Below are 56,983 nucleotides of genomic sequence, written 5' to 3'. Positions count from 1 at the left end.
CGTGGGAGCGGACGGCCGAGACCACGCGGGCGAGGCCGGCCTGCTGCCGCGCGTTCCACAGGCCCAGGTCCCACGGGCTGATCCGCCCGTCCGGGCGCACGGCGGTGGCCTCGACCATGACCATGCCCAGACCGCCCGCGGCCCGGTCGGCCAGGTGCGCCAGGTGGAAGTCGGTCGGCACCCCGGCGTCGGGGCCCTGCGATTCCGCCGAGTACATGCACATCGGCGACATCCACGCGCGGTTGGGGATCTCCAGCGACCTCAGTACGAGGGGGGTGAACAACGTGCTCACGGTCGGTCCTTCCCGTGGTGCGGGGTGGGACCCCGGCGGCGCCGGGGTCGGGGGTCGGTCACGAGTCGACCGCTCACTCATACGATAATCATCGTATTACGATGATTGTCAAACTACGGTGCTTGTCGTACTTTGTGGACGGTGGCGCAGCGAGGGAGGCGGTCCTGTGGCCGACACGGTGGGGACGAGAAGGCCGGGACGCCGGTTGGAGCACCCGCACGCCCGGGAGATCCGGGTGGACGCGGTCCTGCACGCACTGGCCGACCCGGTACGGCTGCGCATCGTGCGCGACCTGGCCGACGGCCATGAGGACATGGCCTGCATCGCCTTCGCGCTGCCGGTGAGCAAGTCCACGTCCACGCACCACTTCCGCGTGCTGCGCGAGGCCGGGATCATCCGCCAGTACTACGAGGGCACGTCGCGGATGAGCCGCCTGCGCACCGAGGACCTGGAGTCGCGTATGCCGGGCCTGCTCGACGCGGTGCTCAACGCCGCCCTCCTCGCCGAGCGCGAGGACGCGGCCGCCGTGCCGGCGCCCTCCGACGGGGGGCGCTGAGGGCCGCCCGGAGCGGCCCGGCGGCCGGAAGGCGTCGCCGCCCGCCCCCTCCGCCGTGATCTCGTACCCGGAGCGAGGTCCGGCGCCGAGAACGCCTACGAGCACACGATCATCCTGGTCGGAGGCCCCCGCGTCCCCTCGGAGACGGTCCCGCCCGGTCGGCCGGATCGCGCCCGGTCCCGCCCGTGCGGCCGCCGGGACGAGACCGCAGTGCGGCGCCGGGGCCCGCCGGGCACGGCGCCCCCACGTCCCGGCCCGGTGCGGTGACGGGCGGCGGCACGGGACCCTCCCGTCCACAGGCCCCCGCGTCCCACCGGCGGCGGTCGCGGCCGGCCCGCCGGGGAGCGGCACGGCCCCGGGAACGCGGAAGGGCGCGCGGGGGGGGGGCGCCCCCCCCCCCCGCCCCCCCCCCCCCGCGCGCCCCCCCCCCGCCGGGGGCGCCCGCCCCCCCCCCCGGCGCCGCGGGGGGGGGGGGGGGGGCGCCCCCCCCCCCCCCCGCGCCCCCCGATACCCGGCGCGCCCCCGCGCTGCCGGGTACGCCTGCCCCGATCCGCCCTCCGGTACCGGCGCCCGGCCGTCTCACCTCACCGGAGGACTCCAGCCCCCGCGGCGACCAGGCGGTCGGCCAGCTCGGTCAGCCGCACGCCCGAGACCCCGGGGAGCAGCACGCCCTCCAGCCGGTCGACGCGCTCGCGCCAGGCCTCCGGGACGGCCCGCTCGCCGCCGACCGCCCCGCACAGGGCGCCGACCATCGCCGGCATGCTGTCGGCCTGCCTGGGCAGGAGCGCCGCGGCCTGGAGCCCCGCGGCGAGGTCCCCGCCCACGAGGCGGGTGATCGCGAACGCCGTCGGCAGCGTCTCGGGGGCCACGCCCCCGTGGCTGTAGCGCGCCCGCCCGAAGGCGTCCACCAGCTCCGGCACCGCCGTGAAGGCGTCCGCGGCGTCGGCGACCAGCACGTCGGCGCGGTCCAGCCCCCGCCCGAGCCAGCTGTCCGCGGGCACGGTCCGGCGGGCTCCCGCCAGCGCGATCTCCAGCGGGGCGCCCCCGGCCAGCGACGCCACGGCGTGGGCCATGGCGCGGGCCGCCCACAGCCCGTCCCGCGAGTGGGTGATGCTCGCGTAGTCCCCGGCCAGGAGGGCGGCGGCGTCCGCGTCCCCGGCGCGCAGCAGTCCGACCGCCACGGCCGCCGGGACCGCGGCGTCGTCCCAGTGCACGGGGTTGTCCGTGCCCGTCGTGGGAGGCACCCCGCCCCGCAGGGCGTGGACGGCCGCGCCGCGCTCGGCGACACCGCACCACACGTCCTCGGTGTCCACGTAGTGCGCGCGCCACCGCGCGAACAGCGAGGCGGTGTCGTGGGACTCCGCCTCCAGCAGCACCAGGGCGGCCGTCGCCGCGGTCTCGGCGTCGTCGGTACCGGAGAGCGGGCTGCCCTCGTCGCCGCTCAGGGCGAAGGGCAGCAGCGGGCGCGAGACGCGCTGGGCGTCGAGCTCGGCGTTCTTCTGCCACAGGACGTCGCGCCCCCACCCGGAGCGGACACGCCGGTGGAACTGGGCGGGCAGGCCGAGGGCGTCGCCCATCGCGAGCCCGAGCAGGGCTCCGCGCGCGGTCTCAGAGCGCAAGGTCCACCTCCTGGTGGTGGCGCCCGGCGGCGTGCAGGGCGTCGGCGAGTTCGATGAGGTCCGTTCCTGCGGTGACGGTGACGCAGCGCCCGGAGACGCTCGTCACCTGCTCCCGCCAGTGCGCGGGGATGGCCGAGGCGCCGTGCAGCGCGCCCGCCATCGCCCCGGCCATCGCGGCGATGGTGTCGGAGTCGCGCCCGATGTTGACCCCGGCGAGCACGGTGGGGACGAACTCGCCGCGGGCGGCCGCGAAGAGGCCGAAGGCCAGGGCCACCGCCTCGGGGGCGGTGTCGGGCCAGGGGTAGTGGAAGAGCGGGATCTGCGCGTACAGCTCCCGTTCGGCCGTGTCGGTGTCGGGGGCGGCCGCGGCGATCTCCAGGGCCCGCCTCGTGAGGCGCCCGGTCCAGGAGTCCGCGGGCATGGCCGCGAGCCCGGCCGCCACGACCTCGTCGGGCCCCTCGGCCACCAGGGCGACCGCCACGGCCGCGGCGACGGCCCGCGCGCCGTGGACGCCGTCGGCGTCATGGCTGACCATGGCGTCCTCGTGCGCCAGCCGGGCCGCCTCGGCCGGGTCGCCGGCACAGAGGATCCCGACGGGCGCGACGCGCATGGCCGCGCCGTCGCTCCACGACTCGTAGCTGTCGGCGCCGCTGACCGGGGGGCGCAGTCCGGCCCGCAGGTTGGCGATGGCCACCATCTCGCTGAACCCGGCGCCGTGGAACCCCTCGGTCTGGGCGAGGAGTGCTGTCCGCCACACCTCGGCGACGTGGTCGCCCGTGAGGCCGTGCCCGTGCGCGAGCAGCCCGCGGGCGCACAGGACGGCGTACTCGGTGTCGTCGGTGCCCGCGGCGTCCTCCTCGAGGAAGTCCACCACACGCCCGTGCGCTGCACGGATGGCATCGGGGGTCATGCCTTCTGTGGGTGCCCCCAGGGCGTCGCCGACCGCCAGGCCCACCAGGGCCCCGCGGCACCGATCACGAGTCACCATCGGCATCCTCTCACTTCGTTTTGCGCACAGCAGTTCGACGCGCTCCGCCGTGTTCCAACTGGTGAGTGGGGGAGGGGGATACTCGTCTTGACACTGCACACCGTTTTTGGCCACTATGAACCCTACCCTTTTGCAATACGTTTTGCATACGATGCGAATCGAGAGAGATGAGCAAGGAGAACAGGGCCGGCATCGCCGACGTCGCGGCGCGTGCGGGTGTGAGCATCACGACCGTCTCCCACGTCCTGAGCGGGCGGCGCCCGGTCAGCGACAAGACCAAGGCCAAGGTGCTCCGGATCGTCCAGGAGCTGGACTACCGGCCCGACCCCTCGGCCCGTGGACTGCGGACCGGGCGCAGCGAGGCCGTCGCGCTGGTGGTCTCCGACGTCACCAACCCCTTCTACCCCCAGATGGCGGCCGGGCTCCAGGACGTGCTCCAGCCCCAGGGCTTCCTCATCTCGATCTGCAGCGTCCGGGAGAACTCCGAGGACCTCGACGCCGCCCTGCGCCACCTGCTCGACCGCAAGGTCGACGGGGTCGTCCTGGCGTCGCTGACCGCCCAGGAGCGCCACTACGCGGCGATCACCGACGCCGGCGCCTCCCTGGTCCGGCTGAGCGGTGAGCTCGACCCGCGCTTCGGCGACATCGTGCGGGCCGACGACACCGGCGGCATGGCGGACGCCGTCACCCACGTGCTCGAACGCGGGAACCGCAGGATCGGCTTCGTCAACGGGGACCCGGACACCGCGCCGGGCCGGCTCCGCCTGGCGGGCTACGAACGGGCCCTGCGCGACTTCGGGGTCGAGTTCGACGAGTCCCTCGTCGTCTCCGGCCCCTTCACACGGGCCGGAGGGGTGGAGGGGGCCCACGCCCTCCTCGCCCTCGACCCGGCGCCCGAGGCCCTGGTCTGCGCCAACGACCTCATAGCGGTGGGCGCCCTGGACGCCGTCCGCGAGCGCGGCCTGACCGTCCCCCGTGACGTCGCGGTCACCGGATTCGACGACATCGAGGCGGCGTCGCTGCTGTCGCCACCGCTCACCACCGTCCACAACCCCGCACGGGAGATCGGGCGCACCTGCGCCCGGCTGATCCTCGAACGCCTCTCCGGAGACCCCGCCCAGGGGGCGCGCGAGGTCGTCCTCCCCCAGAAACTCATCGTCCGCGAATCCACCTGAACACCGTGCACGATCCAAAGGATCCCCTGTGACCCACCACCTTCCTCGCCGTGACGCCTTCAAACTCGCCGGAGGGGCCCTCGCGGGCGCCTGGCTCCTGACCGGGTGCGGCGGCTCCGGCGGGGGTTCCTCCGCCATCGACTACTGGGGCGCCTTCCCCACCCCGGAGACCGAGGAGTACTTCCGCACCCACTTCATCGACACGTTCAACGAGTCGTCCGAGCGCCAGGTCAAGATGACCACCAAGCAGCTCACCAACCTGGCCTCGCAGACCGACACCGCCGTCTCCTCCGGCAACGCCCCCGACATCATCTACTCGCCCGGCCCGACGACCACGGTGTCCTACGCCCAGGGCAACCGCACGATCCCCCTGGACGACTACGCCGACCAGTACGGCTGGAACGACCGCCTGCTCCCCTGGGCCCAGCAGCTCAGCCGGGTGGACGACGCCATGCAGTCCGTGCCCACCTCCTACGGCTCGCTGGTGATGTACTACAACCGCGCCGTCTTCGAGGAGAACGGCTGGACCCCGCCCACGACCAAGTCGGAGTTCGAGGCCCTCTGCGAGGACGCCGACTCCAAGGGGATCATCCCCGTCGGCGCCGGCAACAGCGGCTACCCGGCGCAGAGCGAGTGGTACCTCAGCTGCGTGCTCAACGCCGCCGTGGGCCCCCAGAACCTCTACGAGATCCTCACCGGGGACCGCGACTGGAACGACGCGGCCGTCGTCGACGCCCTGGAGACGATGAAGTCCCAGATCGACAAGGGCTGGTGGGGCGGCGGCGCCGAGCGCTGGTTCACCAACACCGACCCCGACATGTGCACCGGCCTCGCCAACGGCGACGTCGCCATGTACATGAGCGGCACCTGGAGCTTCAGCTCCATGGGCACGTTCTTCACCGACTCCGGCAACGACCCGCAGGACTGGGACTGGGCGCCCCTGCCCTCGCTCGCCGAGGGCGTCGAGCCGGGCGTGTTCCCGATGGCGATCGGCACCGCGCTGTCCATCAGCTCCGACAGCAGCGACCCCGACACCGCCGCCGCCTTCCTGGACCACCTGGTCGGCGACACCTCCCGCTCCCTGGGCTACCTGGCCGAGCAGGGCGAGAACCCGCCGCCCGTGGCCTACGGCGCCGACGACTTCCCCGAGGGCATCGACCCGCGCGCCCAGCGCCTGTACGAGCAGATCCCCGAGTCGGACAACATCGGCTACGCCAGCTGGACCTTCCTGCCCCCGCAGACCAACACCGCGCTCTACACCGAGTTCGACGGCGTCATCACCGGCGACATGTCGCCGTCGGCGTACGCGGGCTTCCTCAAGACCAGCTTCGAGCAGGAGCTGGGCGCCGGCGGCCTGCCGACGCCGTTCACTCCGCAGTAGAGAGAAACCGGAAACCCCACCCGATGTCCGTCGCTGTCACCGGGACGGGCGGGGCGGTCCGACCGCCCCGCCCCCCGGCCCGCAGACGGGGCCCCAACCGCAGGCTCACGGGCCTGCTGTTCCTCGCCCCGCTCCTCATCGTCAACGTCCTCGTCATCGCCGGCCCGGCGATGATGTCGGTCGCGTACTCGTTCACCGACTGGGACGGGATCAACACCCCCGACTTCGTCGGCACGGCGAACTACGAGGCCCTGGCCGGTGACCCTGCCTTCCACCGGGCCCTCGGCCACAACCTGGTGTGGACGCTGTTCTTCCTGACGGTGCCCATGGGGATGGGCCTGCTCGGCGCCTACCTGCTCAGCCGCGTGCGGCGCGGGCGGACCCTGTTCCGCATCGCGTTCTTCATCCCGTACGTGGTCGCCACCGTCGTCTCGGCCGCCGTGTGGCGCCAGATCCTCAGCCCCGACGCGGGCATCGGCCCGGCCCTGGCCTCCTTCGGGGTGCCCTGGGTGGGCGACGTCAACGCGCTGGGCGACCCCGACCTGGCCCTGGGCGCGATCGCGATGATCAACAACTGGCAGTGGTGGGGCTTCCTGGTGATGCTCTTCCTCACCGCCATGCAGTCGGTCAACCCGTCGCTGTACGAGGCGGCCCGCCTGGACGGGGCCGGGAGGTTCCGGGAGTTCTGGCACGTGACCCTGCCCGGGATCCGGCCGACCCTGGTCTTCCTGTTCCTGATGACCATCATCTGGTCGTTCCTGGTGTTCGACTTCGTCTACATCCTCACCCAGGGCGGCCCGGCGGGTTCCACGGACATGCTCAGCACCCTGCTGTACCGCACGGCGTTCAGCGAGTCCCGGGCGGGCGTGGCCTCCGCCGTCGGCGTCGTCATGGCCGTCATCAGCGCCGTCACCATCGCGGGCTACCTCGTCCTGCGCCGCCGACTCCGATGGGAGGTGTGACCCCCATGCCCGCACGACCGACACGGGCCGGACGCGCCGCGCGTCTCCTGGACCGGGGCCGCCCCCTCACCTACCTGCTGCTGGTGATCCTCGCCGCGTACGCGCTGGGGCCCATCGTCGTCATGGTCTTCAGCGCGCTGAAGACCCCGGCGGAGCTCAGCACCAACCCGATGGGGCTGCCCGCCGACGCCGCCTGGGACAACTTCACCACCGCGTGGCAGAGCGCGAACATGGCCACCGGCCTGGCCAACAGCGCGGTCATCGTGGCCTGCACCGCCGTCGGCGTGTGCCTGATCTCGGGCGCCGCCGCCTACGCCATGGTGCGCCTGGACGTCCCCGCTCCCGGGGCGATCACGATGTACCTGCTGGTGGTGACCTCGCTGCCGATCCAGCTGTTCCTCGTCCCGCTGCTGTCGTGGTGGACGCGGCTGGGACTGTACGACACCCAGTTCGGCCTCATCCTCATCTACTGGGCGATCTACAGCCCCTTCGCGACCCTGCTCCTGAGGTCCTACCTCATCGCGATCCCGCCGGACTACGAGGCGGCGGCCCGGATGGACGGCGCGGGGGAGCTCACCGTGTTCTTCCGGATCGTGCTGCCGCTCATCTGGCCCGGACTGCTCACGGCGGGCCTGGTCGCGGGGCTCCAGGCGTACAACGAGTTCCTGCTGGCGGTGACGTTCCTCCAGGACTCCGAGGCGCTGCCGGTCTCGATCGCCCTGTACTCGTTCCAGCAGGGCTTCACCGTGAACCACGCCCTGGTGGCGGCGGCCGGCCTGATCATGCTGCTGCCCATGCTCGCGGTCTTCCTCGTCATGCAGCGCCGCTTCGTGTCGGGCTACGCGTCCACCGGCATGGCCAACTGACCACGGGCCCCGCGAGGGGCCCGAAGCCGCCGGATCCGCGCCCTCCGTCCTAGGGCACGGATCCGGCCCCGGACGGCCGGGCGCCTCGGAGCCCGCCCGTCCGGGAGCCCCCGCAGGGCCGGACGGCCCGCGCGGAGGGCGGGGGCACGCCCACCCGGGCCGGACGCCGCGCGACGCGGCGCAGGCCCGGGGCGGGCGCGCTCAGGAGAAGAAGACCATGTTGACGACGGCGGCGCTCCCGACGGCGACGATGAGCGCCCGCATCAGGTTCGGGGACAGGCGGCGCCCGTACCGGGCGCCCACCAGCCCGCCGAGGGTCGCCCCGACCGCGAGGAGGGCGACCACCGCCCAGTCGACCGAGTCCCGCGCCACGAGCACGAAGGTTCCGGCGGCCACGGCGTTGACCCCGGCGACCAGGAGGTTCTTCAGGCCGTTGAGGGACTGCATCGTCTCCGTCGTCAGCAGTCCCATGAGGCCGACGAGCAGGATGCCCTGCGCCGCGCCGAAGTAGCCGCCGTACGCCCCCAGCACGAAGACGCCCGCGACCGCCGCGGCCAGCCGCGCCCCCTCCAGGCGGCCGGGGGCGGCCCCCGGCGCGCTCCGCGCGAGCGTCCGGCGCTGCACCGCCGGGCCCGCCACGACCATCACCAGCCCGAGGACGACGAGGAAGGGGACGACGACCGAGAACGCGCCCGCGGGCAGGACGAGGAGCAGACCCGCGCCCGCCACCCCGCCCAGCAGGGAGACGGGCAGCAGGACGCGGGCGAGGCGGCTCTGGGCCCGGAGCTCCCTGCGGTACCCGAAGGTCCCGGACAGGTTGCCGCCGACCAGCCCGATCGTGTTGGAGACGTTCGCGACCAGCGGCGGGTAGCCGAACAGGAGCAGGACGGGGAACGTCACCAGGGTCCCCGAGCCCACGACGACGTTGATCAGCCCCGCGACGAACCCCGCCCCGGCGACGGCCGCCCACTCGACCACACGCACCCCCCTCGGCGCCCGGCTCCCCGCGGCACCCGGCCGCGGGGAGCCATCATGGCACCGGCCGCCCCGCCCGCCGGGGGCGGGGCGTGGACGGGGCCCCGGGCGCGGCGCCGTCGCACGTCCGAGAGAGGGTCGGGGAGGCAGACCTCCCCAGCCCCTACGGAGACCTCGATGATGGGTACCTCGCACGCCGCGACCGGCGTGCTCGCGGGCGGCGCCGTCGCCCTGCTCTGCGGCGCGGACGTGCCCGTCACGCTGACGTGCGCCGCGGTCGGCGCCGGCGCCGCGCTCCTCCCCGACCTGGACGAGCCCGGCTCCTCGGCGGGGCGCTCGCTCGGGCGGGTCACGGAGCTGGTCTCGACCGGCCTGCGCGGCCTGTCGAGACGGGTCTACCGCCGCACGGCCACCCCGTGGGAGCTGGAGGCGCCCAAGGACGGCGGGCACCGCCACCTGACCCACACCGTCCCGGCGTGCCTGGTGTTCGGCCTGGTCGCGCTGGGGGCGGCGCTGGCGCCGTTCGGGGCCGCCGCGGTGGTGTTCGCGATGTCCGCCCTGGGTCTGGGGACCGTGGTCCGCCCCTGGAGGGCGTGGGGCACGGTCCGGCGGCGCAGGCGGGCGGCGCTGGTGGCCGCCCTCGTCCTCGGCGCGTGCACGCTGCTCGTGGAGGGCTACGGCCCCGCGCCGTGGCTCGTGGGCCTGGTGGTGTTCGCGGGCGCGCTGACGCACGTGCTGGGGGACTGGCTGACCCGGTCGGGCGTGCCGCTGGCCTGGCCGTTCAGGGTGCGCGGCAAGCGGTGGTGGATGCTGCGCTCACCGGTGGCCTTCCACACCGGCAGGAGCCGGGTGGAGGACGCCATCAGGGTGGGGGCGCTGATCGGGTTCCCCGTGCTGCTGGCGCTGGGGGCGCCCCTCCCGCCGGTGGCGTGAGGGCGGGACGGCCCTGCGGCCGTGGTCCCCACCGCGTCCCCCGCGGGAGCGCCCCCGACCGCCGCCGACCGCCGCCGCGCGGGCGAGTGCGGAGGGGCCGGAGGCCGGGGGCACTGCGGACGCGCGGGCGGGCGATCAGCGACCCGTTGACCAGCTTCAGCAGCTTGGGGTCACCCGGACGCGCGGGCGGGCGCATGAGGAGGGGCTGCCGGTCCTGCCCTCCCGGCGAATGGGGAGCGCGCTCCGTGGCGGCCGGGGTCCCGGGGGTACGCGGGGCGCGTCGGGGGCGGTCCGGCGCCCCGGGGCGCGCGGGCCGTGCTCCGGGCGGGATCGCTCCGGGCGGGATCAGGCCGAGGGGTACCCCAGGAGCCCGGAGATCTCCTCGGCCGCCTCGCGCAGCACCGGCACCAGGGCGCGCATGCGCTCCATGGGCATGTAGGGGCGGGTGGCGGCGATGCTGACCGCCGCCACGCCGGACGAGCTGCCGTCCCGCACGGGGGCGGCCACGCAGCGGATGCCCGGCTCGTTCTCCTCCAGGTCCATCGTGGCGCCCAGCCTGCGGTAGCGGCGCATCGTCTCCAGGAAGCGCTCCAGGGACCGGTCCCAGTCCCCGCCGCCCTCCTGCTCGGCGGCGAAGAGCCGTTTCCAGGCGTCCTCCCCCTCGTCCAGGATCAGGGACTTGCCGATGCCCGTGGTGGTCAGGGGCATGCGGTAGCCGATCCGCGAACGCGTCTCCGCGCCGCGCAGACTCGCGATCTTGTCCAGGTACAGCACCTCGTCGTCGTCGCGGATGGCCAGGTGCACCGTGTCCCGGTACTTCCCGGAGAGCCGCTCCAGGACCGGGCGCGCCACCAGGGGCACCGGGTTCTGCTGGAGGGCGAGGAAGCCGTACTCGATCAGCGCGGGGCCCAGCAGGTAGGTGTTCTCCGGGCCGCGGCGCAGGTAGCCCTCCTGCACGAGCAGCTGCAGCAGCCGGTGCGCGGTGCTGCGGCTGATCCCCGTCCTCTCGCACACCGCCCGGAGGTCGCACGCCCCCCGCGCCACGGCGGCGACGACGTCGAGCCCCCGCCGCAGCGTCTGCGTGCCGGGGGGTGTGGTGCTCTGCCTGTGCATGCGTGCCAGGTTAGACGGCCGTGCGTACCGGCCGCGGCCGGGCCGGGCGCCCGGGGGGCGGCCGGACCGCCCCGGCCCGGCCGGCCACCGCCCTGCCGGGCACGCTCCGCCGGGCACCGGCCCGCCCGCGCCCCTCCGGAGGAGGGGGAGGCGTCCCCTCCGGTCGGGGTCCCCCGGCGGTCGGCGCCTGCCGGGGCCCGTGCCGCCCGGTCCCGCCGGCCCGGCCCCTGTTCCGGCCGGTACGCGGCCGCGCTACCGGGCGAACCGCAGCGTCACGATCTGGAACGGCCGCAGCCCGAACGCCACGGAACCGTGCCCGCCGTCCCCGGACGCGGTCCGCACGCCGAGTTCGGGCGCGCCCCCGTACTCCTCCTCCAGGAGGTTCACCGCGCGGACCCCGGCGAACGGGAAGCCGGGCGCCACCGTCGCGCGGGCCCGCCCGCCCCGGGCCTCGTACAGCCGCACGACGACGTCGCCCGACCGGTCGTCGGCGAGCTTGACCGACTCCACCACCACCCCCGGGTCGTCGACGCGCACCAGCGGTTCGACCGCGCCCCCGCCGGGGACCTCGCGCGGGGGCAGGTTGATCCGGTACCCCTCGCGCACCGCGTCCTCCACCGTCGCGCCCGGGGCCAGCGCGTAGCGGAAGCGGTGCTCGCCCTGGTCCGTCTCCGGGTCCGGGAACCGCGGGGCGCGCAGCAGTGACAGCCGCACCGTGGTCGTGGTGCCCCCGTCCCCGCGGACCGCGCGGGTCACGTCGTGCCCGTAGGTGGAGTCGTTGAGGACCGCCACGCCGTAGCCGGGCTCACCGACGTGCACCCACCGGTGCGCGCAGATCTCGAACTTCGCCGCGTCCCACGAGGTGTTGGAGTGGGTGGGGCGCCTCACGTGCCCGAACTGGATCTCCGAGGAGGACTCGTCCGCGCGGACGTCGAGCGGGAAGGCCGCCTTGAGGAACCTCTCGCGCTCGTGCCAGTGCACCACCGTCTCCACGTCCAGGCGCCGCGCGCCGGGGCTGAGGGACAGGACCTGGACGACCGAGGACGCGCCGAACGTGCGCGCCACGCGCAGCGCGGCGGCGCCTCCGGGCAGCGGTTCCAGGGCCTCGACCGCGTCGGCGCCGGTGAGGTCGGTGACGGTGTTGCGGTAGAACGCGTCGACGTCCCAGGCGTCCCACTGGTTGGGCAGGTCGGGGTGCACCTGGAGCAGGTTGCCCGGAGATCCCGGGGCGAGCACCTCGCGTTCGGCGACCCTGTCCAGGACGGAGGTGACGAGCCCCCGGCCGTCCACGCGCACGGTCAGCAGCCCGTTGTCCAGGGTGAAGCCGCCGTCCGAGGCGTCGCCCGAGGCCGCCGCCGCGCCGGGCGCGCCCGTCCAGGCGGCGGGGACCGCGCCGAGCGCGGGCACGCCGTCGCGCTCGTGCGGGGCGGCGTTGAACACCAGGGTGCCGCCGTCCCCGCCGGGGTCCTCCGCCAGCGCCCCCTGGGCCGCCGCGACGATCCCGTGCAGCTCGGCGGCGGCCTCCGCGTAGGACTCGGCCGCCTCCCGGTGGACCCACGCGATCGAGCTCCCGGGCAGGATGTCGTGGAACTGGTTCAGCAGGACCGTCCGCCACACCCGGTCCAGGGCCTCGTACGGGTAGGGGGCGCCGGTGCGCACGGCGGCGGTCGCGGCCCACAGCTCGGCCTCGCGCAGCAGGTGCTCGGACCGCCGGTTGCCCTGCTTGGTGGCGGCCTGGCTCGTGTAGGTCCCGCGGTGGAACTCCAGGTACAGCTCGCCCAGCCACACGGGTGCGTCGGGGTACTCCGCGTGGGCCTTGGCGAAGAACGCCGAGGGGTGCTCGATCTCCACCCGGGGGGACCCCTCCAGGTCGCCGACCCGCCGGGCGCGGGCGAGCATCTCCCGGGTGGGGCCCCCGCCGCCGTCGCCGTGCCCGAAGGGCACCAGGGACCGCGACGCGCCGCCCTTGTCCCGGAAGTTGCCGGAGGCGTGCGCCAGCTCCGAGCCGGTGAGCTCGGAGTTGTAGGTGTCCACGGGCGGGAAGTGGGTGAAGACCCGTGTGCCGTCGATGCCCTCCCACCAGAACGTGTGGTGGGGGAACGCGTTGGTCTGGCTCCAGGAGATCTTCTGGGTGAGGAACCACCGCGAGCCCGACAGCCGCACGAGCTGGGGGAGCGCCGCCGAGTAGCCGAACGAGTCCGGGAGCCACACCTCCTGGGTGTCGACGCCCAGCTCGTCGCGGAAGAACCGCTTGCCGAAGCTGAACTGCCGGGCCAGCGCCTCGGAACCGGGCATGTTGGTGTCGGACTCCACCCACATGCCCCCGACCGGCACGAACTGCCCGGCCTCGCAGGCGCGCACCACCCGGGCGAAGACGTCGGGCCGGTGCTCCTTGAGCCACGCCCACTGCTGGGCCTGGGACATCGCGAAGACGAACCCCGGGTGGTTCTCCGCGAGGGCGACGGCGTTGGCGCTGGTACGGGCCACCTTGCGCACGGTCTCCCGCACGGGCCACAGCCAGGCGGAGTCGATGTGGGCGTGGCCCACCGCCGAAACCCGGTGGGCGCTCGCCGCGGCGGGGGAGCGCAGGGCCGGGACCAGTGCCTCCCGCGCGCGGTCGGCCGTGCCCGGGACGTCGTGGAGGTCCAGGGCGTCCAGGGACCTCTCCAGGGCGCGCAGGAGCTCCCAGCGGCGCGGGTCGCCGGTGTCGAGGGAGCGCATGACGCCGCCCGCGACGTCGAGGTCCATGGCCAGCTCCCACACCGCCGTCTCGAAGACCGCCAGGTCGGCGCGGGCCAGCCGGTACAGGGGCTCGTCCGCGGGCCCCCGCCCCCCGCCCAGCCCGGTGGGCCGGAACGGCGGGTTCCCGAGGATGACGGGGTTGGCCGCGGCCTCGACGTGGAACTCCACGGCCTCCCCGCCCACGGCCGGGGAGCCGACCGGGATCCAGGCGTTGCGCGGGTTGAGGCCTTTGACGACGGCGCCGTCCGGGAGGTGGACGAGCCCCTCGCTCTGGAAGCCCGGCATGCCGCTGTCGAAGCCCAGGTCGACGACGGCCTCCACCGTCAGCCCGGCCCACTCCCGCGGAACCCCGCCCCGCAGCCGGAACCAGGTCGTCCCCCAGGCCGGCCCCCAGGCGTCGCCGACGCGGGCGGGCACGTGGTCCGCGGCGATCCCCTCCGCCGCGGGCACCGGCTCGCCGGGGGCGTCCCACCGCGCCACTTCCAGGGGGACCGACCTCGTGTAGATCGCGGGCCACACGCGTTCGCCCAGGACCCGTTGCAGCCGGGCCTCGGTCAGCCGCCGGTCGTCGTGCACGGTGGTTCTCCGTTCGATCGTCCCCTGACAGGTGGTGGGTACGTTGTCACCGCCGCGGAGACCGCGTCAACGCCCCGGCCGGAGCGGGTGGCCCGGTCCCGTCCGGCGGTGCGCGGGCCGGGAAGGGCGCGGGGCCGCGGCGCCGCCGGACGGCGCAGGTCCTCGGACCCCGCGGTCGACCCCGCGCCGGGCGTTCCCGGATCCTCGTCCGACAGCGGCATCCGTCTCGTCTGCCCCGTCAGCTCCGTGGGCCCCGGTCCCTCCAGCTCTGTGGACCCCGCCCGCCCCGTCTGCTCTGCCCGTCCCACCCGCCTTGTCCGGCCCGCCCGCTCCGCCTGCCTCTCCAGCTCCGTGGGCCTTACCCGTCCCACCCGCCCACTCCGCCCGCCTCTCCAGCTCCGTGGGCCCCCGGCTCCTCGGCCCCCGCGCCCGGCCGCGTCGCCCGCTCCCGCGCGGGGCCGCCGTGGCACCATGTGGGTGCTCCGCCGGGGCCTCACGGCCCCCGCCCCGCCGAGGGGGCGGCGCGGCGCCCGCGGCCGGGTCGCACCCGTGCGCCACGGGCGCCGCGCGGGCCGGGGCGCCGACCGTCCGGGGCGGACGGGCCGCCCGCCCGCCCCGGGCACGCCCAGAGGGAGAAGGCCGTGGAAGGCGAATACGAACCGAGCCCGTCCGCGTGGGTCCGCGAGCAGGTCGCCCTGTACGAGCGCAGCGGCGGGACCGAGGGCAACACCCTGGGGGACACCGGCCTGCCGGTCGTCATCGTGACGATGCGGGGGAGGAAGACCGGGAAGATCCGCAAGATCGCCCTCATGCGCGTGGAGCACGAGGGGCGCTACGCGCTCGTGGGCTCCCAGGGCGGGGCCCCGGAGGACCCCATGTGGGTGGGCAACCTGCGCGCGAACCCCGACGCCGTCACCCTGCAGGACGGCCCCGCCCCCTTCGCGGCCCGTGTGCGCGAGGTCGGGGGAGCGGAGCGCGAGGAGTGGTGGGAGCGGGCCGTCGCGGCCTTCCCCGACTACGCGGACTACCAGCGCAAGACCGACCGCCTCATCCCCGTCTTCGTGGTCGACCGGGCCGCATGACCGCATGACCGAATGACCGGCCGAGGGGCTGGAGGCCGGTTGGCCGACACGCCCCTCGGCCGAGGGGTCCGCGGGCCGTGCGCATCCGGGAACGGGGCGCACGGCCCTTCCCGTCCCCGGCGACCAGGGATGAGGGAGTTGAACCTGTTGACAGGGTGAACTGGGTCACGGTAGTTTCCCGGAAACGTTTCCAGGAGATGTCCGGCAGATTGCGCCATGTTTCTGGAAACGTTTCCAAGTCCTTCCGGAGCACAGCGTGACTGGAGCCGCGATGACGTCATCACGCGCCACCCTGATCCAGGTGGCGGAACGCGCCGGGGTCTCGCTGGCCTCGACCTCCCGCGCGCTGCACGGGAGCGGGGCCAGCCAGGCGATGGTCGAGCGCGTACGCGCCGCGGCGGCCGAGCTCGGCTACAGCCCCGACGTCACCGGCCGCTCCCTGCGGCTGAGGAAGACCTTCCAGATCGCGTTCGCCGTCGCCGACATCGGCAACCCCGTCTACGTCGAGATGATGACCGCCATCCACGAGGTCCTGGCCCCGCACGGCTACCGCGTCGTGGTCATGACCACGGGCGACACCCCCGCCTCGACCACGGAGCTCGTGCGCAGCCTGGGCAGCGGCTTCGTCGACGGGATGGTCCTCAGCCCGCTGCGCACCGACGGCGAGCTGGTGCGGGCCATCCGTCGGGCGCCGGTCCCGGTCGTGGTCATCGGGCGCTCCCTCGGGGACCAGGGCATCGACTCCGTGTCCACGGACTCCGCGGGCGGGATCGGCCAGGCCGTCCGGCACCTGCTGGAGACCGGACGCCGCAGGATCGGCTTCCTCAACGGCCCCCCCGACACGACCCCGGGCGAGGCGCGCAGGCGCGGGTTCGACGCCGCCACCTCCGACCCCGGGTTCACCGCCGAGCGCGTGGAGGTCGCCCTCGCCGAGGACTTCACCGTCGCGGCCGGTGTGACCGCCGCCCGCCGGCTCCTCGCCGGCGCCCCCGGCGGCGCCCGCCTCGACGCGGTCGTCGCCGCCAACGACCTCCTCGCCATCGGCGCCATCCGCGCCGCCCGCGAACTCGGCCTGTCCGTGCCCGAGGACGTCGCGGTGACGGGCATGGACGACACCGAGCTGGGCCGCGTCTTCCAGCCCAGCCTCACGAGCGTCTCGCTCGGCTCGGACGAGCGCGGGCGCGCCGCCGCCCGGATCATGCTGCGGCTCGTCGACGGGGACGCCGGAGAGCCGCGCACGACCTCGGTCGGACCCCGGCTGGTCGTGCGGGAGTCCACGGTCCCGCCGCGGGCCCGCGCGTCCGCGCCCGGTGGGGACGTCCGATGACGGTGCCCTCCTCCCCGCGGGGCACGTCCCCGCCCCGCCCCGCGCGCGGGGCCCGGCCCCGGCCGGGCGGCGCGGCCCGCGCACGGCGCCGCGAGGCGGCCGCCCTGGTCATGCCCTCCCTGCTGCCCATCCTCGTGCTCAGCGTGGCGCCCCTGGTCATGGGCATCGCGCTGGCGTTCACCGACGCGCGCCTGGTGCGCCGCCCCGACTACGAGTTCGTCGGCGTCGACAACTTCGTGCGCCTCCTCGACAACGGCTACTTCTGGGAGTCGTTCCGTATCGGCATGGTCTGGGCCGTCTCCGTGACCCTGCTCCAGCTCGTCGCCGCGATGGGGCTGGCGCTCCTGCTCGACGCCGGGCTCAGGTTCCAGGGCCTCACGCGCGTCCTCGCCCTCATCCCGTGGGCGATGCCCCCGGTCGTCGTGGCGATCATGTGGCAGATGATCTACTCGCCCAACGCGGGGCCGCTCAACGCCGCCCTGGGCGCCCTGGGCCTGCCCGACGACGTCAACTGGCTCGCCGACTTCTCGACCGCGCTGCCCGCCGTCGTCGTGGTCGGCGTCTGGGTGGGCATGCCGCAGACCACCGTGACCCTCCTCGCCGGACTGCAGCAGATCCCGTCCGAGCTGCACGAGGCGGCGGCCATGGACGGGGCGGGCGCCTGGCGCAGGTTCACCGGCGTCACCCTGCCGGGCCTGCGGCCGATCGTCGCCTCGATCACGTCGCTGAACTTCATCTGGAACTTCAACTCGTTCTCGCTGGTGTACGTCCTCACCGAGGGCGGCCCGGGCGGGCGCACCATGCTCCCGATGCTGTTCACGTACCTGGAGGCGTTCAAGAACCGCAACATCGGCTACGCCGCGGCCATGGGCATGGTGCTCGTCATCGTCGTCGTGCTGCTCCTGGCGTTCTACCTGCGTTCCCAGTTCCGCGACGACCGCGAAGGCAAGGTGGGCTGACCCGTGCGCTCCCTCGTCCGTCCCGCCCAGTACGCGGCCCTCGCGTTCTACGTCCTCTTCCTGGGCTTCCCGCTGCTGTGGCTGGTCTCGGCCTCGCTCAAGTCCTCGGGCGAGCTCAACTCGCTCACCGTGAGCCTGCTGCCGCAGGAGTGGCACTGGGAGAACTACGCGCAGGCGCTGGCCCGCCAGGGCCTGGTCCGGTCCGCGTGGAACAGCGTGTTCGTCGCCCTGGTGTCGACGGCGCTCGTCGTCCTCATCGCGCTGCCCGCGTCCTACGTCCTGGCCAGGCTCAAGGGGAGGGTCCGCACGGCGGGCGTCGGCTGGATCCTCGTGAGCCAGGTCTTCCCGGTCATCCTCGTCATCCTGCCGCTCTTCCTCGTCCTGCGGACCGTCGGGCTCACCGACAGCCTCGTCGGCCTCACCCTCGTCCACACGACCTACACGCTGCCCTTCGCCCTGTGGATGCTCCAGGGCTACGTGTCCGGCATCCCCGTCGACCTGGAGGAGGCGGGGGCCATGGACGGCGCGGACCGCCTCACCGTGCTGCGCCTGATCATCCTCCCGCTCCTGGCCCCGGGCGTCGTCGCCACGGCCATGTTCAGCTTCGTCTCCTCGTGGAACGAGTTCTTCTTCGCCCTCGTGCTGCTCCAGTCGCCCGAGAACTACACCCTGCCCATCACCCTCAAGATGTTCATCGGCGGCGAGGGCAAGGTCGCGCTCGGTCCGCTGGCCGCGGGATCGGTGCTCGCCGCGATCCCGAGCATCGTCTTCTTCTCGATCATGCAGAAGAAGCTCACCGGCGGGCTCATGGCCGGAGCGGTGAAGGGATGACCCGCGCGACCGGCGCCCTCCGGCACCCCCTGACGAAAGGTAGACCCATGCAGACACGCGCCGTGTCCGCCGCCGCGGGACTCTCCGCCGCCGCGCTGCTCCTCACCGCCTGCGGCTCCGGCGAGGGGGACGGCGGCCCCGTCACCCTGGAGTTCCAGTCCCTCTCGGACCAGCCCGCCGCCATCGAGGCGACGGAGAGCATCGTCGCGGCCTGGAACGAGGCCAACCCCGACACGCAGGTCGAGATCGTCCCCGCCGGCTGGGACGGCGTCTACGACAAGCTCATCACCCAGTTCAACGGCGGAGCCGCGCCCGACATCGTCCACTACGAGGCCGCCGGCGTCGTCCCCTTCGCCGTCGACGGCTACCTCGCCGACCTCTCGGACCACATGTCCGAGGCGGCGCGCGGCGACATCCCCCCGGGTGTCCTCGACTCCGTGACGGTCGACGGCCAGGTCATCGCGTACCCGACCGAGATGCAGTCCTACGTGGTCTTCGCCAACCGGGGCATGCTGGAGGACGCGGGCGTCGACGTCCCGACCGGCGAGACCATGACCTGGGAGGACCTGCGCGAGATCGCGCTCGCCGCGACCACCCCCGACGCCCACGGGCTCGGCTGGGGCCTGTCGAGTCCCACGGCCGTGTTCATGGCCATGGCCCCCGCCTTCGGGGGGACCTACTTCGAGGGCTCCGGCCCCGACGCCGCCCTGACGATCGGGGAGGGGGAGATGGCCCTGCCCGAACTCGTCGACGCCATGGCCCACGAGGACCGGTCGATCCTGCCGGTCACGCTCACCCAGTCGGGCACGGAGGCGCTCCCGTCCTTCTACGCGGGCGACGTCGCCATGACGGTCCAGGGCTCCTTCCAGGCCGCCAACATCGCCGCCGACGCGCCCGAGGACCTCGACTGGGTCGTCCTCCCGCCGCTGGAGGGGCCCGCGGGCCCCTGGCAGGCCGCGAACCCGCAGACGCTCTCGGTGAACATCGACTCCGAGCACGTCGAGGAGTCCGCCGCGTTCATCGAGTTCTTCACCTCCACCGACAACCTCGCGGCGCTCAACGAGGCCGACTCGCTCATCCCGGCGACGACCTCCGCCAGGGAGGTCATGGGCTCCTCCCTGGAGGGCGAGAACGGCTGGGACGCCATCCTGGCCTCGGGCGAGTACCTGGAGTCCTCCCCGTACCTGTTCGTCGACGCCTACGCGCAGTGGAAGGACACGGTCGCGACCCCCGCCTACCAGCGCTTCCTCGCCCAGGAGATCGACGCGGACGGCCTCGCCGCCGAGCTGGAGAACGGCTGGGAGGAGATCACGCGGTAGGGACCCGGACCGGCCGGGGGCGCCGCGCCCCCGGACCGGGGAGCCCCGGGCGCGGCCCGGGGCGGACGAGTGGGCGGGTCCGCGACGGCGGGCCCGGAGCGCAGACGAACAACGACAGGGGAGTGGGCCCGTGACCTGGCTGGACGACCGAGCGGTGGCCGTGATCACCGGTGCCGCGGTGGGAGACGCCCTGGGAGGCGCCACCGAGGGGTGGACGCCCGAGCAGATCGAGGAGCGCCACGGCGGGCGGGTGACCGGCATCGTCGGGCCGTGGTACCCGGACTGGCGCAACGCCCGCCCGATCGCGCCGTACCACAAGGGCGACGGGCACGTCACCGACGACACCCTCATGACGCGCGCCCTGGTGGAGGTCTACGCCAAGCGGCGGACACACCTGGACGCCTACGCCGTGGCCGAGGACCTCGTCCCGCTCATGATCGGCGAACCGCGCTGGGTCCCCGAGCTGGAGTCGACCGCGCTCCTGCTCCAGCGGGTGTTCCTCGCGGAGAAGTGGATGGTCGCGCGGCTCCACTACGGCCACGTCGACCCCCGCGAGGCGGGCGTCGGCAACGTCGTCAACTGCGGCGCGGCGATGTACGTCGCGCCCGTCGGCCTGGCCAACCCGGGCGACCCCCGGGGCGCCTACGCGGAGGCGATCGACCTCACCGGCGCGCACCAGTCCAGCTACGGGCGCGAGGCCGCCGGGGTCTTCGCGGCCGTGGTCGCGGCCTCCGTCGCGCCCGGGGCCTCCCTCGACGACGTCGTCGCCGCGGCGCTCGACGTCGCCCACGACGGCACCGCCGCCGCGCTGCGCGCCGTCGTCGAGGCCCTCGACGGCTGGGACGCACCGCCCCGCACCGACGAGGAGGAGCGCGCCCTGGCACGGCTCGTTCGCGAGACGGTCGCGCCGTTCGACTCGGTGGGCCCGGCCTACCGGCAGATGTCGATGGACGCGCGCCGCCCCTCCCGGACCAAGGCCATCGAGGAGCTGCCCGCGGCACTGGGCCTCGTCCTCGGGCACCGGGGCGACTACCGGGGCGCGGTGCTCGGCGCCGTCAACTACGGCCGCGACGCCGACTCCATCGCCGTCATGGCGGGCGCCGTCTGCGCCGGCCTCGGGGGGACGGCCGCCGTCCCCGCCGACTGGCTCGACGCGGTCGAGGAGGCGAGCCGCATGGACATCCGCGAGACCGGCCGCCTCATGGCCTCCGCCGCCGCCGACATCCTGCGCGCCGACCGGGAGCGGGCCGCCGCCCGCCTGCGGGACATCGACGCGATCGACCGCGCGCCGGCCGCCGTCCCGGGGGGTGGGGCGGCGTGAGGCTCACCTGGGCGCAGCCGGAGGACCTGCTCGCGCACGAACTCGTCCAGTCCGCCGCCGAGGGGCGCGACGTCGCAGCGGTCCGGGACCGGTGGGCCGGGGCCGGGGGAGACCCCGTCCCCGCGGTGAGCGGCGCCGGACCCGTGCCCGCCTCCCCGGCGCAGCGGCGGCTCGCACGCGCGCTGCTCGACGAACTGGCCGCGCTGCCCGCCCCCGCCGCGCCCGGCGAACCCGACGACTGGGCCGGCATCGAGGCCGTTCTGCCCCCGGCGCCCCGGCCGTCCGCCCCCGGCGGCGACCTCCGCGAGCGGATGCGCGGCGCCTGGACCGGCCGCGCCGCGGGATGCCTGCTCGGCAAACCCGTCGAGAAGATCCCGCGCGAGGGCATCGAGGAGATCCTGCGCTCCACGGGGCGCTGGCCGCTCGACCGCTGGTTCACGGCCGCCGGGCTCCCCGACGACGTCGCCGCCCGCTGGCCGTGGAACCGCCGCAGCGCGCCGACGTCCCTGGAGGAGAACATCGACGGGATGCCGGAGGACGACGACCTCAACTACCCCATCCTCGCCCTGGCCCTCCTCGAACGGCACGGGCGCGGGTTCACGACCGAGGACGTCGCCCAGCTCTGGCTCGACAACCTCCCGGCGGGCCGCGTCTTCACGGCCGAGCGCGCCGCCTACCGCAACATCCTCGACGCGCGCCCCGTCCCGGAGACGGCCACCCACCGCAACCCGTTCCGCGAGTGGATCGGCGCGCTCATCCGCGCCGACGTCCTCGGGTGGACCAGCCCCGGCGACGTGCGCGGGGCCGCCCGGCTCGCCTGGAAGGACGCCAGGCTCAGCCACACCCGCAACGGCGTCTACGGGGCCATGTGGGCGGCGGCGCTGGCGTCGGCGGCGATGGTCCACGACACGGTCGACGAGGTCCTGGACGCCGCGGACGCGGTCGTCCCGCCCGACAGCCGCCTCGCCGCGGCCGTCCGGCTGGGGCGCGACGCCGCCGGTGAGGGGGACGTGCGCGCCGGGCTCGACCGGCTCCACGACGCCTACGGCGACCTGCACTGGGTGCACGTCCTCAACAACGCGGCCGTGATCGCGTACGCCCTCGCCCGCGGCGCGGGGAAGTTCGGCCCGAGCGTCTCGCACGCGGTGACGGCCGGGTGGGACACCGACTCGGCCGCGGCCACCGTCGGCGGCGTGGTGGGCGCGCTCCGGGGCGCCCGGGGCATCGGCGCGCGGTGGTCCGACCCGCTCGACGGCCGCATCACGACCTCGCTCCCCGGCGGCGAGCAGCGGATCGACGACCTCGCCGCCCGGACGGCCGCCCTCGCGGCGTCCCCCGCCACGACCGAGAGGAGCACGCCGTGACCTCCCTGTTCGACCCGCTCGTCCCCCGACCGATCGACCTGCCCACCGAGGTGCCGCTCGACGGCGACCCCTCCGCGGACCGGCTCCGGGCCCTCGACGAGGCCAAGGTCTTCGCGGCCCCCGCCGACCCCGCCGACCGCCCCGCCTGGCGGGAGCGCCTGCACGCCTGGCGCGAGGACGCCCGGGCCCGCCACGGCTACCGGGGCGCCGTGTACGGGCACCCCGGGGCGGCGTGGGCCGCCCGCTGCCGCACCGTCGCGCAGGTGTGGCTGTGGGACGAGCTGCTGTACTCGTTCGACGAGCACCGCTTCACCCCCGAGCGCTTCCTGGCCGACGCCCGCGAGCGGTTCGGCGGACTCGACGCCGTCGTCCTCTGGCACGCCTACCCGGTGATCGGCCTGGACGACCGCAACCAGTGGGACCACTACCGGGACGTGCCCGGCCTGGCCGGCCCCGGGGGCCTCGTGGAGGCGCTCCACCGCGCCGGACTGCACGTGTTCGTCGACTACAACCCCTGGGACGTCGGCACCCGCCGGGGCGCCGACGACGTCACCGAGCTCGCGTCGCTCGTCGCCGACCTGGACGCGGACGGCGTCTTCCTCGACACCCTGAAGAAGGCCGACCCCGACCTGGTCGCGCGCCTGGACGCGGCCCGGCCCGGCGTGGTCCTGGAGGGCGAGTCGAAGCTGGCCGTCGAGCGGATCGAGGACCACGCCACCTCGTGGGCGCAGTTCTTCGCCGACTCGCCCGTGCCCGGCGTGCTCAGGGCGCACTGGTACGAGCGGCGCCACATGCAGCACCACGTGCGCCGCTGGCACCGCGACCACTCCGAGGAGCTCCAGTCGGCCTGGCTCAACGGGGTCGGCGTCATGGTGTGGGAGGTCGTGTTCGGGGTCTGGGTCGGCTGGTCACCGCGCGACGCGGCCACCGTGCGCCGCATGACGGCCGTCCAGCGCGCCGCGGACGACCTCCTCCTCGACGGCGAGTGGACGCCCCTGGCGGAGCTGGCCCCCGAGGCGGAGGCCGCCGGCGTGTACGCCTCCCGGTGGGAGCTGGACGGCCTGACCCTGTGGACGCTCGTCAACCGCGGCGAGGCCGACCACACGGGCCCGGTGCTCCCGCACGGGGACGGGGCCCGGACCCCCGGCGGCACGCTCGTCGACCTCACGGGCGGCGGACGGGCGGAGGCCGGACACGCGACCGTGCCCGGGCGCGGTGTCGCCGCGCTCCTGCGCGTCGCGGACGGCGCCCCCGAGCCGGAGTGGCTGCCCGGCCTGCTCGACCTGCTCGCCGCCGCGCCCCACGACCCCGACGCGCGGTTCCGGCACCGCCTCGCCGCTCGGCTGCGCCCCGAGGCCCCCGGGACCGGCGCGGCGGGCACCCCCGCGACGGGCGGCCCGGGGCCGGACGCGGCCGTGGTGCCCGCGGGGCCCTACGTCCTCACCGTCCGCTACCGCGCACGGGAGACGGGCATGTACCAGGGCGCCCCCTACGTGGACGAGTGGAAGCCGCTCCCGCCGCGCCTGCACGACGCGCGCACCCTCCAGAGGGACGGGACGCTGGCCGCGCCCGTCGCGGTCGCCGCGAGCGAGGCCACCAACGCCGAGTTCGCCGCGTTCCTCGACGCCACCGGCTACGAGCCCGCCTTCCCCCACCGCTTCCTCGCGCACTGGGAGGACGGGCGCCCCGCCCCGGGGACGGAGGACGCGCCGGTGTCGTTCGTGGACCTGGACGACGCGCGGGCGTACTGCGCCTGGCGCGGCGGACGGCTGCCCACGGAGGACGAGTGGCAGCTCGCCGGCGAGGCCGGCGGCCTGCGCCGCGGCGCCCCGGCCGTCTGGAACTGGACCGAGAGCGAGCACAGCGACGGCCGCACCCGGTTCGTCATGCTCAAGGGCGGCGCGGACTACGCCGCCGAGGGGTCCGAGTGGTACGTCGAGGGCGGACGCCACGCACCCGACCGCAGCGTCAAGCTGCTGCTGCCCGGCCTGGGCCTGGCGCGCGGCGCCACCGTCGGCTTCCGCTGCGCGTGGGACCTGCCGGACACGGACCTTCCCGGAACGGCGCCCCCCGCCTCGGCGCCGGAGCGCACCGGGGAGGCGGTCGCGTGACCGTCTCGCGCGACCCCTCCTCGGGCGCACTTGCCGGCCTGCGCGTCGTGGACGCCTCCACGCTCTTCGCCGGCCCCATGGCCGCCATGCACCTGGGCGACATGGGCGCCGACGTCGTCAAGGTCGAGCACCCCGCCCGCCCCGACCCCTCGCGCACGCACGGCGCCGCCAAGGACGGCGTCAACCTGTGGTGGAAGACGCTGGGGCGCAACAAGCGCACCGTCACCGCCGACCTCGGGACCGAGGGCGGGCGGGAGGTGTTCCTCGCGCTCGCCGCGGAGTCCGACGTCGTCGTCGAGAACTTCCGCCCCGGCACCCTGGAGCGCTGGGGGCTGGGCTACGACCAGCTCAGCGCCCGCAACCCCGGGCTCGTGCTCGCGCGCGTCACCGGGTTCGGCCAGATCGGCCCGTACCGGACGAGACCCGGATTCGGCACGCTCGCCGAGGCGATGAGCGGGTTCGCCGCGATGACGGGCGAGCCCGACGGGCCTCCCACGCTCCCGCCGTTCGGGCTGGCCGACGGCGTCGCCTCGCTCGCCACGGCGTTCGCCGTCATGGTGGCGCTGTCCGCACGTGGGAGGACCGGGCGCGGACAGGTCGTCGACACGGCGATCATCGAGCCGATCCTGGCCGTGCTCGGACCCCAGATCACCCGCTGGGACCAGCTGGGCACGGTCCAACCGCGCACCGGGAACCGCTCCTCCAACAACGCGCCCCGCAACACCTACCGGACCGGGGACGGGCACTGGGTGGCCGTCTCCACCTCCGCCCAGTCGATCGCCGAGCGCGTCGTACGGCTCGTCGGCCGCCCCGACCTGGTCGACGAGCCCTGGTTCGCGCGCGGCGCCGACCGGGCCCGCCACGCCGACGAGCTCGACGAGGCGGTCGGCGGGTGGATCGCCCGCCGGACGCGCGACGAGGTCGTCGCCGCGTTCGAGGAGGCCCAGGCGGCGGTCGCCCCGGTCTACGACGCGTCCGACATCGTCGCCGACCCCCAGTTCCGGGAACTGGGGACGGTCCACGAGGTCGAGGACCCCGAACTCGGGCCGATGCTCATGCAGGGACCGCTGTTCCGGCTGTCGGACCACGACGGCGTCGTGCGCTTCACCGGCCGCCCCCACGGCGCGGACACCGACGAGGTCCTCGGCGAACTCGGGTTCACGCCCGCGAGGATCGCCGAGCTGCGGGAGCGGGGGCAGGTGTGAGCGGCGCGGCGCGCGACCCGGACGCGGCGCCTCCCCTCACGCTCCTCTACGCGCCCGCCGACCGGCCGGACCGGGTGGCCAAGGCGCTCGGATCCGCCGCGGACGTGGTGCTGGTCGACCTGGAGGACGCCGTCGCCCCCTCCGGCAAGGACGGGGCGCGGCGCAACGCCGTGCGGCTGCTCGCCTCCGCGACCCGACCCGTCCAGGTCCGGGTCAACCACCGCTCCACGCCGTGGCACGACGCCGACGTCGCCGCGCTCGCCGGGCTGCCCGCCGGCGTCGGGGCCCGCGTGCCCAAGGCCGAGTCGGCCGACGGGGTGCGGGCGCTCGCCGACGCCCTGCCCGGCCGCGCCCTGCACCTGCTCGTGGAGTCCGCGCTCGGGGTCGAGCGCGCCTTCGACCTCGCCTCGGCCTCGCCCGCGGTGGCGTCGATCGGCCTCGGCGAGGCGGACCTGCGCTCGGACCTGCGGGTGGACGGCGAGGAGGGGCTGGCCTGGGCGCGCGCCCGCGTCGTCAACGCGGCCAGGGCGGCCGGGCTGCCCCCGCCCGCGATGTCGGCGTACACGCGGGTGCGCGACCCCGAGGGCCTCGCCGCCTCCTGCCGCGCCGGGCGCGCGCTCGGCTTCTGCGGCCGCACCGCGATCCACCCGGCCCAGCTCGACACGATCCGGGCCGCGTTCCTGCCCTCACCGGAGGAGGTGGAGCGGGCGCGCACGGTCCTGGACCGCGTCGCCGGGGTCGCCGACGCGGGGACGGGGGTGGTCGTCCTGGCCGACGGGACCTTCCTGGACGCCGCCATGGTCGAGCGTGCGCGCGCGGTGCTGGCCCTGGCGGGTCGGGAGGGCGCGCCGCACGAGCCGGTGCGCTGACGCCCCCGGCCGGACACGCTGTCCTCCCCGGCTCGCTCCTGCGGCGGGTGGCGGGGACCGTCCTCCGCGGAGCCAGAGGACCGGCATGCGTCTCACGTGCTCACCGAGTGTCCCTCATCGTTGCCCGGGTTCGGCCTCGAATTCGGCCCGCGTAGAAGTCCGATGGTGCGATCCTGGCTGTAGAAGCCGATCTCTGAGGAGAAACTTTCGGACTACTCGGGGCTGAGGGCCACCGGGGTAGTAGAAGGGGAGGCTGCGTCGAGTGTGAGGGCGGCCGTCATGACTGCGTTCGTCAATCGTTCGTGTAGGTGCGTGGGGAGGCCGTCCCCGACAAGGCCAGCCGTGTCAAGCACTTTCGCCAGCCTCCTGTTCTGGTCGGCTGTGGTCTGCCACGAGCTGAGCAGGTCCCGGGCAGCGTAGCCGTCCTCGGCACGTATGACGATCGCCGTCACTGTGTCGGTGAGATCTGCTGTTTCGGCTCCCACACGATGAAGCAGGTGCAGCGCCGCCAAACCGAGCCGTACGGAGAACAGAGGCCGGCTCACATCGAATGCCCTACTGACGCTCCTGCGAAGACCGTCGGCATCGAGCGAGGCCTGATCCGAGAGTTCCATTCGACACCACAGGTCCAGGACCGCTCGGAGCGCCTGCTCCCACAGCTCTTGTACGGTCGAGCCCTCGATGAGCGCCAAAGCGTGCTCAGCGCGGCCCGACAACAGGTGGGCGATGATCACGCTCTGGCGCCCGTCGAAGAGCCGATCCCCGACTCCGCCCTGTCGCTGGGCCTGCTCTGCGGCTTCGTCCCACCGGCCTGCTGCGGTCAGAGCGCGGAGCCCGTCACCGAGCAGGATCGCCCACAGCCAGCGGTGGAGTTCCTCGCGGTCGTCCGCAGTGGCGGTGATGCGGTTCAGGGGCAGCGCTCGACCGTCGACCACAATCGCCTGCCCTGTACGCACTCCTTCGTGGAGGATGGCGAGCATTGTGAAGGCCTGTCCACCATCGCCCGCGCGGATCCGCAAACGGGCCAGGTTCACCACGGGCTCCAGAGCTCGCTGGGCCGTCGTGGCGTTCAACGGAAGGCGGGCGAGGTAGCGCTCAGCGTGCTCCCAGCACCAGGTGCGGGCCAGCTCATGCTGCCTGGTGTCGGAGGCGATCAGAGCTGCCCCGTTGTAGACACGCGAGGCCGCGTCCAGCGCCTCTTGCCCGGTCCCCTCACGGGCCAGAACAGCGTCCTGGGCGATCATGCCGACCCGATCAGCGAGCCGAATACCGGGTGGGCGGGGCCGCGGGACGAGAGGGAACCACCGCTCGAGGTTCATACGGGGTCGCCCCAGGCGACCATCAGCGAGGAGCCGACCCTCGCCATGACGCGCCGCGTCTCGGTCTCTTCACTGGGAACCGAGTCGTAGTGCAGTGCGAAGTGCAGCGGATCATCTCGGTGCGGCTCCCACGCGGCGACCTGTTCGGCCATCTGCCCAGCGAGCACGTGTCCGGCCTTGGCGTGCCCGATGACGCCGAGCTCATGACGGCCCGGCTGGTCCTGCACGGGACGCAGGGTGAGGTAGGCCAGGCCGCGCTCGACCACGGGCACCCCGGCCATGTCGCCCCAGGGCAGACCCGGTGAGACCAGGCCGCTGTCCACGGCAGGCCGGGTGACGGGCATGCGCGAGAGGCGGTTGGGCAGGCGGGTGGCCAGCCACAGCCACATCGGGTCCAGAGGCTGTCCCTTTCCGAACGTCACCCCAGACCACACAGTGCGGGACGGCTCGGCCAACACCTCGTGGACCTGGGCGCGTTCGATGGCCTGGTCCTGGTTGGTCTGGAGCAGCACGGTGGCGTCGGTGTCCAGAGCCAGGACGGTGCGGGGGTCGTCGCCGATCCCTCCGCTGCGCAGCGGCATGAACGTGCACAGCTGGCTGTCGGTGCTCGACCAGTGGGCGCCGTCGGCTTCGAAGACGATGGAGCGGGAGACGTCCCCGGCGATGCGCACCGGGGCGATGAGCCTTCCACCCGGGGCGAGCTGGTCCACCCAGGCACGGGGTACGTCGTGTGAGCCGACCGTGGCGATGATCCGGTCGAAGGGGCCGCCTTCGGGATGGCCGAGTGCTCCGTCTCCTCGGAGGACCTGCACGTTGGTGATGTTGTTCTCCTTCAACCGTGCCCGGGCTCCGTCGACCAGGTCGGTGTCGACGTCGATGGTGGTCACCGATCCGGCCGGTTCGACCAGGTGGCCCAGGAGGGCGGCGTTGAACCCGGTGCCGGCGCCGAGTTCGAGGACGCGCATGCCGGGTTCCAGGGCGGCCTGTTCGAGCATCATCGCGACCACGCCGGGCTGGGAGCCGCAGCTGATCGATGCGCCGTTCTCGTCGTGCTTGATGTGCACGGGCGCGTTGGTGTAGGCCTCTTCCAAGCTGGCGTTGGGGACGAAGGCGTGCCTGGGGACCGATCCGAATGCGTCGGCTACCGCTTCGGTTCGGATGTGGCCGCTCTGGCGCAGTTGGTCGACGAGTTCTTCTCGGAGCCGGGCGGCATCGGCCGAGGAAGCCGTGGTGTGGGTGGTGTCGGTCATGACAACTTCTTTCGCAGTTGTGGTCAGGATGTGCTGGTCGCGGTAGGGCAGGCCCCACCGGTTGAAGGCGAAGATCAGGTGGTGGGCGAGCACGGCTCTGAGCCCTCGGGCCAACAGGCCGCGGGTTGACAGGTCCGCCACTGCTCGGCCGGTCGTGGTGAAGGCTTCTGCCCACGGGGCGAGCGCTCCCAGTGGTTCTGTGGTGTCCACACCCTTGGGAGCGGTGCGCATGAGGGTGTACACCTGCGCGCGGAGTCGGTCGTCGGAGGTGAAAAGTTCGGTGGAGGGGCGCAGCTCGGCCACACGTGCCCACACGTCCCCCTGTTCGAACCAGTCCAGGCCCGCACCGCACAGCAGGGCGGACCCGAGGAGGAGCGCTAGTTCACGCCGCCCCAACTCCTGTTCAGGGGACGTGCGGAGGCGGTCCAGGTAGGCCAGGGTGTAGCTGCTGTCAGCCTGGAACAGGTGGTGGGCCAGATCCATGCTCGTCCGGCCTCCGAAGGCGTGAACCTCCGGTTCGTAGACGGAGTACATCCAGTCGGATACGGCACCGCCAGAGCGGAGCCTTGCGAGCTCGGTATCGAGAAGAGCCACGGCCCCTGGCCCCGCGCTATAGCGCAGCCGCCAGTGCGGGCGCTTGCGGATGAACCACCACCGGCGCAGCGCCGCAGAGCCCTCCAACGCCCGGTACAGGCAGAGCGCTGCCTCTTCGGCGCTCTCCCAGTCCGACCAGGTGATCAAGACCTGCGCCTGTTGTTCAACCACGGTCGCCTCCTGTTGGGTCGCACAGCAAGAACCCCGCCCACCCGGACTCAGAGGCAGGGCCGGTCAGGGTGTGCAGGACCAGTGCGGTTCCGGCCGCGCCTTCCAAGAGGCCGATGCCGCCTGTGGAGATCAGCTCTGTCGCTACCGTGTGCGCGTCGCCGCCGTCCACTACTGGGGCGAGCAGGTCTTCCGCGCGTCCTGCGCCGGTGGTGTGAGCCAGCAGTGCCAAGCCCGCATATCCATGGCACAGCGAGGCGTCGTTGACCACCGGCGAGACCGGGGCGGTGGTGAACACCCGGCTGAGCACTGCCCGGAGCTGCTCTGCTCTTGCCTCGTCCCCCAGCGCTTTGGCGGCGAGCAGTTGAGCGTGGGCGACCCCGGCAGCCCCGTAGCACCAGGACGGCCGCTGAGGAACCACCAATTTCTCCGTCCCGGAGCGCTGGGCGCGGGTTATCCAGTAAGGCCACCAGACCTGGTCTGCGTTGCCCTGCTGCCAGACATCGAGCCAGCCCAGAATGCGGCCCATCGCCTCGGCGCATTCCTGGGCTGCGATACCTCGTTGCAGTGCCAGGGCGAGGAGCGCGAGCGGTCCGCAGATGCCGTGCGCCATGCCGGTGTTGGCGTGCCCTGAGGGGAAGCGCGGATCCTCTTTTCCGTCGGGGCCAACGCGGGCCCACCAACCTGGTGCCTCCGCACCGTCCGCCGTGATTGGTTCGGTCAGGGCCGCCAGATAGGAGAGCATCCCGGGCAGGAGCGGGTGGTGTTCGTCGCGGGCCAGGAGCAGGGCGCCGAGCCCGGCCAGGCCTCGGATGGTGTCGAACTCCGCCAGCACCGGACGTTTCCCAGAAGCCAGGCGTGCCCGGGCATGCTCCAGACGGTCGGTGACGATCCGGTCCACGGTCGCATCGAGTCGGGCGAGCTGTGGCCCGAACTCCGGGCGCACACTCTGTGCCCGGTTCAGGACGTAGGCGAGAGCGGGCGCCCCGTAGAACAGGTGCGCCGCGGGGGAGGCATCCACCCCCTGGGCCACGGCGCACTCCAACCACGCCTGGGCCCGCTCCCACGAACCCTCTCCGGTGCGGGCGCGTTCGATGTGCAACAGCGCGACCCCAGCCGCACCCTGGGCCAGGGACTGGGGCCACCAACGCTGTCCGGCCCAGGCGCGCGCCTGCTCGGGGGTGGCGAGCAGGTCGGCGACCCGTGCGGCCACAGCACGCGACCTGCTGGTGGTGCACGCCGCTCTCATGCCGACCTTCCTCGGCGCAGTTGCAGGACCACTTCGACCGGCCGACCGCGGCACCACCCCGAGGCGGTGGGGGAGGGGGCTTGGGTGAGCACGGCGCTGCCTTCCTTGTTCAAGTGGGTGCGCAACAGGAACAGGCATCCGGGCTCGGACAAGTCCAGGCGGAGCCTTTGATCACCCGCACCCATCTCAACCGCCTCGGGAAGGCGACGCCGCCGCGCCCAGGCACTCCAGGTCTGGCGCCAGTGCGGCCAGCTGGCACCGGCAGGGGGGAGTTCCGTGGCGGTGATGCGCCAGCGGGCGTCGGCGAGGACGAGGTTGCCCAAGCGCAGGCGGGGCAGGAACGGCAGCACGGAGGCGGCGCCCCAGTCGAAACCGGTGAGCAAGGTCCTGTTGGCCCGGGGAAGTTCGGCCAGGAACCGGGCCAGGGGCGGGGCGTAGCGCAGGTTCAGCGCATGGGGCACGAACGGCTCAACACGCGTGTCCAGGGCGTGGGACCACAGGAACAGTTCGCGGCCGTCGTCGCCGACCGCAAGGTGGTCCATCCCCAGGGAGCCGTTCTCGCTCCCCGGATATTCACCGATGTGCAAGAGGTGTTCTACCAGTTGCGGGGCGTGGGCGACATGAGTGCTCGCCGCTCGTACCGGCGGAAAGGACAGCTGCAATGGCACAGTGCCCATGCTTTGTGCGAATAGGGTCGCCCAGCCGGAGGTGGTGCCGGTCAGGGTGGCGAAACGCCCGACCATGGTGGCCATGGCACGCGAGGCGCCCAGAACCGCCAGACGGAAGCGGCCGCTCTCCAACGCCTTGATCGAGGGTGATTCGATACGCAGGTTCAGCTCGGTGTGCTCTGGTGGGCGCAGCTCGCGGGAGGCTGCCAACTCCTGTACGAGCTCGTCCACGAGGACCTCTTGCTCACCCTCCAGCGCCGCCACCTGGGCTCGTTTGAGCAACCACCGCTCGCGCTGCCCCACCCGCTCCCCGGCCGCGGCCTGATCAAGGGCGCTGTGAGCGGGAGGCAGCCCCAGCCCTCGGGGGTCGACGATTTCGGCCAAGGGCACGAGCCGCTCCCCGTAGCGGCCAGCGAAGCGTTCCCGGTAACCGCGCCAGGCCGGAAGGCCGTCCGGGTGGGGGGAGAGCACATCGAGCAGGTGCGCGGCCTGTTCGGCCGAGCGCGCCACCGACCAGGGGAGTCTGATGCGGGCGTCCACGCGCACGTCCACCCCCAGAGGCTGGCCCGGTGAGAGCTCGTCAACGGCCTCCTGTGCTTTGCGCAGCAGATCCTGATCAGCTCCGCCCCGGTTGTGCGAGCGGACCAAGGAGTGCACCTGCTCGAGCCGAGAAACCCAGGGGCGGACCTGGGACAGGGAGTGACTGCCCAGAGCGGTGAGGCCACTCAAGAGGTGTTCGAGCGGGTCCTCGACCGTCAGGGGAGCGCGCAAGTGGGGGTGCAGGGCCCGCACGCTCAGCAGACGGGCGAGCATGTCTCCGGCTTGGTCGGGCGATCCCCCGGGGTGGCTGCTGATGAGCGCCTGGACCAGGGCATTCCAGCTGCTCGGAGTACGTGCTTTGTCCAAAACGAGTCGGACCGGAGGGGACGCGCCGACCCGTACCTCTCCAGGGCCGGTGCCAGGCCCCGAACGGGCGAACTGCGCCACGGTGAACGCACCGTCCTGCTCGGTGACGGTGTTGTCCGCTGCCAGAAGTAGGCGTTCGCGCACCTGGGGCAGCGAGACCAGATCCTCGACGACCTGGGCCATCCAGGCTCCGTTGACGCGGGCGAGACGCTGATGGTCGGTTCCGAACTCGGCGGAGGCAGACTCGGCGAACTCGGCCGGCGCCACCCCGGTGAAGAGTCCGAAGGGTGTGGCCCGGTGGTGGATACGGAGGACGTACCGCAGCAGAGCCGCTGTGGTCTTACGGGCGCGCTTGACCGCCACGTCCCCTGGTTCTGGGGAGCACAGCGATTCGACACCTGCAGCCAGGGCGGGGGAGGCGTGCGTGATCGCTTCGGCCACCGCGGGCTCGGCCCACACCTGGCGCGCCCAGCGTCTCCAGGAGTCGGTATCCGTACCGGTCAGGTCGGGGACGCCGGGAACGGCGAGACGGAGAGCGCGCGTGCGCACGTGCGGTTGGCCTATTGCCTGCCAGCCCGGTGTCATCGCAGTCAAGATTCCCGCTTTCCTCCTATGGCGGGCAGGCCGAGATCGGACCCGCCCGCCTGCAACAGAGACCGGTCAGTCCGCCGTGCTGGTGGTGCAGGCGCTGGGGCAGCTGGATCCGCACCCGTCATCGGTGAGGTTGATCAGCGGTGTCGTGTCGCTGTTCTCGATCAGGCGGATGTCCAGGGTGAAGGGGGACGAGGCCTCCTGCCGGGTTTCCGGTGCAGCCTGCAACATGGGCTCCTTTGCGGTAAGGGGGTTGGTGCACGGGAAACACTAGGGACTCCGATGGGCCAGATGAAGGGCTTTCTCGGGTGCGAATAAATTCGCCCTAAGGAATGTCCGATTTCGCTCTGGAACGGAACTCTCGGGCGAGTTCACCGAGGAAAGAGCGGCACTTTTCGCCTGAAATGGCATGCTCGTGGAAGAAGTCGAAGATCTCACGGCTGTAGGAGATGTCCTTGGGATCGCGCAGGGCGAGTTCCCCGGTGAACACCTCCACGGTGACCAGGCGGTCGTCGTAGAGCGTGAAGCCGTTGAGCGGGCCGCTGGGCACCGCAGGGTGGGCCGCAACGATGCGGATATCGACCCCCGCGAGTTCGCTGAGGGAGGCGATCCGGTCCATCTGCAGGGCCATGACCGCAGGCGGACACAACGGCCAGCGCAACGCGGCCTCGGTCAGCACGAACACGAACCGTTTGCCGGGGCGGTAGAGGACCTGCTGGCGCTCCAGACGCCGAGCCAGCGCTGACTGCCACTCCGCACCGCGGTTCACCAGCGGGTGCATCAGAGTCTGGCGCGCGTACTCGGGGGTCTGGAGCAGCCCGGTGATCATGCACGGCAGGAAGAAACGCACCGTTGAGGCGGCGTTTTCGATCGAGGCCAGATCCCGCTGGAGCTCGCCCAGACCCCGCTGTAGGGCAGTGCGGAACCCCTGGTAGTCGGAGTTGGCGGCCCGGGCCAACTCCAGCAGTCGGGCACCGTCCTCGCCGGTGGTGGACACCTCGAGCGCGGTGAGGATGCGTTCGACGTCCACCACCGAGGGGCGAACGCGGTTGTTCTCGATCTTGCTGACCTTGGCCTGGCTCATTCCGGTACGGGTAGCAAGGCTGGCACCGGTCAGGCCGGCAGCGCGGCGCAGGCGACGCAGGGCGTCGGCCAACTCGCCGCGCTGCCGGTCAGCGTGTTCGGGCTCAAGGGTCAAGCGGTGCGGCCTTGTAGTACTCGGGAAAGGGGACGGCGTGTCTCAGGGCCAGTTCCTTGTAACGGACGTAGGGGGCGGGGTCTGCGTCCTCCAGAAGTTCCCGGCCGGTCTGGGTGCCGTCGGCAGCGTAGTGCATCAGCACCACGTGCTCGTCGTCGAAGAGCCAGAAATCCTGTCGGGGCAGCCCGGGGTCAGGGGTGGTGGCGAAGTCGAGGATGTGGATCTCCTCGCCCGCCTCGACACTGAAGGCATAGCCCCATTCAAACTGAAACCTCAGGTGGTTGTTGAGCGGGCTGGTGAGGGTGTGGACCCGGCGCATCCGGCGGCCGGCCTCGATGTGTTCGCGGACCTTGATCAGGTAGGTGTCGGTATGCAGCTCCTCAGGCGGGCGGGCCACCCCGGCCAGGAACTGACGTAGCTCGTCCTCTTCCTCGGGCACGGTGTAACCGGGCAGGGTTTCGAGCCGGAACGCCTCCCGTTGGAAGGAGTGGAAGAACTCCTGCCAGGCCTCACCTTCCAAGCGCACGGGCGGCCTCCTCGATCAGGTGGGCGGGGATGCGGACAGCGACCTCGCCTTCGGAGAAGGTCAGCCCTTCGGTGGTGGTCAGTAGGGGGCCCTGAACGATGACGGAACCGTCGCCGCTCGTGTAGACACCGGGACAGTCGTTGCGGTTGCAGTCGCCAGAAAGCTTCTGAAGTGCCACGAAATAACCTTTCCGTCCAGCACAATTCAGAATTAAAGTTAGAGATATCAGGGGTGGAGGTCAAGGTTTCTGGGTTTATTCGCGCCTGCGAATAAAAGTTGTTTTGGCGGCCGGTCCGGGGCAGGTTTGGGTCAGTGCTCGGACGGGGTGCCCCGGCTTGTGGCCGACCGCTGCTCCTCCGGGGGAGGAGCGACGTCCAACAGCTGATCCCGGGCTGTTCGGGGCCATCGGGGAAGTGCGGCGAACACACCGGTGCCGACCTGCAGAGGTCCCCAGCGCAGAGAGAGGGAGCCGACCAACGCGAGTCCGTGGCCGTACACGAAATCCAAGTGCGGGGTGTTTCGTGCAGAGTTCGATGGAAGGCCCTGATGTGTGTCGGGATCGCCTCCCGTCGCTCGGCCTGTGACCTGGGCTTCGGGTGGGACCTATGGCTTGTGCGTCACCAAGTTGGGAGTCCGCTCGTCGTCCAGGATCGAGTGGACGATGGAGTCGCGCCAGGCGTTCCGGGTCCACAGGTGTCTCCGGATCCGTCCCTCCTCCACCATTCCGGCCCGGAGCATGACGCGCTCAGAAGCCTGGTTCTCCGGTGAGCGGGCGCCCCATATCCGCTTGAGCCCCAGCTCGTCGAAGCCGAGCCGGAGCAGGAGCTGGACGAGTTCGCTACCGAACCCCTGCCCCCACAGGTCCGGTCGCAGGGCGAAGCCGATCTGCGCGCTGTGGGGGCGCTCGTCCACGGCCAGGCGAGCGGTGCCGACCAGCTCCTCCTGCCGTGCGACAGCGAGCATGTAGACGCCCCTGTCCTTCTGCTCGGAGTCGGCGATCGCGGCTTCCACGATGGTCGCGCACTGCTGCCCGGTTCGCGGTGTGAAGGACAGGTGCCTGACCGCCTCTGCGTCTCCGTAGACCCGGAGCAGGTCGTCGACGTCGGTAGGACGCAGTTCCCGAAGGGTGAGCTTGGTGCTGGAGAGTTCGACTGGGTGCATGTCCGGCAGGCTAGCGGCACGAGGCGTCCACGGCGGAGGCCCCGGGCACGGCGGTCGCCGCGCCCGGGGCCTCCGCAGAGGGACCGGCGTCCCGCCTACCCGCCAACCTCCGTCTTCTCGGCGGACTCGGACCCGGCCTCGGTCCGGCTCCGGCGCGCCGAGCGCATCCGGGCGACGGCGACCAGGGCCACGGCCGCGAGGATGACCGTGTAGATGCCGATGGTGATCGGGCCGGCGAAGAGCGCGCCCACGTCACCCTGGCCGATGGCCAGTGCGCGGCGGAGTTCGGTCTCGGCGAGCGGGCCCAGGATGACCGCGATGAGCACCGGGGCCACCGGGATCGAGTACCGCCGCATCATGAACCCGAGCAGCCCCAGCAGGATCAGGAGCCACAGCTCGATCACCGAGTAGGACGAGGCGTAGACCCCCAGCACCGCGAAACCGGTGATGCCGGCGTACAGGTAGCGGCGCGGGATCAGGAGCAGCTTGGCCCACAGCGGTGCGAAGGGCAGGTTGAGGATGAGCAGCATGACGCTGCCGATGAACAGGCTGGCCAGGAGCGCCCACACCAGGTCGGCGTTGCGCTCGAAGAGGAGCGGGCCGGGCTGCATGCCGTACTGCTGGAAGGCGGCCAGCATGATCGCCGCCGTGGCCGAGGTGGGCAGGCCCAGCCCCAGCAGGGCGCCCATCGCGGTGCCCGCCGTGGCGCTCGCGGCGGCCTCCGGGGCGGCCACGCCCTCGATCGCGCCCTCGCCGAACTCGTCGGGGCGCTTGCCCCTGCGCGCCCGGAGCTGGGACAGCTTGCGCTCGGTGCCGTAGGCCAGGAACGTGGGGATCTCCGAGCCGCCCGCGGGGACGGCGCCGAAGGGGAGGCCGAAGCCCAGTCCGCGGATCCACGCGGGCACGGCGCGTTTGAGGTCGCGCACGCTGAGCCAGGGGGTGCCGGTGGTGCGCAGGAGTTCGGCCGTGCGGCCCCCGCCCCGGTGCACGCGCGAGGCCACGTGGAGGACCTCTCCCAGAGCGAGCAGGCCCACGGTCACCGTGATGATGCTGACCCCCTCGAACAGGGAGGGGATGCCCAGGGTGAAGCGGGCCGCGCCGCTCTGGGAGTCGATGCCGACCATGGCCAGCGACAGGCCGATGGAGAGCGCGATGAGGCCGCGCACCATGGACTGGGCGACGACCGCGGAGGTCGCCAGGAAGGCGAAGACGGCCAGCGCGAAGTACTCGGCGGGGCCGAAGCGCAGGGCGATGTCGATGATGACGCCCGAGAAGAACGCCACCACGGCGGTGGAGACGACCGCTCCGACGAACGCGCCGATCGCCGACGTGGCCAGGGCCTGGGACGCCCTGCCCTTGAGCGCCATCTTGTGGCCCTCGATCGCCGTGGCGATGGCCGAGCTGTTGCCCGGGGTGTTCATGAGGATCGAGGTCGTGGAGTCGCCGAAGAGCCCGCCGTAGTAGACGGCGGTGAACATGATGAACGCGCCCGTGGGGTCGAGCTTGAAGGTCACGGGCAGCAGCAGGGCCACCGCCATCGCCGACCCGAGGCCGGGCAGGACGCCGACCGCGGTGCCGAGCACGACGCCGACCAGCGCCCACAGCAGGTTCTCCGGGGTGAGGGCGGCCGCGAAGCCGCCCCCGAGAAGTCCGAGCGTCTCCATGTCAGAGCACCCCTCCCAGGATCCCGGCGGGAAGTTTCAGGCCCAGCCCGGCGACGAACGCCAGCTGGACGACGGAGGAGTAGACCAGCGCCACGCCGGCCTCGAACACGGGACGCCGCTTGTCGCCGAAGGCCCAGGCGACGCCGAAGAACAGCAGGGCCCCGGACAGCAGCCAGCCCACCGGCTGCAGCAGCAGGGCGAAGAGCGCGACCGAGCCGATCACGAGGCCGACCGTGCGCCAGTCGCTGTGGGTGGCGGGCGCGCCGGCGGGGGACCGCTCGCCGTCCACCAGCTCGCCGACGGCCCCGGCCTGGTCGTGCGCCCTGGACTCGGCGTCGGCGGGGCCGGCCTCCGGCTCCGGGGCGGGGCGGCGGATCACCTGGAGGGCGAGGGCCGCGCCCAGGACGACCATCAGGACCGCGACGACGGCGGGGAAGAACTGCGGCCCCGGCGAAGCCGAGTTGTCGGGCACGTGCATGGTGAGCGTCTGCTCGCCGAGGAAGAGGCCGATGCCGATGGTGAGCAGGCCGACGAAGATCTCGCTCCGCCCCCTCCACCAGCGCCGGGCCGGCCGCGCGGGGCGCGGTCCGGCGGCGGTCCCGCGCGGTTCCGCGGGTGTGCTGCTCAGGCTCATGACAGTCCCAGGTCCTCTGTGACGGTGGTGATGCGGTCGATCTCGGCTGCGAGGAACTCCTCGAACTCCGGTCCGGACTGGAAGGTGTCCTCCCACCGGTTGCGTTCGAGGGTGTCCTGCCACTCGGGGGTGCGGACCATCTCCTCGACGATGGCGGTCAGCTCCTCGCGCTCGGCGTCGCTGATGCCGGGCGCGGCCATGAAGCCGCGCCAGTTGGGCAGCACGGCGTCCACGTCCTGCTCGGGCAGGGTCGGGTGCTCCTCCAGCCCCGGCACGCGCTCCTCCGCGGAGACGCCGAGGACGCGGAGGTTGCCCGCCTCCACCTGGTCGCGGAACTCGTTGTAGCCGGAGACGCCGACGTCGATGCTGCCCGAGAGCAGGGACGTGAGCGCCTGGGCCCCGCCCGCGAAGGGGATGTAGTTGACGCTCTGGGGGTCCACCCCCCGGGACTGGGCCGCCAGGCCCGCGAGGAGGTGGTCGGTGCCCCCCAGGGAGCCGCCGCCGACGGCGACCGAACCCGGGTCGTCCTCCCAGGCCGCGACGAGGTCGGACATGTCCTCGAACGGGGAGTCCTCCCTGACCACGAACACCTCGTAGTCGTCGGCGACGCGGGCGATGGGGACCACGTCCTCCAGGGTCTGCGCCGAGTCGTTGACGATGATGCCGCCGATCATGACGGTGCCCGTCGTCATCAGGGTGGTCGCGTCGCCCTCCCGGCGGACCGTCTGGGCGAGGCCGATCGTGCCGCCGGCCCCGGGCAGGTTGAGGACCTGCGTGTTCTCGACGATGCCGTTGACGCGCAGGGAGTGCTGCGCCTCGCGCGCCACCAGGTCCCAGCCTCCGCCGGGGTCGGCCGGGACGACGATGTCGACCCGGGCCCGGGCCTCGGACGCGCCCGTGTCGGAGAGCGCGGCGTTGGCCGCGGCGGCGCCGACGACGAGGACGGAGGCCACCGCTCCCACCGAGCGGAGGATCCGCTGGTTCTTCATCCTTCACTTCCTCTCGACCCTCTGGTCCACCAGGTGGACCAGGAGGGCCGCTTGCTGGTTCCGAGAATGATGCGGGTCACAATGGCTCCTGTCAACGGGAGGATGACACGCGCCCGTAACGTGTTTGTCGCGGTCCGGGTGTATGCGCCTCTTCCAGCGACTTTTTTCGCGGCGCGGTGTTCGGGGCGGGGGCGCCCGGCGAGGGCGGGTCTGTACGGGGATCCGCCCCGTGCGCTAGGCTGTCGCCGCGAGTCCACCTGATGGATCATAGAGACCACACAGTGGACCACTGGCGAGGAGGAGACATGCCGGGAGGCGACGCGGACGGCTCCGTGCGCAGCGTGGCGCGCGCACTGGACCTGCTGGACCTGTTCGACGAGACGCACCAGGCCCACACCGTGCGGGAGCTCACCGAGCGGACGGGGCTGGCCAAGACGACCGTCCTGCGACTGGTGGGAACCCTGGAACAGCGGGGGCTGCTGTGGACCCGGCCCGACGGCCGGATCGGGGTGGGCCCCGGGCTGCTGCGGTGGGCCCGCCTGGCCCACGCGGTCTGGAGGGTCCCCGAGGCGGTCCGGTCGGTGATGCGCGAACTCGTCGCGGACACCGCGGAGACCGTCAACCTCTACGTCCGCGCGGACGCGGTGCGCGTGTGCGTCGCCCAGGAGGAGGGCCCCCAGCGGCTCCGCCACGTCGTGAACACCGGTGACGAGATGGTCCTGTGGGGCGGCTCCGCCAGCAAGGTCCTCCTCATCGGCGCCCCCGAGTCCCTGCTCCTGCGCGTCTCGGCGGCCTCGCCCCACGGCCCCGGACACCTCAGCCGGCTCAAGGAGGAGGTCGGACGCGCCGCGCGGCTGGGCTACGCGGTCAGCCACGGCGAGCGCGAGACCGGGGCCTCCGGCGTCGCCGCCCCCGTGTACGGGCCGGACGGCACGGTCCCCGTCGCCGCCCTGGCCGTGGGCGGGCCCACCGCCCGCTTCACCGACGCCGCGGTCGAGAGCTTCACCTCGGCCGTCGTCGGCGCGGCGGGCCGCATCACCGGCATCGGGCTCGACCCCCTGGGCGGGCCCGCCGCACCGGGAAGGACGCCCCGATGAGCCCGGCGGAACAGCCCGAACCCCTGCTGGCCGGGGTCCGCGTCCTGGACATGACCAACGTCCTGGCCGGACCCTACGCCGGCTACCAGCTGGCCCTCATGGGGGCGGAGGTGGTCAAGGTCGAGGTGCCCGGCAGCGGGGACCTCGCCCGGCGGCTCGGAGCCGCCCCCGACCTCAGCGCCCGGGGCCTGGGCGCGTCGTTCCTGGCGCAGAACGCCGGCAAGCGCTCCCTCACGCTCGACCTCAAGTCCCCGCGGGGCGGCGAGGTGATGGAGCGGCTGGTCCGCGGTTCCGACGTGCTGCTGGAGAACTTCCGCCCCGGGGTCCTGGAACGGCTGGGCTTCGGCTGGGAGCGGCTGCGCGAGATCAACCCCCGGCTGGTGTACTGCGCGGTCTCCGGGTTCGGGGCCGACGGCCCCATGAGCGGGCGCCCCGCCTACGACCAGATCGTCCAGGGGCTCTCGGGGATGATGAGCGCCACCGGCACCCCGGGGACCGGGCCGCTCCGGGCCGGCTTCCCCGTCGCGGACGTCCTGGGCGGCCTCGCCGCGGCCTTCGCGGTCAGCACCGCGCTCGTGCGGCGCGAGCGGACCGGGATCGGCGCCAGCGTGGACGTGTCCATGCTGGAGACCGCCATCACCGCCATGGGGTGGGGGGTCTCCAACTTCCTGACCACCGGCGTCGAGCCGTCCCCCATCGGCAACGAGAACGCCACCGCCGCGCCCTCCGGCACCTTCGCCGCGTCCGACGGCGCGCTCAACATCGCCGCCAACAAGCAGGAGCAGTTCGAGGCCCTGTGCGCCCTGGTCGGCGCACCCCACCTGTCCTCGGACCCGCGCTTCGCCCGCCGGGAGGACCGCAAGGCCCACAGGGACGCCCTGCGGGAGGAGCTGGAGAAGCACCTCGCCCGGCGCACGGCCCGGGAGTGGGAGCGGGAGCTGTCCGAGGCGGGCGTCCCGGCCGCCCGCGTCCTGAGCGTGTCCGAGGCGCTGGACCTGGACCAGGTGGAGCACCGGGGCCTCGTGCACACGCTCCCCTTCCCCGGGGAGGAGGGGCGCGAGCTGCGGGTCCTCGGCAGCGGGGTGCACGTGGACGGGGCCGCCCTCGCCCCGCCCGGACCGCCCCCCGTGCTCGGGGAGCACACGGCGGAGGTCCTGCGCGAGGCGGGGTTCGCCGACGAGGAGATCGACAGACTGCGCGAGGAGGGAACCGTATGAGCGACACCGGCCAGGAGACCATGACCCGCCGCGAGATCGGGAGCTGGTGGTCCACGGGGGTCATCAGGATCGCCCCGGGCGAGATCGAGCCGCGCGGCTACCCCGTCCAGGAGCTGATCGGGCAGGCCTCGTTCGTGGACACCGTGTGGCTCATGCTGCGCGGGGAGCTGCCCGACCCCCGCCGGTCCCGACTGCTGGAGGCGGCCCTGGTCGCCGCCGTCGACCACGGCCCCCAGGCGCCCTCGATCGCGGCCGCGCGCATGGCGGCCACCTGCGGCGTCGGCCTCAACAGCGCCGTCGCCACCGGCGTCAACCTCCTCGGGGACGTCCACGGCGGAGCGGGACAGCAGTGCGTGGAGCTCCTGGAGCGGATGGCGGACCTGCGCGCCGGGGGCGCCCCGGTGGACCGCGCGGCCGCCGACGAGGTGGCCGGGTACCGCGCCCGGGGGGAGTACGTGCCCGGGTTCGGCCACCGCTTCCACCCCCGCGACCCCCGCCGCGACCCACTCCTGGGCCTGGTCGGGGCGGCCGTGGAGGAGGGCGTGGTGCCGGGCGGCCCCCTGGAGTCGGCCCTGGCCCTGGAGGCCGCTCTGTCCGAGGGGCGTGCGAGACCCGTCCCCATGAACGTGGACGGCGCCACGGCGGTCGTCTACGCGTCCCTGGGGTTCCCCGCCGAGCTGGCGCGGGGGTTGTTCGTGCTCTCCCGCTCCGTCGGGATCCTCGCCCACGCCTGGGAGGAGCACGGGTCGGGCGCCAGGATCAAGGGGCCGCTCCCCCGTCCGGTCCTGGCGGAGTACACCGGGCCGCCGACCCGCCACGTCCCCGCGGACCGGAGGGCCTGAGGGTCGCTCCCGGGCCCCGGGACCGCCGCGCCGGGCGCGGCGGCGGCCGTCCCGGCGGTCCCGGAGGCCGCCCCGGCCCGGGGCTCAGGGGGTCCGGAACTCCCGGGCCCCGGGGGCCAGCGCGGCCAGCGCGGGCGCCGCCACGCACAGCACGGCGCACGCCAGGAGCACCGGCCCGGCGCCGAAGGCCTGCGCGGCCGGGGCGATCAGGGCCAGGCCCACGGGCGCGAGCCCGTAGGAGAACAGGAAGTCCAGGGAGGAGACCCGCGCGAGCTTGCCGGGCTCCACCTCCCGCTGCGCCGCCGTGAACCACGGGACGTTGAACAGCTCCACGCCGATCCCCACCACCGCGTACGCGGCCATGACCGCCAGGGGGCCCACGGGCAGGATCAGGCTCAGCGGGGCCAGGCCGTAGAGGGCCAGCCCGGCCAGGGCGGTCCACCCCTGGGCCGGGGGCCGCCACCGGGAGACCAGCACCGCGCCGAGGAGGGCGCCGCCGGTGTAGGCGGTGAGAGCGCCGGCCAGGACCGCCTCGGTCCCGTAGTGGTCGCGGCTGGCCAGGGGGAGCAGGACGTTGGTGGCGGAGTAGCCCAGGGCGATCACCACGGTGAGGGCGCCCAGCCCGGCGACGAACCAGGGGTGCCTGCGGGCCTCGGCGAGCCCTTCGAGGAACTCGGTGTGGAAGGCGGCGCGCGTTCCCCGCTCCCCGGTCCCCGCCGCGGCGCCCGCCGGGGGCAGGAGCGCGGCCGCGAGCCACAGCGCGGCCGTGACCAGGATCAGGGCGCCCGTGCCGGTCACCGTCGACAGCAGCGCGGTCAGACCGGGGGCGAGCAGGGTGGCGCCCCGCACGGAGAACGTGAGGGCCGCGTTGGCCTGCTGCCTGTCCTCGGGGGCGACGACCTCGGCGGTGAGCGCCTGGAACGCGGGGCGGCAGGCGCCCTGGCCGACGCCCACCACGGCGGCCGCCGCGGCCATGAGCGCGGTGGAGGAGCCCAGCCCCAGGGCGAGGACGGGTGTGGCGGCGGCCGCCGCGAGCCCCGACCACAGGACGACGGACCGTCGGGAGTGGCGGTCGGCGAGCAGTCCGCCGAGGGGGACCGCGACCAGGAACCCCGCGGTCCGCGTGGCCAGGACCAGCCCCAGGCTCACGGCGCCGAGGGAGCCGTCGAGCACCGCCAGGCCGAGGATGAACGGCAGGGCCCAGGTCGCCAGGCCCGATGCCGTGGTCCCGCACCACAGGCGCACGAAGGCGGGGTCGAGGATCGGGGAGCCCCGTAGCCGGCGGGGATCGGTCTGGTTCGGCGTCGTCGGTGACACGCGTGGTCTCTCACTCTCTGGCGGATCGGGAGGGGGTTGCCTCATCTTAGTGAAAACGATAACCACTCGCGATCATGCCCACATTGTCACCACCTGCTGACAATGATTTTCATTTCCCCTATAGTCGTCATCGCCGGAGCCGCCCCTGCCGCCCCGCGCGGTCGGCCCGGTGTCCGAGATGCGACCTGGGGCGTGTGTGCCGGTGCCCCGTGTCCGCATTCCGAGACGTACCCCTCCGCCGTCGAAAGGACCCGCGTGGATCCCTCCCAGATCGCCCAGCTCCCTCCCCCTCTTCCGGCCGAGCAGATCATCGGCATGAACCAGCCCAAGGCCGACCTCCGCACCCACCGCACCTACACCTGGAACGGATGGGACTTCACCGTCCCGCCCGGCGTGTTCATGCCGGGGGAGACGAGCCGGATGATCCACCAGCGCCTCCTCGACGGCGACATCGCGGTGCGGGGCAGGCGCTACGCCGCGATGGGGGTCGGCCTGGGGGTCGAGACCGCCGTGGCGGGCCTGCGCGGAGCGGCGCGGGTCTACGCCGTGGACGTGCACGCCGACAGCGTCCGCGCGGCCGGGGACAACTACCGCAGGCTCGTCACCGGCGCGCGGGCGCCGGAGTTCGTCCCGGTCGTCTCCGACGTCTTCGCCGGCTTCCCCGAGGGCCACCAGGCGGACGTCGTCACGTTCAACCCCCCGGCCGTCAGCCAGCCGGTGAGCGAGGACCCCGACGTGGTCCGCAACGTGTGCGCCGGAGCCGCGGTCACCGAGGCCTTCTTCTCGCAGATCGCCGAACGCGACCTGCTGGCCCCCGGCGGGGAGGTCTTCCTCATCGTGTCCAACACCGCCGACCTGCGCCGCATCATCGGCCACGCCGCCGACACCGGGTTCAGGGCCCAGATCCACCACCTGCACGACTGGGAGGACGGCGTCCTCACCCACCTGTTCCGGCTGACCCGCGGGCCCGCCGGGGCAGGGGACGGGGACCGGGACCTGGAGGCCGTCCGATGAAGGACCTCGACGCACTCTTCCGGTCGGTGCTGGCCGAGCCCGACCTGCCCACGGCCACCAGCGTGTTCTGGGTCCACCACGGCACCCGGCTCGCGGGGGGAGGGGTCACCTACCTCAACCAGTACGTCCTGGTCAGGGTCGGCCGGGCCTTCGGGGCGTGCGCCTTCGAGCAGGGCGCCCTGGACCCCGCCGTCTGCGCCGAGGCGTCCGGCGCCCCGCTGCGCGACCTCCTCCTGCGCGGACCGCTCCCGCTGCGGCTCGCCGCCCTGGACGCCTACCTGGGACAGGCCGCGCCGCACGCCGAGGACCCCCGCGCCGAGGAGGTCGTCCTGCCCCGGGGAACCCCGGAGGAGCGGGCCCTGGCCCGCGACGCGGCCGTCGCCGGGCTCGTCCCCGAGCCCGACGGCCGCAAGGTCGGCCTCATCGGCGTGGTGAACCCCCTCGTCGCCGCCATCCACGAGAGGGGAGGGCGCTGTCTGCCCTGCGACCTGAACCTGCGGAGCACGCAGTGGGGCGACCCCGTCACCCCGGACATGGAGGGGGTCCTCTCCGAGGCCGACGCCGTCGTCGCCACCGGGATGACCCTGGGCAACGGGACCTTCGACCGCATCCTGGAGCGCTGCCGCGAACGGGACGTCCCGCTCGTGGTCTACGCCCAGAGCGGCGCGGCCGTGGCCCGCGCCTTCCTCGGCGCGGGCGTCAGCGCCCTGTCGGCCGAACCCTTCCCGTTCTCGCAGTTCAGCGCCGACCCGACCTCCCTCTACCGCTACCGGGTCCACGGTGCGGACCGGAGAGCGGCCGGGGCGGGGGAGGGGTGAGCGTGGACGAGCACTTCTCCGAGGCCGTCGGCAGACCCGACCTCATCGATCTGGGCGAGGGGGTGGCCTGCCTGCGCTTCGAGTCCATGAAGGTCGCCTCCGCCGTGGCGGCGGTCCGCCACCTGCTCGACACGGGGGCCGTCCGGCCGGGCGACACCCTCGTGGACAGCTCCAGCGGCATGTACGCCCACGGCCTGGCCCTGGCGGCCCACCGCTACGGCCTGCGCTGCCACATCATCGGCTCCACGACCGTCGACCGGACCCTGCGCGTCCAGCTCGCCGTGCTCGGCGCCACCCTGGAGCAGATGCCGCCCTCCGACGACCTCCGGCTCGACCAGAACCGCCGGGTGCGCAGGGTCCGCGAGGTGATCCGGGACAACCCCGGGTTCCACTGGATGCGCCAGTACCACGACGACGTCCACGCCCTCGGCTACCGCGAGGCCGCCGACATGATCGCCCGGGAGACGGGCGGCGAGCCGCTGACCCTGGTGGGCGGCGTGGGGACGGGCGTCTCGACCGGGGCGCTGGCCCGCTTCCTGCGGGAGGGGGAGCCCGGCACCGCGCTGGTGGGGGTCCAGCCCTTCGGCAGCGTCACGTTCGGCGGCGACGGCGTCGAGGACCGGGACATCATCATCGCGGGCATCGGCAGCTCCATCCCGTTCGGCAACGTCGACCACTCGCTCTACGACACCGTCCACTGGACCGGGTTCTCGGCCGCCCTGGCGGGGAGCGTCGACCTGCTCCGCCGCCACGCGGTGTTCGCGGGGCTCTCCACCGGGGCGGCCCACCTCGTGGCGCGGTGGGAGGCCCGCCGCAGCCCGGGGCGCCGCGTCGTGTTCCTGGCGCCGGACACCGGCCACCGGTACGTGGAGTCGGTGTTCGCGCGCCACGGGGAGGCCGCGGCGATCGAGGACCTGGCTCCGCGGGAGGTCCTCGACCCGGCGGACCTGGAGCTCCCGTGGTCGCGGATGGAGTGGAAGGGGGCCGCGCCGCCCTCCCGCGCCGTCCACACCGACGACCTGGTCACGTCCCTGGACGGGTGAGGACCCCGCCGGCCCGCCGTGCGCGGCGCCGGCGGCGTACGGGCGGCGCCCGCCGGAGGGGGACCCCGGCGGGCGCCGCCCCGTGCAGGGGCCCGGGGCGGTCCCCGCCGGGCCGGGGCGCGCCGGCCACGCCGCGCGGTCGCGCTGCGAGCGCCGTGCCCGGCCCGCCCGGGGACAGCAGGGGCTCCCGGGGCGGCCCGCTGCCGGGCGCGCCCCGGCCCCGCCGGGGTCAGCCCCGCTCCAGCTCCCGCAGGTACTCGGCGAAACCCTCCAGTCCGTCGATGTTGCGCGGGCCGGAGATGCCCTCGTTGTAGTCCAGGACGAAGAAGTTCTCCTCGACCACCGCCGGGACCTCGGACAGGGCGGGGAACGAGGTCAGGAAGTCGATCTTCTCCCCGGCGGGCTGGTCGCCGTAGTCGAGGATGATGACGACCTCCGGCTCGGCCTCCACGACCGCCTCCCAGCCGACCTGGGTCCACCGCTCGTCGAGGTCGCCGAAGATGTTCTCGCCCCCGGCGGAGGAGATGATGTCGTTCGGTGGCACCTGGCTGCCCGCGGTGAAGGGCTGGTCGGCGCCCGAGTCGTAGAGGAAGACGGGGACCGGGTCGCCCTCGGGCACCTGCTCCTCCACCGCCGCGACCCGTTCCCTGTACCCCTCCACGAGCTCCGTCGCCCGCTCCTCGACCCCGAAGATCCGGCCCAGCCGGTCCAGGTCCGTGTAGAGGCCCTCGAAGGGGGTGACGTGTTCGGGGAAGCCCGGGTAGTTGAAGCAGGACTCGGCGTGCATGAAGCTCTGGATCCCGATGCCGTCCAGGATCTCGGGGGTGATGCCGCGCTGGTCGCTGAACCCGGAGTTCCAGCCCGCGACCACCAGGTCCGCCTCGGCGTCCACGACCGTCTCGCGGTCGAGGAGGTCGTCGCCGAGGAACTCGACGCTCGCGTAGTCCTCCGCCCAGGGGGACTCCTCCACCGGCGGGTTGGCCGGCGGCATCACGTAGCCGTGCACCTGCTCGGCCAGCCCGAGGGCGAACAGCTTGTCGGCGCTGCCGCCCTCGTAGGCGACGGCGCGCTGCGGGGTCGTGTACTCCACCTCCTCGCCGCAGCGCTCCACGGTCACCGTGTCCGCCGCCGCCGAGCCCTCCTGGACCTGGGCGCCGCACCCGGCGAGGAGGACGGAGACGGCCGCCACGGGGAGCACGGACCGCCAGGGGGAACTGCCTTCACGAACGCTGGTCGTCATGGGACGCCTTTCTCGACATCGCGGAGTCCAGGTGGCCTGGACGGGGAGGGAGCCGGTACAGCACTTGGGGGTCGCCGGTCAGGGGGTGGGGCACCACCGAGGCCTCGATGCCGAAGACCTCGCGGAGCAGGGCGGGGGTCAGGACCTCGCGGGGGGAGCCCGCCGCCACCAGGGCGCCCTCGGAGAGCACCCCGATCCGGTCGCAGGCGGCCGACGCCAGGTTGAGGTCGTGCAGGACCACGAGCACCGTGATCCCGGCCCCCCGCACGAGGGACAGGAGTTCGACCTGGTGCCGGACGTCGAGGTGGTTGGTGGGCTCGTCCAGGACGAGCACCCTGGGCTCCTGGGCCAGGGCGCGGGCGACCAGGACCCGCTGGCGCTCCCCGCCGGACAGTTCGAGCACGCCGCGGTGCGCGAGGTGCGCCACGTCCAGGAGCTCCATGGCGTTGCGGCAGAGGTCGCGCTCGCGGGCGCTGAGCGCCTGGTTGCCCCGCAGGTGGGGGGTGCGGCCCAGGGCCACGACCTCCTCCACCGTGAAGTCCAGGTCGCTGCCGCTCTCCTGGGTCAGCGCCGCGACCCGCTGGGCGCTCAGGCGCAGGCTGAGGGAGGACAGGTCCTCCGCCCCCAGCCACACCCGGCCCGCGTCGGGTCGCAGGGCCCGGTACACGCAGCGCAGGGCGGTGGACTTGCCCGACCCGTTGGGGCCGACCAGCCCGACCACCTGCCCGTCGGGGACGTCCAGCGTCAGCGCGCGGACGATCGGTTCGCCGCCGAGTTCGACGGACAGGCCGTCGAGGCGCAGGTCCATCAGCGTCCTCCGAACAGGTAGCCCCTGCGGCGCATCAGGGTGATGAACACCGGGACGCCGATCAGGGCGGTGATGACGCCCAGCGGGAGCTCGCGGGGGGCCGCGGCCACGCGGGACGCGAGGTCGACCCACACCATGAAGACCGCGCCGACCAGCGGGGCGACGGTGAGGACCCGGCGGTGGTCGGCGCCCACGAGCATGCGCACGATGTGCGGGATGACGAGGCCGACGAACCCGATCGCCCCGCTCACCGCGACCATGGCCCCGGTCATGACGGCGGTCAGGGCGAAGAGCCACCGGCGCAGTCGGTCCGTGTCGACGCCCAGGCTGGCCGCCGTCTCGTCGCCCAGCGCCATGACGTCGAGCGGTCGTGCCAGGCCGCGGAGCGTCACCGCCCCGAGGACGACCACCGCCGCGACCACGGGGAGGGAGCCCCAGGTGGCCGCGCCGAAGCTCCCCATGGACCAGAACAGGACCGTGCTCGTGGCCTCGCTGCTGGGGGCGAGGTAGATGATCACGCTCATGACCGCCTGGAACCCGAAGGACAGGGCGACGCCGGTCAGCACCAGGCGCAGCGGTGTCACCCCCGTCCGGGAGTAGGCGATGAGGTAGACGAGGAGGGTGGCGACGAGGGCGCCGAGGAAGGCTCCGGCGGAGACCGCGTAGACGCCCAGGGCCGAGAGGGCCCCGAACACGCCGACGAGGACGGCGCCCACGGAGGCCCCGGAGGAGACGCCGAGGATGTAGGGGTCGGCGAGCGCGTTGCGCACCATCGCCTGGACGGCGACGCCGACGACGCCGAGGCCGGCGCCGACCAGGGCGGCGAGGATCACGCGCGGCGTCCGGATCTGCCAGATGATCTGGTACCGGACGACCTCGTCGGCCTGGATGGTTCCGCCGGTGAGGGCCGCCCACAGGTAGCGCACGGTCTCGCCGGGGGGGACGAGCGCCGAACCCAGTCCGATCGCCAGGACCATCGACACGGCCAGGAGGACGCCGAGCACGACCGCGGCCACCGCGGCGCCGGCGGGGGTGGACAGGCGGCGGACCCGGCGCGGGCCCGCCGGGGCGGGGGTGGAAGCGGAGCGGGGGTCGGGACTGTGTGCCTGCCGTGGTTCGTCCGGGGGGACGGACAGTTGGCGCACCGGGTCTCCCTTCCGATATGCGCGATAATGACAATGGTTATCATTCTAAGCTTGAATTGCACCACTCGCGCACGCGATCGGGGAACGGATTCGCCGGTCCGAAGGGCGAAACGGGTCTGAAAGGGACAAGCGGGCAGAACGTCGGCCCCGCCGGGGGCTCCGTCGAGGGCCTGGGCGCGGGACTCGGCCGAAATCACCCCGCGTACACGTATAGCCACGCCACCGCCGCCCGTGCACAATGGCAGCCATGTCGACGCCCGCCCCGCCCCGGCTGCCGCGCTCAGCGGTGTTCGCGGGGGTGTGCGTGGGCGTCTCCGCCACCGGGCACGGCCTCTCCTCCGGACACGGCGTGCCCCCGCTCGCCCTGGTCCTCGGGGGCGTGCTGGCCCTCGCGCTCGCCCACGGCGCGGCCCGCTCCGAACAGGGCCTGGGCGCGCTCGCCGCCCGGATGCTGTGGGGGCAGGCCGCACTGCACCTGGTGTTCACCCTCGCCTCCCCGGCCGGGGGACCCGCGCCGGGCGGGGCGGGCCACGGGCACGCCGCCGCGCACGGCGCCCTCCCCGACGGCGCGTCCGGCGCCGGGGCCGACATGCTGCTCGCCCACGCCGCGGCCGGGCTCGTGAGCGCGTGGTGGCTGCGCCAGGGCGAACGCGCCCTCTTCGACCTCCTCGGGTTCGTGGACGCGCTCCTGCGGGGAGTGCTCCTCGTCCTCGCACGCCCCCGGCCGTTCGTGCTCCCCGGCCCGCCGCGCTTCGCCCGCACCGGCGTGCCCGCCCCGCGCCCGGGGCAGCGGTGCGTCCGCCTCGTGCGCGGGCCCCCGGCCCTTCCCTGATCGACACCACGACGCCCGCCGCGCGCACCGCGCCCGGCTCCCGCCGACGCCCCGCGCGCCGGCGCCGCCACCCGTGCCCGCGTCCCCCACGGGGGAGCGGGGAGATCAGCAGAAGGCCCCGACCCATGCGAAGAAGCGACACCTCCGACCCCCACGAGCCCGCGGCGGGCGCCCCCGTCCCCGCCGATCCCGCAGCCCCCACCCCCGCCGATCCCGCAGCCCCCGCCGATCCCTCGACCCCCGACCGCACCCTGTGGGCCTCCCTACGCCCCCTGGTCCTACGGATGCACTTCTACGCAGCCGTCCTCGTCGCCCCGTTCATCGTGGTGGCCGCCCTGACCGGGCTCCTGTACGTCTACACGCCCCAACTCGAACAAGCGGTCCACGCCGACCTGCTCACCGTCGAGTCGGCGGACACCGCCGTCCCGCTCTCGCAGCAGGTCGGGGCGGCCTTCGCCGCCCACCCGGAGGCGGAGCCGAGCGCCGTGCGCCCCTCCGGGGGGCCGGGCCTGACCACGCGCGTGCTCTTCGACGCGGAGGGCCTCTCCGCGAGCTACCGCCTGGCGGTCTTCGTCGACCCGCACACGGGCGAGGTCGTCGGCGAGTCGACCAGCTACGGCAGCAGCGCGTCGCTCCCGGTGCGGTCGTGGCTCTCCGAGTTCCACCGGACCCTGCACCTGGGCGACGCCGGACGCCTGTACAGCGAGCTCGCCGCGAGCTGGCTGTGGGCGGTCGCCCTCGGCGGCCTCGCCCTGTGGGTCTCGCGCGGCCGGCGCAACCGCCGCGCCCGCCGCCTGCTCCTGCCCCGGCGCTCGGCCGCCGGGCGCGCCCGGACGCTCTCCTGGCACGGGTCCGTCGGGACCTGGGCGCTCGCGGGCCTCCTCCTCGTCTCCGCGACCGGGCTGACCTGGTCCCAGTTCGCCGGGGAGAACATCGGAGGGATCCGGGGCGCGTTCGGCTGGCAGACCCCGGCGCTCTCCGCGCCCGCCCCCTCCGACCACGGAGGCCACTCCGGTCACGGGGACCACGCGGGGCACGAGGCCGCCGACCCGGCCGGCGAGGTCGACGCGGTGCTGGACACGGCACGCTCGGCCGGGCTGGAGGGGCCGGTCGAGGTCTCCTTCCCGGTGGAGGACGGCGCGCCGTTCACCGTCAAGGAGACCGACCAGAGCTGGCCGGTCCAGCAGGACGCGGTCGCCGTCGACGCGCACGCCGACACGGTGGTCGAGGAGCTGCGCTTCGCCGACTACCCCCTCATGGCCAAGCTGTCCACCTGGGGCATCGCCTTCCACATGGGCCTGCTGTTCGGGGTGGTCAACCAGGTGCTGCTGACCGTCCTCGTCCTGGGGCTGCTGGCGATGATCTTCTGGGGCTACCGCATGTGGTGGCAGCGCCGTCCGACCAGGGACAAGGCGTTCGCGACGGGGCGTCCGATCCCGCGCGGCGCGTGGCGCGCGGCTCCGCCGTGGGCCAGGGTCGGGGTCGTCGCCGTGGCGGTGGCCGTCGGGTACCTGCTGCCGGTCCTCGGGGTGTCGCTGCTGCTGTTCCTCGCGGTGGACCTCGCCGTCGGAGCGCGCCGCAGGAGGATGGCCCGCGCCGCCTGACGGGTCCGGGCCCGGGCCGGCGTCCCGGGCCGGGGGCCGGAGGGGCCGCGTGCCCTTCCGGCCCCCTGCGCCCGGCGCCGCCCGGGCCCCCGGCCCACGGACGCGGGGCGCTCGCGGCCACGCGGCCCGCCGGAGGAGGTCGGGAGGGACCCGGCCCCCACGGTCCGGCGCCCACGGGGAGCACCGCCCGAACCGCTTCCCGGCGGCGGCCCGGCCCCCACGGCCCGGGACCCGCGCCCCTCCTGCGCGCGGCGGCGGCCGGGGGCTTCAGCGGGACGCGGGGCCGCCGGCCCCCGCGCGGCGGCCCACGGCCCCGGCCAGGACCCGGCACGCCCTGCGCAGGTCGACCGGGTGCGCGGCCCCGTAGCCCAGGACCAGGCCGTGGACGGTCGGTTCGCCGTGGCTCGCCCGCGAGGTGTCCTCCACCAGGACGCCCTGCTCCGCGCTCTCGGCCACCACCCCGGCGACCGCGTCGGCCGGCAGCGGCAGCATGACGTGCAGCCCGGCCGTGTCCCCGGTCAGGTACGGGCCCAGGTGGTCGATCAGCGTCCGCCGCCTGCGGGCGTACTCCAGCCGCATGCGGCGCAGGTGCCGGTCGAGGTCTCCGCGCTCCAGCAGCAGGGCCGTCGCAGCCTGGGCCTGGACGCCGGTGCGGTCGGACAGCCGGCTGCGGGTCCCGGCCACGCGTTCGAGCAGGTCGGCGTCGGCGACCAGCCAGCCGATCCCCAGGTCCGGGGACAGCGTCTTGGAGAGGGTGCCGAGCAGGACCACGCGCCCGGGGTCCATCCCGTACAGCGCGGGCAGCGGCGCCACGTCGTAGCGGAACTCGGCGTCGTAGTCGTCCTCGACGACCAGCGCGCCCCGGCTGCGCGCCCAGGCCAGCAGGCGCTCGCGGCGGGGGACCGGAAGGCGTCCGCCGAGCGGGTACTGGTGGGCAGGCGTCGTGTAGACCGCGGACAGGTCGGCGGGCAGGTCGTCGACCACGAGGCCGTCCCCGTCCACCCGGCAGGGGACGACCTCCGCCCCGCGCGACTCCAGGATGTCGCGCGCCCTCTGGTAGCCGGGCTCCTCGACCCCGGCCCGCCCGCCCCGCGCCAGGACCGTCGCGGCGAGCAGGTCCAGGCCGTTGCCCGTGCCGCGGGTGACCAGGATGTTCCGCGGGCCGACCCGGACGCCGCGGGTCCGGCGCAGGTGTTCGGCGAGCGCCTCGCGCAGCCTCGGGAGTCCGCGGGGGTCCGGGTCGTCGTCCAGCGGCAGGGAGGCCGCGTGCCGCCAGGCCCTGCGCCAGGCGGCCCCGTCGTGCGAGCGCACCCAGGGGGCGCCCGGACGCAGGTCGACCATGCCCAGCCGCCTGGCCTCCGCCCGCGACAGGCGCGGCTCGGGCCCCCGCCCCGCCCCGGGCGGCGGACCGCCGCTTCCCGGGGGCGCGGGCGCGCCGGGGGCGGGCGGGGCCGCCGGGGAGGCGTGCTCGGCGACGTAGGTGCCCGACCCGTGCCGTCCGTCGAGCCAGCCCTCGGCGTACAGCTGCTGGAAGGCCTCGGTCACGACGGTCCGGCTGACGCCCAGCTGCGCGGCGAGGGACCTGCTGGAGGGCAGGCGCTCTCCCGGCCTGAGCAGCCCCTCGGACATGGCGCCGCGCAGCGCGCCGGACAGCTGCACGGTGAGCGGCACCGCGCTGGAGCGGTCCAGGCGCAGGGGCGGGTCGGCCGACGGTCGTGACAAAGTGGTCTTCCGTTTCAGTGGGGAAGTGGCTGTGTTCTGGGAGTCCACTTCTTTCTAGGCTAGCCCCATGCTCTCGACCACGGAACGCACCAGACTCGGCCGCGCCAAGCACAAGGCCCGGACCGGGCGCACCGACCTGTACGACCTTCTGGACGCCGGGTCGGTCTGCCACCTGGGGGTCGTCGTGAACGGCGCGCCCATGGTGGTCCCCACCGGTTACGGCCGCATCGGCGACACCCTCTACCTGCACGGATCCACCGGCGCCCGGTCGCTGCGCGCCGGCGGGGAGGTGTGCGTGACCGTGACCCTCGTGGACGGCCTCGTCCTGGCCCGGTCCGCGTTCAACCACTCCCTCAACCACCGCTCCGCGATGATCTACGGCGTGCCGCGCGTGGTCGGGGACGAGGAGGAGTCGCTGGCCGCCCTGCGGGCCCTGACCGAGCAGTTCGCGCCGGGGCGGTGGGACGCCGTCCGCCCGCCCACCGCCAAGGAGCTCGCGGCCACGCGGGTGCTGGCGCTGTCCTTGGAGGAGGCCTCCGTGAAGGTGCGGACCGGCCCGCCCGTGGACGACGAGGACGATCTCGGCCTGCCGGTCTGGGCGGGCGTCGTGCCGGTCCGCCAGGTGTTCGGCGCACCCGAGCCCGACCCCGGTCTCGCGCCCGGGACCCGGGTGCCCGAGCACGTCGCGGCGCTCTCCGGCGCGCTCGCGCGGCCCGGCGGCGCTGCCGGGGCGCGCTGACCCCGGGGCGCCCTCCGCGGGGTTGTGGGGCGGAGGACGACCGCCCGGGCTCTCCCCGGGGCGGTGCGCGGGGCCGGTCGTGCCCCACGGGCCCGCAGGCCCGGGGGGAGGCGGGCGGTCGCGGCTCCGGAACGGTGCGGGGGGGCACGGCCCGGGGCGCCGCCCGGCGGTGCCGGGAACACGGGCGGAGGCGCCCCCGGCGGTGGTCGCCGGGGGCGCCCCCGATCCGATGCGGTCCGCGGGCGCTTCGCCGCGCCCGCCGGATCAGCAGCTCAGGTTCCCCCCGGTGGTGGTGCCGAGGATCTGGGTGAACTCCGTGAACTTGTTGATGCGGCTCTGGACCTGCCCGGGGTTGTTCCCGTTGCACTCCATCGCACCGTTGATCGAGCGGATGGTCTCGCCGAAGCCGTGGCCGTTGACGATGGCGTTGTGGGGCGTCATCGTGCCGGGCCCGCTCTGGGTGTTCCAGTACCAGAGGCCGGTCCGCCAGGCGACCGAGGCGTTCTGCTCGACCAGGTAGGGGTTGTTCAGCAGGTCGATGCCGAGGGCGTCGCCGGCGGCCTTGTAGTTGTAGTTCCAGCTGAGCTGGATCGGACCGCGTCCGTAGTAGGCGGCCTGGCCGGCCGGGCAGCCGAAGGGCTGGTTCCAGTCGCAGTAGTGCGGGTAGTTGGCCTCGTTGGTCTCCCTGATGTGCACCAGCCCGCCGGTCTCGTGGCTGACGTTGGCGAGGAAGGCGGCAGCCTCGCGCCTTCGCACCTCGGTGCTGCCGGTGTTGGCGAAGGCCGGGTAGGAGCTGAGGGCGGTGGTGAGGCCGCTGTAGGTGTAGAAGGAGTTCCGGTTCGGGAACATCTGGTTGAACTGGGCCTCGCTGACGACGAACGAGCCGGGGTTGGGCCCCTCCTCGCCGCCGTTGCCGCAGGCGCCCTGGTCGGTCCAGACGTCGGAGGCGCCGGGGCGCTCGTTCTGCGTCCACCACTTGGCGGTGTAGTTGCGGCCGTTGTAGGAGGCCTGGCTGCCGCCGGTGTAGACGGCGGAGGAGCTCCAGGCGGTGGCGCAGGCGGTGGCGGCCTGTGCGGAGAACGCGGGGAGGACGGTGAGCACGGCGGCGAGCGCGCCGAGCGCCGCCAGTTGGCTCAGGAGACGTCGGATCACGGGGTCACACTCCTAGGGTGCGGCGCGGCGTCCGACCGCGCGCCGCAGGGGGTGCCGCCACCTAAGCAAGGCTGGTCTAGACCTGTCAAGACCTGTGCCACGGATCGTGAGGATACGGTGACGGAACGGCCGGGGCGGGTGTGGGGACCGCCCGCGGCTCCGGGGCGCGGGTAGGAGGTCCCGGACGCACCGCGCCCCCGTCCGCCTCGCGGTGGACGGGGGCGGGCCTTCCTGTGTCAGACGGGGTCCCCGACCCCGCCCTCCGTCTCGGGGCCGGAGCCGAGGGGGTCCCCGACCCCGCCCTCCGGGTCCGACATCGGGTCGTTGATGCCGCCGTCAGGTTCGGTTCCGGCGGGGCCGTCGGTCCCGCCTTCGGGGGTCTGCTCGCCCACCTGTGTCTCCTCGGGTCGTTCTGCGCCGTGCCCGCGCCCGGGGGTCGGGGCGGACGATCGTCATGTGCTCAGCAGCTCGGCAGGCCCGGGATGGGCTCGTTCTGTCCGCCGACGGTGAAGGCCGTCACGGGGATCAGGACTCCGCGGTTGCCGGTGTCGTCATCGGTGCTGGCGTACCAGATGTTGGTGTTGCCGTGTGCGTCGGTGTAAGGCCATGCAGGAAAGCGGTACTGGCAGTAGAAGTAGTGCCTGCCGGCGTAGAGGGTGCCGACCTCGTAGAGAGAGGTGCCGCTTGTGTTGATGCGGTAGCTGCTGATGGTGATCCACGTGTTGTAGTAGTACCGGGCCGCTGCGGCGGCCGGGGACGCGCTGAAGGCCAGGCTCGCGAACATCAGCAGCGTGACGGCGAGGGTGCGGACGGCGCGGGAACGGGTCATGGTGTCCTTGTCGGCTGTCGGGATCCTGCTCCCCTTGTTCCCGGGGGCCGATCGCGGGCAACCGTGGTGGCCGCATCCGGC

51 protein-coding genes (1 of these 51 cut by a window edge) are annotated in these 56,983 nt (G+C 73.8%); 25 read left to right on the top strand and 26 right to left on the bottom strand.

The features are described from left to right. Positions 1-292: the 5' end (the start) of an NADH:flavin oxidoreductase/NADH oxidase gene (locus tag ACIRPH_RS00505; protein WP_402907558.1), read on the bottom strand. Its footprint begins 815 nt before the window's first position; the window shows 292 of its 1,107 coding nt (coding positions 1-292); the start codon lies at positions 290-292; the stop codon falls past the left edge of the window. Between the two features lie 166 nt (positions 293-458). Here ACIRPH_RS00505 and ACIRPH_RS00500 point away from each other — a divergent pair, with 166 nt between their 5' ends. Further along, positions 459-848 carry an ArsR/SmtB family transcription factor gene (locus ACIRPH_RS00500; protein WP_402907555.1) on the top strand — a complete coding sequence of 130 codons (390 nt, stop codon included), beginning with the start codon at positions 459-461 and terminating at the stop codon, positions 846-848. A gap of 584 nt (positions 849-1,432) precedes the next feature. Here ACIRPH_RS00500 and ACIRPH_RS00495 read toward each other — a convergent pair. Together ACIRPH_RS00495 and ACIRPH_RS00490 are read right to left on the bottom strand one after the other, a co-directional pair. Next, complete coding sequence (locus tag ACIRPH_RS00495; RefSeq protein ID WP_402907552.1) at positions 1,433-2,467, bottom strand: ADP-ribosylglycohydrolase family protein; 1,035 nt, start codon at positions 2,465-2,467, stop codon at positions 1,433-1,435. Beyond that, the gene (locus ACIRPH_RS00490; RefSeq protein WP_402907550.1) at positions 2,457-3,455 is read right to left on the bottom strand and encodes an ADP-ribosylglycohydrolase family protein; all 999 of its coding nucleotides are present in this window, start codon (positions 3,453-3,455) and stop codon (positions 2,457-2,459) included. The genes ACIRPH_RS00495 and ACIRPH_RS00490 overlap by 11 nt, the downstream gene beginning before the upstream one ends. Positions 3,456-3,622: 167 nt before the next feature. Between ACIRPH_RS00490 and ACIRPH_RS00485 the strand changes: the two genes are divergently transcribed. The 4 genes from ACIRPH_RS00485 to ACIRPH_RS00470 are packed head-to-tail and all read left to right on the top strand — an operon-like array spanning position 3,623 to position 7,839. Then, complete coding sequence (locus tag ACIRPH_RS00485) at positions 3,623-4,630, top strand: LacI family DNA-binding transcriptional regulator (RefSeq protein WP_402907546.1); 1,008 nt, start codon at positions 3,623-3,625, stop codon at positions 4,628-4,630. A gap of 28 nt (positions 4,631-4,658) precedes the next feature. Further along, positions 4,659-6,011 carry an ABC transporter substrate-binding protein gene (locus tag ACIRPH_RS00480; protein ID WP_402907543.1) on the top strand — a complete coding sequence of 451 codons (1,353 nt, stop codon included), beginning with the start codon at positions 4,659-4,661 and terminating at the stop codon, positions 6,009-6,011. A 23-nt stretch (positions 6,012-6,034) separates the two neighbouring features. After that, complete coding sequence (locus tag ACIRPH_RS00475; RefSeq protein ID WP_402907540.1) at positions 6,035-6,973, top strand: carbohydrate ABC transporter permease; 939 nt, start codon at positions 6,035-6,037, stop codon at positions 6,971-6,973. A gap of 5 nt (positions 6,974-6,978) precedes the next feature. Further along, positions 6,979-7,839, top strand: a complete 861-nt coding sequence (locus tag ACIRPH_RS00470; RefSeq protein WP_402907537.1) for a carbohydrate ABC transporter permease — start codon at positions 6,979-6,981, stop codon at positions 7,837-7,839. A 201-nt stretch (positions 7,840-8,040) separates the two neighbouring features. On the opposite strand, the gene ACIRPH_RS00465 is transcribed toward ACIRPH_RS00470, so the two are convergent. Continuing rightward, positions 8,041-8,817: a sulfite exporter TauE/SafE family protein gene (locus tag ACIRPH_RS00465; protein WP_402907534.1), complete on the bottom strand. Its 777-nt coding sequence runs from the start codon at positions 8,815-8,817 to the stop codon at positions 8,041-8,043. Between the two features lie 174 nt (positions 8,818-8,991). Here ACIRPH_RS00465 and ACIRPH_RS00460 point away from each other — a divergent pair, with 174 nt between their 5' ends. After that, complete coding sequence (locus ACIRPH_RS00460) at positions 8,992-9,747, top strand: metal-dependent hydrolase (RefSeq protein ID WP_402907531.1); 756 nt, start codon at positions 8,992-8,994, stop codon at positions 9,745-9,747. 345 nt (positions 9,748-10,092) lie between these two features. Here ACIRPH_RS00460 and ACIRPH_RS00455 read toward each other — a convergent pair whose 3' ends face one another. Together ACIRPH_RS00455 and ACIRPH_RS00450 are read right to left on the bottom strand one after the other, a co-directional pair. After that, entirely contained in the window at positions 10,093-10,860 is a 768-nt protein-coding gene (locus ACIRPH_RS00455; RefSeq protein WP_402907528.1) for an IclR family transcriptional regulator, read from the bottom strand. 252 nt (positions 10,861-11,112) lie between these two features. Beyond that, complete coding sequence (locus ACIRPH_RS00450; RefSeq protein WP_402907525.1) at positions 11,113-14,178, bottom strand: alpha-mannosidase; 3,066 nt, start codon at positions 14,176-14,178, stop codon at positions 11,113-11,115. A 641-nt stretch (positions 14,179-14,819) separates the two neighbouring features. Here ACIRPH_RS00450 and ACIRPH_RS00445 point away from each other — a divergent pair. The 10 genes from ACIRPH_RS00445 (at position 14,820) to ACIRPH_RS00400 (ending at position 26,566) form a co-directional block, all read left to right on the top strand. Continuing rightward, on the top strand, positions 14,820-15,260 hold the full coding sequence (locus ACIRPH_RS00445) for a nitroreductase family deazaflavin-dependent oxidoreductase (protein WP_402907522.1): 441 nt from the start codon (positions 14,820-14,822) through the stop codon (positions 15,258-15,260). 271 nt (positions 15,261-15,531) lie between these two features. Continuing rightward, positions 15,532-16,587, top strand: a complete 1,056-nt coding sequence (locus ACIRPH_RS00440) for a LacI family DNA-binding transcriptional regulator (RefSeq protein WP_402907520.1) — start codon at positions 15,532-15,534, stop codon at positions 16,585-16,587. Next, positions 16,584-17,546 (top strand): carbohydrate ABC transporter permease, encoded by a 963-nt coding sequence (locus ACIRPH_RS00435; protein ID WP_402907517.1) that lies wholly within the window; start codon positions 16,584-16,586, stop codon positions 17,544-17,546. Before ACIRPH_RS00440 ends, ACIRPH_RS00435 begins: the two co-directional genes overlap by 4 nt. A 3-nt stretch (positions 17,547-17,549) precedes the next feature. Then, entirely contained in the window at positions 17,550-18,377 is an 828-nt protein-coding gene (locus tag ACIRPH_RS00430) for a carbohydrate ABC transporter permease (protein ID WP_402907514.1), read from the top strand. A gap of 47 nt (positions 18,378-18,424) precedes the next feature. Beyond that, positions 18,425-19,696 carry an ABC transporter substrate-binding protein gene (locus ACIRPH_RS00425; RefSeq protein WP_402907512.1) on the top strand — a complete coding sequence of 424 codons (1,272 nt, stop codon included), beginning with the start codon at positions 18,425-18,427 and terminating at the stop codon, positions 19,694-19,696. 130 nt (positions 19,697-19,826) lie between these two features. Then, a complete protein-coding gene (locus tag ACIRPH_RS00420; protein WP_402907509.1) occupies positions 19,827-21,017 on the top strand; it encodes an ADP-ribosylglycohydrolase family protein in 1,191 nt (396 codons plus the stop codon). Continuing rightward, the gene (locus ACIRPH_RS00415; RefSeq protein ID WP_402907506.1) at positions 21,014-22,381 is read left to right on the top strand and encodes an ADP-ribosylglycohydrolase family protein; all 1,368 of its coding nucleotides are present in this window, start codon (positions 21,014-21,016) and stop codon (positions 22,379-22,381) included. The genes ACIRPH_RS00420 and ACIRPH_RS00415 overlap by 4 nt, the downstream gene beginning before the upstream one ends. After that, complete coding sequence (locus ACIRPH_RS00410) at positions 22,378-24,492, top strand: SUMF1/EgtB/PvdO family nonheme iron enzyme (RefSeq protein ID WP_402907503.1); 2,115 nt, start codon at positions 22,378-22,380, stop codon at positions 24,490-24,492. The genes ACIRPH_RS00415 and ACIRPH_RS00410 overlap by 4 nt, the downstream gene beginning before the upstream one ends. Further along, positions 24,489-25,697, top strand: a complete 1,209-nt coding sequence (locus ACIRPH_RS00405; protein WP_402907500.1) for a CaiB/BaiF CoA transferase family protein — start codon at positions 24,489-24,491, stop codon at positions 25,695-25,697. The genes ACIRPH_RS00410 and ACIRPH_RS00405 overlap by 4 nt, the downstream gene beginning before the upstream one ends. Continuing rightward, complete coding sequence (locus tag ACIRPH_RS00400; RefSeq protein WP_402907497.1) at positions 25,694-26,566, top strand: HpcH/HpaI aldolase/citrate lyase family protein; 873 nt, start codon at positions 25,694-25,696, stop codon at positions 26,564-26,566. Before ACIRPH_RS00405 ends, ACIRPH_RS00400 begins: the two co-directional genes overlap by 4 nt. A gap of 212 nt (positions 26,567-26,778) precedes the next feature. Here ACIRPH_RS00400 and ACIRPH_RS00395 read toward each other — a convergent pair whose 3' ends face one another. The 12 genes from ACIRPH_RS00395 to ACIRPH_RS00340 form a co-directional block, all read right to left on the bottom strand. Further along, complete coding sequence (locus tag ACIRPH_RS00395) at positions 26,779-27,810, bottom strand: hypothetical protein (RefSeq protein WP_402907494.1); 1,032 nt, start codon at positions 27,808-27,810, stop codon at positions 26,779-26,781. A 71-nt stretch (positions 27,811-27,881) separates the two neighbouring features. Then, complete coding sequence (gene fxlM / locus ACIRPH_RS00390) at positions 27,882-29,900, bottom strand: methyltransferase, FxLD system (RefSeq protein WP_402907491.1); 2,019 nt, start codon at positions 29,898-29,900, stop codon at positions 27,882-27,884. After that, positions 29,893-31,110 (bottom strand): lanthionine synthetase C family protein, encoded by a 1,218-nt coding sequence (locus ACIRPH_RS00385; protein ID WP_402907488.1) that lies wholly within the window; start codon positions 31,108-31,110, stop codon positions 29,893-29,895. The genes fxlM and ACIRPH_RS00385 overlap by 8 nt, the downstream gene beginning before the upstream one ends. A gap of 32 nt (positions 31,111-31,142) precedes the next feature. After that, positions 31,143-33,305, bottom strand: a complete 2,163-nt coding sequence (locus tag ACIRPH_RS00380; protein ID WP_402909418.1) for a lantibiotic dehydratase family protein — start codon at positions 33,303-33,305, stop codon at positions 31,143-31,145. A gap of 75 nt (positions 33,306-33,380) precedes the next feature. Then, positions 33,381-33,542, bottom strand: coding sequence for an FxLD family lanthipeptide (locus tag ACIRPH_RS00375; RefSeq protein ID WP_402907485.1), 162 nt, complete (start codon positions 33,540-33,542; stop codon positions 33,381-33,383). Positions 33,543-33,636: 94 nt separating this feature from the next. Beyond that, positions 33,637-34,509, bottom strand: coding sequence for a helix-turn-helix domain-containing protein (locus ACIRPH_RS00370; protein ID WP_402907482.1), 873 nt, complete (start codon positions 34,507-34,509; stop codon positions 33,637-33,639). Continuing rightward, positions 34,499-35,035: a DUF6879 family protein gene (locus tag ACIRPH_RS00365; protein WP_402907479.1), complete on the bottom strand. Its 537-nt coding sequence runs from the start codon at positions 35,033-35,035 to the stop codon at positions 34,499-34,501. The genes ACIRPH_RS00370 and ACIRPH_RS00365 overlap by 11 nt, the downstream gene beginning before the upstream one ends. Next, positions 35,019-35,213 carry a hypothetical protein gene (locus ACIRPH_RS00360; protein WP_184365795.1) on the bottom strand — a complete coding sequence of 65 codons (195 nt, stop codon included), beginning with the start codon at positions 35,211-35,213 and terminating at the stop codon, positions 35,019-35,021. Before ACIRPH_RS00360 ends, ACIRPH_RS00365 begins: the two co-directional genes overlap by 17 nt. Positions 35,214-35,638: 425 nt before the next feature. Next, on the bottom strand, positions 35,639-36,196 hold the full coding sequence (locus ACIRPH_RS00355; protein WP_402907475.1) for a GNAT family N-acetyltransferase: 558 nt from the start codon (positions 36,194-36,196) through the stop codon (positions 35,639-35,641). Positions 36,197-36,291: 95 nt separating this feature from the next. Beyond that, positions 36,292-37,860 (bottom strand): tripartite tricarboxylate transporter permease, encoded by a 1,569-nt coding sequence (locus ACIRPH_RS00350; protein ID WP_402907472.1) that lies wholly within the window; start codon positions 37,858-37,860, stop codon positions 36,292-36,294. 1 nt (position 37,861) lies between these two features. Then, entirely contained in the window at positions 37,862-38,494 is a 633-nt protein-coding gene (locus ACIRPH_RS00345) for a tripartite tricarboxylate transporter TctB family protein (RefSeq protein WP_402907469.1), read from the bottom strand. Next, positions 38,491-39,483 carry a Bug family tripartite tricarboxylate transporter substrate binding protein gene (locus ACIRPH_RS00340; protein WP_402907466.1) on the bottom strand — a complete coding sequence of 331 codons (993 nt, stop codon included), beginning with the start codon at positions 39,481-39,483 and terminating at the stop codon, positions 38,491-38,493. The genes ACIRPH_RS00345 and ACIRPH_RS00340 overlap by 4 nt, the downstream gene beginning before the upstream one ends. 305 nt (positions 39,484-39,788) lie before the next feature. On the opposite strand from ACIRPH_RS00340, the gene ACIRPH_RS00335 reads away from it, so the two are divergent. The 3 genes from ACIRPH_RS00335 to ACIRPH_RS00325 are packed head-to-tail and all read left to right on the top strand — an operon-like array spanning position 39,789 to position 42,639. Next, positions 39,789-40,580, top strand: a complete 792-nt coding sequence (locus tag ACIRPH_RS00335) for an IclR family transcriptional regulator (protein WP_402907463.1) — start codon at positions 39,789-39,791, stop codon at positions 40,578-40,580. After that, the gene (locus ACIRPH_RS00330) at positions 40,577-41,797 is read left to right on the top strand and encodes a CaiB/BaiF CoA transferase family protein (protein ID WP_402907460.1); all 1,221 of its coding nucleotides are present in this window, start codon (positions 40,577-40,579) and stop codon (positions 41,795-41,797) included. The genes ACIRPH_RS00335 and ACIRPH_RS00330 overlap by 4 nt, the downstream gene beginning before the upstream one ends. Then, positions 41,794-42,639 (top strand): citryl-CoA lyase, encoded by an 846-nt coding sequence (locus ACIRPH_RS00325; protein ID WP_402907458.1) that lies wholly within the window; start codon positions 41,794-41,796, stop codon positions 42,637-42,639. Before ACIRPH_RS00330 ends, ACIRPH_RS00325 begins: the two co-directional genes overlap by 4 nt. 84 nt (positions 42,640-42,723) lie before the next feature. On the opposite strand, the gene ACIRPH_RS00320 is transcribed toward ACIRPH_RS00325, so the two are convergent. Further along, the gene (locus ACIRPH_RS00320) at positions 42,724-43,956 is read right to left on the bottom strand and encodes an MFS transporter (RefSeq protein WP_402907456.1); all 1,233 of its coding nucleotides are present in this window, start codon (positions 43,954-43,956) and stop codon (positions 42,724-42,726) included. A 255-nt stretch (positions 43,957-44,211) separates the two neighbouring features. On the opposite strand from ACIRPH_RS00320, the gene ACIRPH_RS00315 reads away from it, so the two are divergent. From ACIRPH_RS00315 to ACIRPH_RS00305, 3 genes are read left to right on the top strand one after another with little or no spacing between them, the layout of a single operon-like run. Then, positions 44,212-44,970, top strand: coding sequence for a methyltransferase (locus ACIRPH_RS00315; RefSeq protein WP_402907454.1), 759 nt, complete (start codon positions 44,212-44,214; stop codon positions 44,968-44,970). After that, complete coding sequence (locus ACIRPH_RS00310) at positions 44,967-45,788, top strand: Rossmann-like domain-containing protein (protein WP_402907451.1); 822 nt, start codon at positions 44,967-44,969, stop codon at positions 45,786-45,788. Before ACIRPH_RS00315 ends, ACIRPH_RS00310 begins: the two co-directional genes overlap by 4 nt. 2 nt (positions 45,789-45,790) lie before the next feature. After that, the gene (locus ACIRPH_RS00305) at positions 45,791-46,831 is read left to right on the top strand and encodes a pyridoxal-phosphate dependent enzyme (protein WP_402907449.1); all 1,041 of its coding nucleotides are present in this window, start codon (positions 45,791-45,793) and stop codon (positions 46,829-46,831) included. A 229-nt stretch (positions 46,832-47,060) separates the two neighbouring features. On the opposite strand, the gene ACIRPH_RS00300 is transcribed toward ACIRPH_RS00305, so the two are convergent. The 3 genes from ACIRPH_RS00300 to ACIRPH_RS00290 are packed head-to-tail and all read right to left on the bottom strand — an operon-like array spanning position 47,061 to position 49,919. After that, complete coding sequence (locus ACIRPH_RS00300; protein ID WP_402907446.1) at positions 47,061-48,071, bottom strand: ABC transporter substrate-binding protein; 1,011 nt, start codon at positions 48,069-48,071, stop codon at positions 47,061-47,063. Then, positions 48,052-48,879: an ABC transporter ATP-binding protein gene (locus ACIRPH_RS00295; protein ID WP_402907443.1), complete on the bottom strand. Its 828-nt coding sequence runs from the start codon at positions 48,877-48,879 to the stop codon at positions 48,052-48,054. The genes ACIRPH_RS00300 and ACIRPH_RS00295 overlap by 20 nt, the downstream gene beginning before the upstream one ends. After that, a complete protein-coding gene (locus tag ACIRPH_RS00290) occupies positions 48,879-49,919 on the bottom strand; it encodes a FecCD family ABC transporter permease (protein ID WP_402909415.1) in 1,041 nt (346 codons plus the stop codon). The genes ACIRPH_RS00295 and ACIRPH_RS00290 overlap by 1 nt, the downstream gene beginning before the upstream one ends. A 352-nt stretch (positions 49,920-50,271) precedes the next feature. Between ACIRPH_RS00290 and ACIRPH_RS00285 the strand changes: the two genes are divergently transcribed. Both ACIRPH_RS00285 and ACIRPH_RS00280 read left to right on the top strand, forming a co-directional pair. Beyond that, the gene (locus ACIRPH_RS00285; RefSeq protein WP_402907440.1) at positions 50,272-50,856 is read left to right on the top strand and encodes a hypothetical protein; all 585 of its coding nucleotides are present in this window, start codon (positions 50,272-50,274) and stop codon (positions 50,854-50,856) included. 125 nt (positions 50,857-50,981) lie between these two features. Continuing rightward, positions 50,982-52,460, top strand: coding sequence for a PepSY-associated TM helix domain-containing protein (locus ACIRPH_RS00280; protein WP_402907437.1), 1,479 nt, complete (start codon positions 50,982-50,984; stop codon positions 52,458-52,460). 267 nt (positions 52,461-52,727) lie between these two features. Here ACIRPH_RS00280 and ACIRPH_RS00275 read toward each other — a convergent pair whose 3' ends face one another. After that, entirely contained in the window at positions 52,728-54,182 is a 1,455-nt protein-coding gene (locus tag ACIRPH_RS00275; RefSeq protein WP_402907434.1) for a PLP-dependent aminotransferase family protein, read from the bottom strand. A gap of 67 nt (positions 54,183-54,249) precedes the next feature. On the opposite strand from ACIRPH_RS00275, the gene ACIRPH_RS00270 reads away from it, so the two are divergent. Further along, positions 54,250-54,921 (top strand): pyridoxamine 5'-phosphate oxidase family protein, encoded by a 672-nt coding sequence (locus ACIRPH_RS00270; protein ID WP_402907431.1) that lies wholly within the window; start codon positions 54,250-54,252, stop codon positions 54,919-54,921. Between the two features lie 264 nt (positions 54,922-55,185). On the opposite strand, the gene ACIRPH_RS00265 is transcribed toward ACIRPH_RS00270, so the two are convergent. The 3 genes from ACIRPH_RS00265 to ACIRPH_RS00255 form a co-directional block, all read right to left on the bottom strand. Further along, a complete protein-coding gene (locus tag ACIRPH_RS00265) occupies positions 55,186-56,073 on the bottom strand; it encodes a glycoside hydrolase family 19 protein (RefSeq protein ID WP_402907428.1) in 888 nt (295 codons plus the stop codon). Between the two features lie 236 nt (positions 56,074-56,309). Continuing rightward, positions 56,310-56,465 carry a hypothetical protein gene (locus ACIRPH_RS00260; RefSeq protein WP_402907425.1) on the bottom strand — a complete coding sequence of 52 codons (156 nt, stop codon included), beginning with the start codon at positions 56,463-56,465 and terminating at the stop codon, positions 56,310-56,312. A 68-nt stretch (positions 56,466-56,533) separates the two neighbouring features. Further along, positions 56,534-56,902 carry a hypothetical protein gene (locus ACIRPH_RS00255; protein ID WP_402907422.1) on the bottom strand — a complete coding sequence of 123 codons (369 nt, stop codon included), beginning with the start codon at positions 56,900-56,902 and terminating at the stop codon, positions 56,534-56,536. Positions 56,903-56,983 lie beyond the last annotated feature (81 nt).

The organism is Nocardiopsis sp. NPDC101807 (assembly GCF_044766605.1).
GTDB lineage: Bacteria > Actinomycetota > Actinomycetes > Streptosporangiales > Streptosporangiaceae > Nocardiopsis > Nocardiopsis tropica.
This window is presented reverse-complemented; position numbering and strand designations above follow the sequence as displayed.

Bases quoted from the DNA above. Each gene is read 5' to 3' on its own strand.
- ACIRPH_RS00490 (WP_402907550.1), bottom strand. From the start codon at position 3,455: ATGGTGACTCGTGATCGGTGCCGCGGGGCCCTGGTGGGCCTGGCGGTC.
- ACIRPH_RS00485 (WP_402907546.1), top strand. From the start codon at position 3,623: ATGAGCAAGGAGAACAGGGCCGGCATCGCCGACGTCGCGGCGCGTGCG.
- ACIRPH_RS00475 (WP_402907540.1), top strand. From the start codon at position 6,035: ATGTCCGTCGCTGTCACCGGGACGGGCGGGGCGGTCCGACCGCCCCGC.
- ACIRPH_RS00470 (WP_402907537.1), top strand. From the start codon at position 6,979: ATGCCCGCACGACCGACACGGGCCGGACGCGCCGCGCGTCTCCTGGAC.
- ACIRPH_RS00460 (WP_402907531.1), top strand. From the start codon at position 8,992: ATGATGGGTACCTCGCACGCCGCGACCGGCGTGCTCGCGGGCGGCGCC.
- ACIRPH_RS00455 (WP_402907528.1), bottom strand. From the start codon at position 10,860: ATGCACAGGCAGAGCACCACACCCCCCGGCACGCAGACGCTGCGGCGG.
- ACIRPH_RS00440 (WP_402907520.1), top strand. From the start codon at position 15,532: ATGACGTCATCACGCGCCACCCTGATCCAGGTGGCGGAACGCGCCGGG.
- ACIRPH_RS00435 (WP_402907517.1), top strand. From the start codon at position 16,584: ATGACGGTGCCCTCCTCCCCGCGGGGCACGTCCCCGCCCCGCCCCGCG.
- ACIRPH_RS00425 (WP_402907512.1), top strand. From the start codon at position 18,425: ATGCAGACACGCGCCGTGTCCGCCGCCGCGGGACTCTCCGCCGCCGCG.
- ACIRPH_RS00395 (WP_402907494.1), bottom strand. From the start codon at position 27,810: ATGATCGCCCAGGACGCTGTTCTGGCCCGTGAGGGGACCGGGCAAGAG.
- ACIRPH_RS00380 (WP_402909418.1), bottom strand. From the start codon at position 33,305: ATGACACCGGGCTGGCAGGCAATAGGCCAACCGCACGTGCGCACGCGC.
- ACIRPH_RS00375 (WP_402907485.1), bottom strand. From the start codon at position 33,542: ATGTTGCAGGCTGCACCGGAAACCCGGCAGGAGGCCTCGTCCCCCTTC.
- ACIRPH_RS00355 (WP_402907475.1), bottom strand. From the start codon at position 36,196: ATGCACCCAGTCGAACTCTCCAGCACCAAGCTCACCCTTCGGGAACTG.
- ACIRPH_RS00350 (WP_402907472.1), bottom strand. From the start codon at position 37,860: ATGGAGACGCTCGGACTTCTCGGGGGCGGCTTCGCGGCCGCCCTCACC.
- ACIRPH_RS00345 (WP_402907469.1), bottom strand. From the start codon at position 38,494: ATGAGCCTGAGCAGCACACCCGCGGAACCGCGCGGGACCGCCGCCGGA.
- ACIRPH_RS00340 (WP_402907466.1), bottom strand. From the start codon at position 39,483: ATGAAGAACCAGCGGATCCTCCGCTCGGTGGGAGCGGTGGCCTCCGTC.
- ACIRPH_RS00335 (WP_402907463.1), top strand. From the start codon at position 39,789: ATGCCGGGAGGCGACGCGGACGGCTCCGTGCGCAGCGTGGCGCGCGCA.
- ACIRPH_RS00330 (WP_402907460.1), top strand. From the start codon at position 40,577: ATGAGCCCGGCGGAACAGCCCGAACCCCTGCTGGCCGGGGTCCGCGTC.
- ACIRPH_RS00325 (WP_402907458.1), top strand. From the start codon at position 41,794: ATGAGCGACACCGGCCAGGAGACCATGACCCGCCGCGAGATCGGGAGC.
- ACIRPH_RS00310 (WP_402907451.1), top strand. From the start codon at position 44,967: ATGAAGGACCTCGACGCACTCTTCCGGTCGGTGCTGGCCGAGCCCGAC.
- ACIRPH_RS00300 (WP_402907446.1), bottom strand. From the start codon at position 48,071: ATGACGACCAGCGTTCGTGAAGGCAGTTCCCCCTGGCGGTCCGTGCTC.
- ACIRPH_RS00295 (WP_402907443.1), bottom strand. From the start codon at position 48,879: ATGGACCTGCGCCTCGACGGCCTGTCCGTCGAACTCGGCGGCGAACCG.
- ACIRPH_RS00285 (WP_402907440.1), top strand. From the start codon at position 50,272: ATGTCGACGCCCGCCCCGCCCCGGCTGCCGCGCTCAGCGGTGTTCGCG.
- ACIRPH_RS00280 (WP_402907437.1), top strand. From the start codon at position 50,982: ATGCGAAGAAGCGACACCTCCGACCCCCACGAGCCCGCGGCGGGCGCC.
- ACIRPH_RS00270 (WP_402907431.1), top strand. From the start codon at position 54,250: ATGCTCTCGACCACGGAACGCACCAGACTCGGCCGCGCCAAGCACAAG.
- ACIRPH_RS00255 (WP_402907422.1), bottom strand. From the start codon at position 56,902: ATGACCCGTTCCCGCGCCGTCCGCACCCTCGCCGTCACGCTGCTGATG.